Below are 55,705 nucleotides of genomic sequence, written 5' to 3'. Positions count from 1 at the left end.
GCATGTGGCTGAATACCACAAATATCAGCAGGCTTAAAAGGGTAATCAGGAGGAAAGGGATCCACGGTTTCCGCGTCATGAAGACCATCTCCTTCAGGGATTTCCTAATTTCAGCTTCATAATACACAAAATGTAAGGCAAAAGTGTAAAAGTAAGATGAACGAAATAAGTCATTCCTAAGCAGCGATGATCATTCTTGTGGTTGCTCCCGCTGTTTTCTTCTATTCCCATTGAATAGAGAAAATTGGAGTCTCGGGCAATAAGAAAACTGCGAGTTTCAATCCCGCAGCTTAAGTGTAAATGAACTTTTAAATCGGATAAATGCTGTTCTTCAAAATGGTCTTGATCTCGCCTCATCCAGCGTGAGTTAGGGAGTAATAGGAGCTTGAGAGCAGCGCCAGAGTGCCATGGGATGGTTTTGAATTCGTTCTGAAATCTCACTTGATCCAAATAGAAGTTCTGGAAGGTAGGTTCCAGAACGAAAAGCTTTTAGAAACTCCTGTTCATGAGTATCTAGCTGCAGCAAATCCTCTAGCCAGGTTTTCACATCCCTCTTTGCTGATTTTAGATCAAACTTATCGTTGTTTCGTAAAACCGGGTAGAGATCTGTTTTAATCTGCCTCGGAGTGAAAGAGTCTATGTTGTCTAGTTGAAAGATAGTTAAGGGTGATTCCGAACTGATTGCGCTGTAAAAGACAACGCACTTCCTAAGTAACCCCTTCTCTGGCTCGGTAAATAAATCATCATTCACCAAGCGATAAAGATCATATAAGTCTCTGGCGGCTGTTCTGTTGATGAGTGCGACGATTTTGCTTCCAAATATTTCTATGGGTGCTACACACCGAACGGATATCTCCTCGGGCTCCCAGGTGGAGTTAAACAATGTCTTCGTCGTACCCAGAAGATGAGAACGGAGCATGTAGTTGATCTCAACTTTGATGTTATCTTTCATTCCCGCCGAGTTGGTGTAATCAAAAACCAAGGAGTCCAACGCATGGGATTTCTTCGATTTTTGACTTAAGGTATAACGATTTGCTTTCATATATTTCTCGATTCGGTCTGAAATGATTGAACGAGACAGGAGCATCTCTTCACGAGAGACATTTTCGATAAAGTCCAGATCAATATCCACAGATAACCGGGGTAAATTAAAAAAGAGAAGATTGATCGCAGTTCCGCCTTTCAAAGCAAGGGAATTTTGAAGTGCTGAATCCTGACTGATGAATTTTAAGATTTCAGTTAATCGGCAAACCTTCTCATAAGTATCACGGACAAAACCAAGTTCCTTTGCTTGTATTCCTAGCCGTTGTTTGCTCCACTCCGGCACTATCGATCACCACCTTTGCTGACTAGGGATATTATGCTCTTCGGGGCAAAAATCATCCAGTCTTCATGGAAAATAGAGCGCTTTGCTAGGGCATCTTTTTCGGTGTACAAATATTTTTTTGCTTTCGGTATTTTTGTTTTGCAATAGTCAAAGAATGGTTTGCTAAGGCCAAGGGGATCAGCAAGTTCTGTGAGGATAAACCCAGCTTTCTGATATAAGTTTGCCTGGCGATACTCATCAAGATAGGTGATGAGTTTTTCCTGTTGAAGCGAAGGAACGAGCAACAGACAACGAATCAGTTCTTCCAAACCTCCGATTTTCGAAAAGGTATAAATACTATCAATCACCGTTCTTTCCAGATCGGTGACTCGAATTCCGGTATTGGCCATGAGGACTCCAGAATCAATTTTAGGAGAAACCCGGGAATAGGTTATCCCGCTATACTGAAAATCTCTAAAGCGGCTGTATGTTGAAACATATACTTCGTGAAATACTTGATTGGCGTAGCCATAGTATTCAAATGCACTGTGATGTGAAATATAAGCGTCATTTGCGATCCGAGTAGCAATTAGAAATCGGTCTGCGACAGATGTCTTGGATTCAAGACTGATGGCTACATAAAGATCTCTCCTTACTCGTTCAAGATAACCTGCCCGAACATAGTCATGCAGTAAGGAATGGGCGGCCTGTTCATTTCCGATGAGCTTGACAGCGTCTTGCCGAGAAAAACAACCTAGTTCAGTGAATTGTTCCAGATACTTCATGACATCACCTCTATTCTGATTATTGCACAAAACATTTCTTTTTTCCAATGTTTTGTGCGTATTAAGGAATATGTGGGTGCGACTTAAGAAGGAGAATTTCCATAGAGGATACATTTCATGGGTTCACGAGGAGGTTCTTCACAAGCAACCTCACCTTGAGAAAATCTCAACTTCCCCACCATTGAAGGCTCTTCCTCGATTTTTTCCTCATCGAGTTGACTGGTTCACTTTGGTAGAGGGGAGGAAATGCCTTTTGGAGTGCCTGTGTATTTTCATCACTAAGGGAGCTTTTTTCATCCTTGTTTAGGAATCATAGATCCCAAAACAGAATGTGCCAGTTCTATCATTTTGCATGAAGATTCAAAATTTGATATATTAAGAATATGGTAAAAAATCCATAAGATTAATCATCGACGAAAGAAGAGCTTGAAGTTGAAGGAGGATCATGGGATGGGTATTGCAGAAGTACGAGCGTTTTTTGCCCAGAGGGGGATGGAGGATCAGGTGCTGGAGTTTCCGGTGTCCAGCGCCACGGTAAATTTAGCCGCAGAGGCACTGGGGGTGGCCCCAGCACGCATCGCCAAGTCCTTGTCCTTCAAGGCGGAGGAAGGATGCATTCTCGTGGTGGCGGCAGGGGATGCTCGGGTGGACAATCCCGCTTTTCGGAGCCAGTTCCAGACCAAGGCCCGGATGCTCAGTCCGGAAGAGGTGCTGGGCAAGACCGGACATGCTGTGGGCGGCGTCTGCCCCTTTGCCCTCCAGCGAGGCGTCAAGGTGTATCTGGATGTGTCCTTAAAGCGCTTTGACAGGGTGTACCCAGCCTGCGGCAGTGCCAACAGCGCCATCGCCCTGACGCCCCAGGAACTTTACCGGATTTCCGATGCAGAGGACTGGGTGGACGTTTGTAAGGGTTGGCGGCAGGAGGAAGAATCGGGAGAGGGAATGAAGGGGGAACGGGCATGAATCATCAGGGAACGAAACGAATCGAAACGGCCCGGCTAGTGCTTCGGCCCATGACGATGGAGGATGCCCCAGCCATGTATCAAAACTGGGCCTCCCAGGAAGAGGTGACCCGGTATCTGCGCAGGCCCACCCATGAGAGCGAAGAGGTCACCCGAAGGGTTCTCCAGTCCTGGGTGGAGTCCTACGGGGAGAAGAACTTTTATCAGTGGGGGATTGCCTGGCGGGAAAATCCCGGCGAAGTCCTGGGGACCATCAGCGTGGTGGAACAGGATGACCGGGTGGGGCTTCTCCATATCGGGTACTGCATTGGAAAAGCCTTCTGGGGCCAGGGGATTACCTCCGAGGCTTTTCAGGGCATATTGCCCTATCTTTTTGAAGAGGTAGGTGCCCTTCGGATCGAAGCCCAGCATGATCCCCGAAATCCCCGCTCTGGCCATGTGATGGAAAGCTGCGGACTGACCTATGAAGGGACTTTTCGCCAGCGGGACTGGAACAATCAGGGGATCTGCGATGCCTCCATGTATGCCCTTTTGGCGTCGGATTACTGGAAGCAAACGCAAGACTAAATATCCGCCGCTGTACTTTCGGTGCTTTTCGGGACATTTTATGTCCCGATTTTGCGTTAAAGATGAAAGTAAGGAGCATTATTGAAGTAAACTTATAGTATAATTGAACAAAGCAAATGGAACCGAAAGTGAAATTGGAGGCGTTACCATGACCAACGAACTCACCGGAAAAGAAGTTCGGATAATCCGGGATCTGGATTACCTGGCGCTTCTGGCCCGGCAGCATCCCACCATCAACTCGGCAACGACGGAAATCATCAACCTGCAGGCCATCCTCGACCTGCCCAAAGGCACAGAGCACTTTATTTCCGATATCCATGGCGAGTTTGAATCTTTCCGCCATGTGCTGAAGAATGCCTCCGGTGTTATTCGGAACAAGATTAATGAAATCTTCGGCAATACCCTTCGGGAATCGGAAAAACGCAGTCTCGCCACACTGATCTACTATCCGGAAGAAAAGCTGGATATGATCGATATTAACGAACGGGAAATCAACGACTGGTACCGGATTCATCTGTTCCGGCTGATCCAGGTCTGCAAAACCGTTTCGTCCAAGTACACCCGGTCCAAGGTGCGAAAAGCCTTTCCCAAGGAATTCGCCTATATTCTGGATGAACTCATCAATGAAAATGAGGACCGGATCAACAAGTACGAGTACTACAACAAGATCATCGAAACCATCATCGATCTGGACCGGGCCCGTTCCTTTATCATCGCCATTTCTAACCTGATTCAGCGGTTTGCCGTGGATCGTCTCCACATCATCGGGGACATCTATGACCGGGGCCAGGGCCCCGACATCATCATGGACATGCTGAAGGAGTACCATTCCCTGGATATTCAGTGGGGAAACCATGACATGATCTGGATGGGGGCAGCCGCGGGCAATGAGGCCCTCATCGCCAATGTGGTGCGCATCACCTCCCGCTATAATCATCTGGAGCTACTGGAAGATCGCTATGGCATCAATCTTCTTCCCTTGGCCACCTTCGCCATGGACACCTATGGCAGCGAGGAGCTGGAAAAATTCATGCCCCGGGGTGTGGAGATCACGGAGAAGAACTTCAAGGAGATGGAAATGGTGGCGAAAATCCACAAGGCCATCTTCATTATCCAACTGAAGCTGGAGGCGGAGATCATTTACCGCCATCCGGAGTACGGAATGAATGACCGGATGATCCTGGACATGATCAACTATGAAGCAGGCACCATCACCTTGGGGGATAAGGAGTTCCCGCTGAACTCCAAGGAGTTCCCCACGGTGGATCCCGAAAACCCCTTTATCCTCACCGAAGGGGAAAAGACCGTGGTGGACCGCCTCAAGCGTTCCTTCATGAATTCCCTGCGGCTCAATGACCATGTGAAGCTCCTCTTTTCCAAGGGCAGCATGTACAAGGTCTTCAACGGCAATCTTCTCCTCCATGGCTGCATCCCCATGACGGAGGATGGCGAGTTCCTGCCCATCACCATTCAGGGTGTCGAGTATGCCGGCAAGGCAGCGCTGGATGAACTGGACCGCATGGCCCGTCAGGGCTACTTCAGCATCGACCCCGAGGCCAAGGAAGCGGGGCTGGATGCCATGTGGTATCTCTGGTGCGGACCGGCTTCGCCGCTCTTTGGCAAAAAGAAGATGGCCACCTTCGAGCGGTATTTCATCGAGGACAAGACCACCCATGTGGAAGTCAAGAATCCATACTATAGTGACCGGGAAAAAGTGGAGTGCATTGTGAAGATTCTCGAGGAGTTCGGGCTGGACACCCGCACCTCCCATTTGGTCAATGGCCATGTGCCGGTGAAAGTGGTCAAGGGCGAAAGCCCCATTAAAGCCGACGGAAAGCTCCTCGTCATCGACGGCGGCTTTGCCAAGGCCTATCAGAAGGAAACGGGCATCGCCGGGTATACCCTCATCTACAACTCCCACGGTATGAATCTCGTCAGCCATGAGCCCTTCGAGTCCACGGAGAAAGCCATCATGGAGGAGAAGGACATTGTCTCCACAGTCATGGTGCTGGAAAGTGCAAGGAATCGCCGCCGCGTTTCCGACACGGATACTGGGGAAGAGCTTCGGATCCAGGTGGATGATCTGCTTCAGCTGGTGGCCGCATATCGAAAAGGCTACATCAAGGAGTCCATCCACAGCGGTTATAAGGAATCCCGTACCGAATAAAAAAGCACGACAAAAAACGATCCCGGAGAAAACATTCTCCGGGATCGTCGTTTTTGAACGGGGAAAGATCAAACCCGTTCGTGGGATGGAGGAAACATTGTATCTGACCGTAAGGGTCAAGGAAGTTAGCTACGCTTGAAACCCGCGATAAACCTTATAGAGGATATTGTTGGGATCGCGCCTTTCCACCTGGTCCACGTCCTCTCCAAAGAGGTCGGTGAATACTGAAGCGTCCAGATACACGGTGAAGTAGCGGAGTCCGGGGTAACCGTCCTCTTTCTTCTCCGGACGTCCGCCCAGCCAGGTGTTCATGCCCAAATGATGGTGATAACCGTCCCGGGCATAGAAAAGGGCTCCGGGATAATTCAGGATTTTCTCCAGCCCCACGGTTTCGTGGTAGTGCTTTGCGGAGTCTTCCAGGTTCTGGACATGGAGATGGATATGGCCCATGACGGTGCCTTCAGGGAATTTTTTCGCCTGTTCGGTGGAGCGGGAAGCCAGGACGCCGTCCACATCCATGGCGACGGTTTCCATATAGACTTCACCGTTGACTTTCCAGGTATCTTCAGCCTTGTCCCGATAGACTTCAATGCCGTTGCCTTCGGGATCCGTCAGATAGATGGCTTCGGATACATGGTGATCGGAAGCACCGGATACGGGGATCCGGGAGGAGGCCACATGGTAGAGGAAGTTCCCCAGGTCAGCGCGGGAAGGAAGGAGCAGGGCAAAGTGGTAAAGGCCCACTTCATGGCGCCGGGTATGGCTGGTGGGATGGAGCACCAGAAGGGTTCGGGAACCGGCTTTCAATTCCACGGTGTCGTCCTTCTTCACGGCATCCAGTCCTAAATTTTCATAGTAGGCGGCCAGTTTTGCCACATCGTTGGCATTGATGTGTACGGCCCCTAATTGTATTGTTTTCTTCATCTTCATCGTCCTCAATTCCAGGTTATTTAGCTTAAGCACAATTAAGTTGTATCATACTTAATCTGATAGCTCTATTTTACCGTGAAGAGAGGGGGAATCCGTGACCGGAGGGTGAAGTAAAAGTGAACAATCGGAGAACAATTCTAGTTTAAAACGTGAGAGCTTCCTCGGCTAAGTCTGCAAAGTAGGCGGATAGAAGGGCGCGGATGAGGACGGTGGTTCTTGGATCTTCCGATAGGGTTTGGGCTGAGCGCTGGGTGCTCTCACCCAGATGGATAATGGCGGGGTAGACGGCGGAAAAACTCTCATAGAGGGCGTAGAGCTCCGTGACGCTCCCTTTTTCTATGGCGGCGGACAAAGGACCCAAGAGAAGCTTGATTTCAGGAAGACTTAAGGTGCGCTTGAGGATTTGGATCAGGGAGAGGAGCATCAGGTGCTCCCGGCTGTACTTCTTCTTTTTAGGAGGGAAGAGGATGCGGTCTTTGGTGTAGTTGTTAATCATGGTCTTGGTCAGGGGTTTTGCCGGATAGCGTTTTTCCATGAAGGTGATAACCTGATCCATGTAGAGGCCCAGATCGGGAATTTCTTCGATTTTTGGCAGGGTGAGCAATTCACGTGTTTCCATGGGTTCTCCTTGAAGTCCGGAGGGTTCCGGAGTTTTAATGTAGTTTTCATCACGACTTGATCTCATCTTAACCCGATGAGACCACAACTTCAATATTGCATTTTGGAAAACCTGCGTTATAATGTGAATATGACATAAGGTAGTTTTCAAAACTACATAAAAGGAGGACCTATGATGACAACAAAACGACTGCGTGAACCTGTGAATGCCCTAACCCATCTCATTGGGGCAGGGGTCTTTTTTGTGGGGACCCTGATCCTTCTGGCTCAGCGTCTCCTGGCGGGCGCTTCGGCAAAAAGCATTGCCGGAGCGGTGATCTTTGGGATCAGCCTCGTGCTTCTATATACGGCCAGCGGCATCTACCATGGGGTTAAGGGCAGCGACCGGACCATTGGGGTTCTGAAGAAACTGGACCACAGCATGATCTATGTGCTGATCGCCGGGAGCTATACCCCCATCTGTCTGGAAGTGCTGGAAGGAACCAAGCGGAATCTCATTCTTCTGATCATCTGGTCCATTGCGATCTTTGGCATTCTCTCGAAAATCCTTGTACCCAAGATTCCCCGGGTGGTTTATACCTTAGGGTATCTTCTCATGGGCTGGATGGTGGTCTTCTTCATCGGGGATGTGTATGCGGTTCTTCATCCCGTGGGCTTTTTTCTTTTAGCTTTGGGCGGGATTTTCTACAGCATCGGCGGCGTCATCTATATGGTGAAAAAACCCAATTTCTGGGCTGCCTTTGGATTCCATGAGCTCTTTCATATCTTCATCCTTTTGGGCAGTCTTTCTCACTATTTTCTGATTTTTTCATATCTGAGTTAATCCCATGGGGAAAAAGCGGTGACAAAGAAGTGTCATTATTGGCGCTCCGCCTCGATTTGTGAACTGTGTCGAATAAACCTTTAACTTTAAATCAATAATTTATTCCGATCTTCATAATTTCTTCATACTGAGATTATACGATGTAACAGTCGTAAGACAGTTCACCATTGGAGGAAAGTTATGAAAGGTTTGAAGTTCGCTGTCGCAGCGGTGGCCCTGTCACTGATTACCATCGGCACATCCGGATCCATCGTATTCGCAGAAGACATCAAGACGGAACTCACCCAGGTTGCCACTCAGCTGGAAACCGTGAGCAAGACTGCAGAGGAAACAAATCAGCAGCTCGCACAGCAGGTGAGCACGCAGGAAAAATTGAATATCGAAATTAGTTTTTATGATCAGCATACACGGGAGTTAACCGAAGCGGTGACCCTCGTCAAAACCAAGATGGACCTTTTGGATCATGGCCCTAAGGCTGTGGCTCCCATTCAGGCCATGTACCTGATACTCGCTGACAAGTATCTTGAGGTGGATAGCTTGGATCTGGAGAAGGCCGTGAATGGCGATCTGGATACCTTCCGTCCCTACTATGAGAACTTCCTTCGCAGCGAGGACAAGGCCACCATCAAGGAAGCCCTGGAAGCTCATCTGAGTTCCCTCACCGCGGAAATTGCGGTCAGTGAAACCGGACGAACCGAAGCCAAGCTTGCTTTAGTGGAGGTTTCCTCCAGCATTGAGCAGTTATCCGGCCAAGCGGCAGAAGTCAATGGACAGGTGCAGCTCCTTGCCCAGGAAAAACAGTCCATTGAATCCGAAATCAAGGCCAAGGAAGCAGAAGAGAAGAAAGCCAATTCCTTCATCAAGCCCACCAGCGGCAGAATCACCAGCCCCTTTGGCAACCGCAAGCACCCCATTACCCGCAGAATTACCTTCCATGAAGGAATCGATATCGCCAACTCCGCAGGAACCCGCATTCTGGCTTCCCGTACAGGCAAGGTCACCTTTGCCGGCTATCAGAGCGGACTGGGAAAAGTCATCAAGATCAGCCATGGCGGCGGAATTGAAACGGTCTATGCTCACCTCAGCGCCATTCAGGTTAGCGTAGGTCAGAGTGTGACCCAAGGTCAGCAGATCGGCAAAATGGGCAGCACCGGACGCTCCACCGGACCTCATCTTCACTTTGAGATTCGGATCAACGGAACTCCCGTGAACCCCAGCAAGTATATTTAGTCCAAACGAATGAAAGAAAGAAATTGACCAGGGAGCGAAAGCTCCCTGTTTTCTTTGCCCAAAACACCGCAATCCGTCATGAGTACTCAGCAATGGGCGGAAACGGTGACGTCTTTGGATAATCTTTGAAGTTGTTCATCTCCAGGTCATGAATTATGCACACCATCCACAAGATGTTGTGGGTAACTTTGCACGAAACACAAGATCTAGGCATAATCCGGGGATATAGGATCCATTGACAAATAAGAACATTTGTTCTAAAATGAAGGTAAGAATATGCAGGGAAGGAGTCCTCAACATGAGACAAAAGTTGAAACAGCCTTGCGAAGTCATCACTTATTTTCGAAACGGCAGGATCTATCCCCTGAAGTTCCGGTATTACCAGGTGGAATGTGCCCGATATCTCACCGTGGAGGTGGATCGGGTGTCCTTTATCCGTGTCCTCGAGCATAACGGTCTCAAGGAAATGACCTATCATGTGGAGGGAAGGCGTAAGCAGTTTAAAGACCGCTATGCTCTGTATCTGGAACCCCGGTCCAAAACCTGGTGGGTGGTATAGGGATTCTCCATTCCACAGTATGGTTTTGAGTTTGATCATTGCTGAAAAGTGCAGCTGTCACGAGGCAATCCCAGAGGATACTGTCTCCGGGGAGATTTTCTGTTAACGCTTTTCTTAGAGGAACGCTTTTGTGATTCGAAAAAGAGCTTTTTTATTAATGGACTTGTCGGTGAACGATTATGCTTATAGAAGTTTTACGAGTATAGTCGAATAAAAAGCAAAAAGAGTAAGTTTTACGAGTATAGTCGAACAAAAAGTTAAAAACAGAAGTTTTACGAGTATAGTCGAATAATTTTAGGTCCGGTCATGGTTGCTTCATGGTTTCGAGAAAGCATTACTTCAACGTGAAGTTTTTACGGCGGTCCCCGGGAGGTCCTCCGTCTGTTCACCGGTCACCGGTCACCGGTCACCGGTCACATTTTTGAAGCATCTTGACGCAGAAGGCCTTTTCCGATAGAATTGATTAGCAAAGACGTTGAAGAGAAACAGTACGGAAAGACTGCCTTCACAGCGAGAGGGAAATGGTGGAAGCCCTCAGGGAAAGGTTCCGGAACCCATCTTGGAGTTCTCATTTATGAGCGGGGAAAGCCGTTATCCTTTAGAGTGGATACATTGTATCAATTAGGGTGGTACCGCCGGACGTTCCGGCCCCTTGATTGGTACTTTTTTTGTGGTCAAAAAGATTTAGGAGGATGAATATGGAAAAAAACAAAAAACTCGTCGAAGCGATCACATCCATGGATGTGGATTTTGCGCAATGGTATACGGATATCGTCAAGAAGGCGGAACTCATCGAGTATTCCCTGGTGAAGGGAGCGGTGATTCTGCGTCCTTACGGATACGCCATCTGGGAAAACATCCAGGGTTATCTGGATAGGAAATTTAAGGAAACGGGCCATGAGAATGTCTATATGCCCATGCTCATTCCCGAAAGCCTTCTTCAGAAGGAAAAGGATCATGTGGTGGGCTTTGCCCCTGAAGTGGCCTGGGTCACCCACGGCGGCGAGGAGAAGCTTCAGGAGCGTCTGTGCATCCGTCCCACCTCGGAAACGCTCTTCTGTGAGCACTTCTCCAACATCATCCAGTCCTACAATGATCTGCCCAAGAAGTACAACCAGTGGTGCAGCGTCATCCGCTGGGAGAAAACCACCCGTCCCTTCCTGAGAACCTCCGAGTTCCTCTGGCAGGAAGGACACACCATCCATGAAACGGCGGAAGAAGCCCAGGAAGAAACCATCCGCATGCTGAATGTCTATGCCGATACCCTTCGGGATCTCTTGGCCATCCCCGTGGTCAAGGGAAGAAAGACCGACAAGGAGAAGTTTGCCGGGGCAGAAGCCACCTATACCATCGAAGCCCTCATGCACGATGGCAAGGCCCTGCAGTCCGGTACCTCCCATAACTTTGGCCAGGGCTTCGCGGAAGCCTTCGGCATTCGCTTCACGGGTAGAGACGGAAAACTGCAGCATGTCCATCAGACCAGCTGGGGACTGTCTACCCGCGTCATTGGCGCCATTATCATGGTCCACGGCGATGACTCCGGTCTCATCCTGCCCCCCCGCGTAGCCCCCACCCAGCTGGTGATCATCCCTGTGGCTCACCACAAGGAAGGCGTTCTGGAAAAGGCAGAGGAACTGAGACAGAAGATTAGCGCCTATGCCCGGGTCAAGGTGGATGCCACCGACAAGAAGCCCGGCTGGAAGTTCAGCGAGTACGAGATGAAGGGCGTTCCCCTCCGGCTTGAAGTGGGACCCAAGGATATTGAAAACAACCAGGTGGTTCTGGTAAGACGCGATACCCGTGAGAAGATGTTTGTGAACATGGATGATCTGGAAACTGTCATTCCCCGTCTCCTGGACGAAATCCATGATGCGCTCCTGGCCAAGGCCACGGAACGTATGCACACCATGACCTCCGTGGCGACCACGCCGGAAGAGATGCGCGAGGCTGCCGACCACAAGCCTGGATTCATCAAGGCCATGTGGTGCGGAGAGCTGAAGTGCGAAGAGGAGATCAAGGAAGTCTACGGACTGAGCTCCCGATGCATGCCCTTCGAGCAGGAAAAGGTTGCTGACCACTGCATCTGCTGCGGTAAGGAAACCGACACCCTGGTATACTGGGGTAAGGCGTACTAAAAGCAACTCTACGGATCCGCAAAACTGAATAAAATGGCTTCCCAGCCACAGCGGTATTCCTCACGGAAAGGATGACTAAGCTGTGAACGGGAAGCCAATTTTTTTCGAAAAATCTCTCCTGAGGAACGAAGGGAAGAAATCTAGCCTATAATAGAAGAAAGAGCACTGCAATTTCGAGGAGGGATGGACCATGCTGAAACTGGAGGAGATTCTTCGGGGCGAATACACCCTCCGGTCCGTGAAGGACCGGGAAGGGGACCTAGATTATTTTGTGGACAACTACGGGAAACCGCTGATTTTCCGCTATAAGATCGAAATGGAGTTTTTTCTGGTGTCGACGATACTCCTGCGCGTAGGACAAACAGAGATCTATTCCCTGCACTTTCTGGCAGACCGGGATCTTCAGTCTTCCATGAGCTTTGTGGAGCTGGATGCCCGGAAGCATCATCTTAAGCTCACCCAAGGAGAAGGAAAAAATGAACTGGTCGTGGTGGAAAATCCGCCCCTCCATCAGACCCATCTCCTGTAATATCGCGCATAATCACGAAGAGGTCTGCTTCCCTTGGGAGAAGCAGACCTCTTTGGTTTACAGGCTGTTTTTCGTCTGCTGTTTTCGCAGGACTTCTTCCCCCTCCACGGCCAGAAAAAGACCGAGAAGAAAGAGGAGCAGAAACACCTTTTTGCGGTTCAAAGGGATGATCATGTTAAGGCCTCCTTGGTTCCTCCAGAATTTCCACAGTGATCATGTACTCCATCTCCGGATGGCTGAACTCTTCCTTAATCAGATTAAATTTGAAATTCTTGGCTTTGATGGCAATGAGGAGATAGGCCAGGGCGATGCCCATGTCGATTTTGTTCAGGGAGCTGAACAGCTTATTCTTCACAAAGCCCAACTTGACGCGAGCTACGTGGACCTTATTGCCATCCACGGAAAAACGCCAGGGTTGGGTGTTGAAGGACGAAGGGGCGAGTCGTACGGCCTCGAAGAGAGGCTTGTATTTCCGTTTCACCGGCCCTTGGATGATGATGTCCGACAGTCCCCGGCGTTTATAGTAATCCAGGGGCGGATAAAGCTCCGCAGGATTTTGAGGATTGCCAAAGGCCACGAAGAGCACGGGAACCTCTTCCTCGGGAATCTCCAGATATTTTTGGAGAACTTCTTTGTCGGCACCGGGGTAGGTGATGCAGGTGGCGATCCCCAAATCATTCAAGGCCAGCACCACATGGGCTAGGGAATAGCCTGTGGCCTGGCGGAAGCCCGGTTTGGGTTCCATGGTGAGAATGAGGAAATGCGGGGCCTTCACCCGGGTGTAGGCGCCGAGAATTCCCGTGGCTTTCTCCGAGAATTCTTTCCCCTCCCGAAGCAGTCCATAGGTTACCTTCATGCCCTCGAAGAGATTGGGGGCAGTCTTCAGGATTTCCTCCACACGACGAAGGGAATCCTCATCCAGGCTGTCCATTTGAAAAGCCTTGGTGGATTTACGTTTAAAGATGTTTTCATAGAGTTCCAAGCGATTCCCCCCTAAGATGATCTCCCGATGGCTAGAAGCGTTTATCAATCATGACGATGACCTGGGCCGAGATGCCTTCTTTGGCGCCGGTGAAGCCCAGCCCCTCTTCCGTGGTGGCTTTAATGTTGATGTCTTCCACGGCGATCTTCAGAATGGCTGCCAGTTTTTCCCGCATTTCCGGGATATGGGGCTTCATCTTGGGTTCCTGGGCAATGATTGTGCCATCCACGTTAATAACCTTGTAGTTCTTTTCTTTGAGCAGCGCCTTGACCTTTGCCAGGAGTACCAGACTGTCAGCGCCTTTGTACTCCAAAGCTGTGTCGGGAAAATGGGTACCGATGTCCCCCAGGGCTGCAGCCCCCAGCAGGGCATCCATGAGGGCGTGGGTGAGCACATCTGCATCGGAATGCCCCAGAAGACCTTTGTCATGGGGGATCTTCACGCCGCCGATGATCAGGTCCCGGCCTTCCACCAGGCGGTGAACGTCATATCCTAATCCAACTCTCATCTTGTTCCTCCTAAAACGGTCATCCTGCAAGATGACCATTGATTTCTTCTCTCATTATACCATGACACGGGAAAAACGGGATTACCAGGCGGAAATCTCCCTCAAAGCAGGGGGAATGTGGATGAATGCGAAAATGTGAAAGATGAAAGTTGACTCATGAAATTCGAGGGGGAAGCGATGAATTGTCACGCAATAGATTCATTGTTTTTTACTGTTTTCTTGAAAACCTCCCAATTTCAGTCAAGATTGTTATGGTTTTGTTAAATTAACTCTAATTATTTGATAAAAATATGATTAATCAATGTAATGGTTTAAATTAATAAACTCGTGGGAAAATGCCGGAATATGGTGCAGATTTCGTTAAAATCAAATCAAATCTTGAACCGCAACCGTTTCAACTCTTTGGTTTTATGCTATAATTATTCAGGAAGTTAATAAGAATGACATAATTTTATGGGAGCTTGTGTGATTCTTAGTCTAAAACTTAACGAATCTCTGAAAGGTCGGGTGAACAGTATGTCAATATTGATTGGACCCATGAAGCTTCATCTTCACGGGCACAAAGAATTGACCAACCACAGCGAAGTGAGAGATATCCAAGCCGGGGAACGGGTATATATTCCTCTGATGGCATGTACGGATATCCTTGTGAAGGTGGGGGAACAGGTCAAAAAGGGAACCGTCATCGCCAAGCGCAACGATCATTTTGTTGTGCCGATTTTCGCCTCCGTTTCCGGAACTGTGGAAGGGGTAGAAGAACTCGAACATGCCACAGGCAGAGTCATTGAACACCTGGTCATCAAGAATGACGGCCAGTATACTTTTGAAGCGCCGTTTGCCCCCTTGGACGCTGACAAAGCCTCCGTGGAGGAACTGGTAAGCTTCATGATGAATGCCGGCATCGTGGGCTGCGGTGGAGCAGGATTCCCGTCCTATGTGAAATACAAGGGCGCCAAGGATGTGCACACCCTGGTCATCAATGCCGTGGAGTGCGAACCGTATATCACCGCGGATTACCGGATCATCGACGATCAACTGGAAAAGCTCATTCTGGGCACCAAAACCATGCTGAAAATGTCCGGAGCCAAGGAAGCCCTCATCGCCATCAAGAAAACGAAGAAGGATCTCATCGCCAAAGTGGAAGCCGGCATCAAGGGTCATGAAGGCCTGAAAGTAAAAGAAGTGCCGGATCAGTACCCCATGGGCTGGGAGAGAACCCTGATCTACGAGATCTTTAAAAAACGCTATGATAAACTGCCCGGAGAAATCGGGGTCATCGTCAATAATGCCACCACGGCCATCGCTTTCGCTGATGCGCTGCTGGAAGGCCGCCCCATCATGGACAAGATCTGCACCATCAGCGGTGACGGCGTCAAAGAACCCACCAATGTTCGGGTCCCTGTGGGCGTCCCGGTGAAAGAAGTGGTGGAGCAAATCGGCGGATACAGCGCTGAAGAAGTGACAATCATCGGCGGAGGTCCCATGATGGGCAAAGCCGCCACCACGGATGATGTGGTGATCACCACCTCTTCCAACGCCATCACCATCCTGAAACCTCAGCCTGTGGAAACCATCGCCTGCCTGCGCTGCGGCCGCTGCAACGACCACTGCCCTGCCGGTATTCTTCCTGTGCGCATTAATAATGCCGAGGAAGCCAAAGACGTGAAGCTTCTGGCAAAGCTGCGCGCCGACCAGTGCATCGAATGCGGCATGTGTACCTATGTCTGTCCGTCCAAGATCGAAGTGACGGAAGGCGTAAGACGCGGAAAAGCTCTGCTAAGAGCCTCTTCCGCCAGGAAGTAGGAGGGACGGATGATGAAATTTTTTGTAAAAGTGTCTCCGAACAACCGGGACAAGGACCACAGCACCCACGGCATCATGATGGAGCTCACGGTGGGACTTCTTGCCGTCTTTGTCTTCGCCATGGTTTTCTACAATCAGGAATACGGATTTAACTACGTTCTTCATGGACTGGGCCTCATGGGCACCTCCATCGGTGTCGCCCTGGTCACAGAAGTTCTCTATGCGCTGGCCACGAAAAAGGCCCTGGGCAGCCACCTGAAGAACTCCTTCACCCTGGTCACCGCCATTATTTTAACCCTCACCGTGCCCATCGGCACGAGCTTCTTTGCCATCGGCGTCGCCTCCTTCTTCGCCATCTTCTTTGGGAAGCTGGTCTTCGGGGGATTCGGCCATAATATCTTCAATCCCGCCGGTGTGGGCCGTATGGTGATTTTTGCCACCCTGGTGGGTTCCACCACGGCCGACATTACCACCAGCGCCACCCCCATCTCCGCCATGAAGAATGCCGGATGGATGATCAAGGACGCTGCCGTGACGGAGAAGTTCCTGGAGCAGTTCGGCGGACTGACGAACCTCTTCGTGGGCTGGTACCCGGGAGCCATTGGGGAAACCAGTGCCCTGGTCATTCTTCTTGTGGGTCTTTACCTGGCCTATCGCAAGGTGCTGGACTGGAAGGTTCCCGTGGTCTATGTGGGCTCCGTGTTCCTCTTCACCACCGTCATTGCCCTGGTCAATGGCATTGGCCTTTGGTATCCCATGTTCCATATCCTCTCCGGCGGCCTCATGTTTGGTGCGGTCTTCATGGCCACGGATCCCGTGACCAATCCCACCACCATCAGCGGACGAATCATTTTCTCCATTGGCTTTGCCATGTTCACTGTGCTCATCCGGCTGCAGTCCAATCTGCCCGGCGGCGTTGTTTATGCGCTGCTCATCATGAACATGGTGTCCCCGCTCATCGATAAGCTCACGGACGGATGGTCCATCTACTCCGTGAAGAAATACACCCTGGCCATTGTGGCCACCTTCGTCCTGGGCCTTGCGGTGACCTTCTTTGCCGGAAGCGAGCTAGAGCCCAAAGCGGTGGAGTTCCCCAGCGAAGACGGCGGCATCAAGATCTTCTCCGACAGCACGGCAAATCTTCCGGAAATTCTGGAAACCGTGGAGGAGGGAGACCTGGTCACCTACAAGATTTCCGCACCGGGCTATCATGCCTTGGAGGGAGGCGACGCCAATATTCTTAAGGTTACCCTGAATAAAGCCACCAAGACGGTGGACAGCGTCACCGTGGTTCAGGCCAACGATACGCCGGAACTGGGTACCCGCATTGAGGAAGAAAGCTTCCTGGAGCAGTTCAAGGGCATCACCTTTGACGACAAGGAGGCCTCCATTGACGCCATCAGCGGCGCCACGGTATCCTCCACATCCGTGGCGAAGGCTGTGCGCATCGCCATCGAAGAAATTGGAAAGTAGGGGGGAAACGGATATGAAAAAGAATGGATTTCGGGGCATCGGCATGATGCTCATCACCGTCCTCCTGGCCGGCGGGATTCTCGTCCTGGCCGATGGACTTCTTAGGCCCATCATCAATGGTGCTGGCGCTTCCGAGGATCAGGCGGTCCTGGAGAAGCTCTTTGCCGGGGTAACGGAGTTCACCCCCGTGGAGTTCACCGACGAATCCGGAATCATCCAGAAGGTCTATGAGGCCAAGGACGCCGGATATGCCTATATCCTGGAAAATCAGGGTTATGCTGCCCCCATCGGGTTTGCCGTGGCCTTGGACAATGAAGGAAAAATCACCGGGTATGAAGTGACGAGCTTCAATGATACCCCCAATATCGGCTCAAAAGTCATGGAAGAGCCCTTCATCTCCAGCATCGTGGGGAAAACCTCCACGGACAGCTTCGCCGTCATTTCCGGGGCCACCTTCAGCTCCAGCGCCGTGGTGAAGGGGCTGGATGCCGTGAAGCTGCACTTTAACACCATGAAGAACATTACGGATGATGGCCCGAAGGAACCGGCCACCCCCGTGGAGCCGCCGCTGAACTTTGGCGATTCCATCAAAATATTCCGTGAAGTGTCCCCCTCCAAGGTGGCCACCATCACCGGAAAAGAAGAAAATGGCGATGTGATCACCTACACCATCACGGTGCCGGGTTATGCCGTGCTGGAAGGCGGCTATGAGGGCGCCAAGCCTAACGTCCTCGTGGTCACGGTGGATAAGGCCGCCCAGACCATCGTCAGCGTGGAAGTCACGGAAGCCAACGACACCCTGAACCTGGGCACGAAGATCTCCCATGAGGACTTCCTGGCGCAGTTTAAGGATCTTTCCTATGCCGATGAGTCCGTCTCTGTGGATGTCATCAGTTCCGCAACCGTCAGCAGCACCTCGGTGGTCAATGCCGTTCTGGCAGCCATCCAGGCCAGCAAGTAGGAGGGATGATTAGGATGGAAAAAAAGAAAATCGGGCTCTTTGCCCATAATCCGCTACTGAGTCTGGCTTTAGGACTCACCACCGCCCTGGCGGTGACCACAACCTTGACCAATGCCGCTGCCATGGGGGTCATCACCCTGGTGCTCTTCTTCCTCACCGCCATTTTGTGCGGAATGGTGAACAAAGTCGTGGCACAGGAGTACACCTGGGCTGTGGATGTGGTGATCATCGCCATGCTCACGAAGCTCACCGAACTTCTGGTTCTGGCCTTTGCGCCAGCCCTGGCCCAGAATGTGGGAATTTTCCTCCCCCTTCTGGCTGCCAACTCCCTGCTGTTCTTCTCTGCTGGACTCTTTGATGACGAAACCAGCCAGGGGGAGAGCCTTCAGGAAGGATTTATGGCCGGGATTTACTATCTGGTGGCCCTGCTGGTCGTGGGTTTCTTCCGGGAACTTCTCGCCACAGGCGGGATTCAGCTGGTGAATCCCCTGAATGGAAATGAACTCACCGGATTTACCCTCATTCCTTCCGCCTATGTCCTGGCGCTCTTCGATAAACCGGAAGGGGCCCTGCTCACCGTAGCTGTAGTTGGTGCGCTCTTTGCGTTCCTCGGCAGCAGAAAGGGAGGAAAGTAAGATGGAAAATATCCTGGAAATACTCTTTGGAACGCTGATCATCAACAATCTGGCTCTGAAAAAGTTTGTGGGCCTCAGCCAGCTGACCCGTCCGGGACAGGATGAGTCAGAAACCCTGACCCTGGGCCTCAGCGCCGCCTTTGTCATGCTGGTGTCCAGCCTGGCATCCTACGGAATTCACACCTTTGTTCTTCTGCCTGCGGGCCTCACCGTCCTCAACACCCTGGTGAATGTGGTCCTCATGGTGGCTTCTGCGGCAGCGGTCATGGCCTACCTGAAGGGAAAGAAGCCGGAGCACTATGCGGCGCTGAAGAATGCGCTGCCGATCCTCTCCATCAATTCGGCCATTCTGTACCTCCTTCTGACCAACGCGCAAAATGAACTGGATCTTCCCACGGTGCTGGCCACCTCCATTGGTGCTCCTTTGGGTCTCCTCTTCGCCTTTGTCCTCTATGGTGCGGTGAAGGAAAGACTGGCGGTATCCGATACCCCCAAAGCCTTTAAAGGACTGCCTATTCTTCTCGTTTATGCCGCCCTGGCGCTCATGGCGCTTTCCGGACTCAACGGCATTTTCTAAGCTCTGATGATGACCCCCGGTCTGGGTTTTCCCATGGAAAACTCCGACTGGGGGTTTTTTTGCCCTACTTTGTGAATTGCACTAAAGATTGGGCTGGGGAGAACATTATCCACAGAAAATGGCGTTGGATTGGGGGTATTGCACAGGATACTCACATGAAATCCAAAGAACTGTGGACAAATCTGTGGATAAGTAGGATAACTTTTTGGAGAGTCGGGAGGAAAACGGGGGATTTTTTCGTTTTGGTGAGTTTTCCCGAGGAACTGCACAGTTATTCCACAAGTTATCCCCAGGACTTTGTGAATGATGTGAGTAACGGAACATGTGTGCTTGAAAAATTATTGTTATTTTTCGGTTAATTTCAGACAGAATCAACCGATAGAAGGAAGGATAGAATACGTGCGGCTTCTGGAAGGGTAATGTTCGTTTTTTGAGGTCAGCACATCAATTGGGGAGTATGCAACATGAAGATTCGCAGCAAGTTAACCCTCAGCTTCACCACCCTGGTGGTGATTCTGGCCCTGGCGTTGGGTCTGGTATCCATGCTCACCGCCAGCCGTCTCCTGGAACAGGGGGCCAAGGAGAGCCTCCGCGACCTGGCCGTCAACGGTGCAGGTCATGTGGCCAGCGGGATTCAGGTAGACCGTCAGTCCTTGGAGGTATTGGCCGAGGTGGATGACATCCAGACCATGAGCCTGGACAAAATCTATCCCTTCCTCAACGATCAGACCCGGAAACTGGGGTATCGTGTCATCGGGGTTCTAACGCCCGATGGGGAGGTTCACTACAGCAGCGGGGAAAGCACCCGGCTGGATCAGGGGGACCCTGCTCTTCTGGCCCTTCGGGGAAGCCGAAATGCCCTGAACTTCACCGTGAACTCTGCCATCAAAGACACCCTCTTGGTCATCTCCACTCCCATTGCCTCGGAAGGAAAGGTGGTGGGTGCCCTGGTTGGGCGCATGGACGGCAAGGAGTTCAACAATCTTGCCGGAGAAATTCGCTATGGGGAGCGGGGCTATGCCTTTATCATTGATGCTTATGGCAATGTCATCGCCCATCCCGATGCCGAAAAAGTGGCAGCGGGGTATAATCCCATGACGCAGTCCGAAACGGATCCGACCCTCCTTTCAGCGGGAAATCTCGTCCGGGAAGTGCTCACCTCCCGTAACGGCATGACGGAGTATGAACTGGACGGGGTGACCCATCTGGCGGCGTACACACCCATCCAAAATACGTCCTGGACCCTGGTGGTCACGGCCGAAAAAGCGGAAGTCCTGGGAAATCTCCCCGTGCTGCAGAAAAACATTCTGCTGGTGTCCGGAGGGGCCATCCTTATGGGGATCCTTCTCACTCTCCTCATCGGCAACAGCATCGTCAAGCCCCTAGTTCCCGTGGTGAGCATGGCGGAGAACCTGGCCCAGCTGGATCTTCGGGAGGATCTTTCGGAAAAGAGCCTCACGGCCAGGGATGAAACGGGGGACATCGCCCGGGCCCTGCAGTCCATCATTCACAGTTTCCGCGATATCCTGGTCCAGGTGGATGCCTCTTCCCTCCATGTGGCTGCAGCCGCAGAAGAGCTTCAGGAGAATACCCGGCGCACGGGAGCTTCGGTGAAGGAAGTGTCCGCCACCGTGGAGGAAATCGCCAAGGGTGCCTCCGATCAGGCCCGCAGCACCGAAGAGGGCGCGGTGAAGGCGGCGGATCTGGGAGAAAAGATTGCCGAAAATCAGCTGCATGTGGAGGAGATCCAAAGCTCCGCCCGGGAAGTGGAGTCCATCGTTCAGCTGGGCGTGGAGGATATGGAGAAGCTCATGGCCATCACCCAGGAGGTCAAGGCTTCCGTGGAAGAGATCAGCGGGGTCATCGGCCTCACCAATGCCAGTGCCCACGGTATCAGCGAAGCCAGCACCCTCATCGCCAGCATTGCCCAGCAGACGAATCTTCTTGCCCTTAATGCCGCCATTGAAGCTGCCCGGGCCGGTGATGCCGGACGGGGATTTGCCGTGGTGGCAGAGGAAATCAAGAAACTGGCCGAGCAGTCTTCCCGTTCCACCGCCGCCATCGACAAGGCGGTGGAAGAGCTGAAGAAAAATGCCGGCAATGCGGTGAAATCCATGAAGGCCGTCCGGGACATTGCCCTGGAGCAGGCCAAGGGCGTGGAAGACGGCCAGGCGCAGTATGAAGCCATTCAGCACGCCATGGTGGGGACTACGGAGGCGGCTGTGCGCCTTAACAGTTCCGGGGAGGCCATGATGGCCATGCGGGAAGGAATCCTGGGCACCCTGGAAAATCTCACCGCCATCGCCGAGGAGAACTCCGCCGCCACGGAGGAAGTTTCCGCCTCCATGACCGAACAGTCGGCGGCCATGGAAGAGATGGCTGCAGCCAGCGAAAGTCTCACCCAGCTGGCGGAGGATCTTCGCCGGATTCTGGGCGGATTCAAAATGATGTAAGGCACCGGATGGGATTTTTCCAAGGAGAAATCCCGTCCGTTTTTCGTCTTCTTGCGGAAATATACTTTGATCCCCTTAAGATTTCGCCAAAGTGACCGATAGGGAATAGACAACAGTCAAGGAGGACAAGACATGATTTACTGGAAAAAAGAGTACGAAGTGGGGATTCCGCTCATCGATGAGCAGCATGAGAAGCTCTTTGAGATTGCGGCCCGCGCATATAGCCTCTTGAAGAACGAGTTTCTGGAGGACAAGTTTGACATGATGACGGCCATTATCCACGAACTTCAGGACTACACCGTGTTTCACTTTGAGACAGAAGAGAACTACATGGAGGAGATCGGCTACCGTAAGCTCTTCAGCCACAAGGTCATGCATGCGGAGTTCGTGAAGAAGATCTACTCCGTAGATTTCGAGGCCATGGACGACGATCAGGAAGGGCATATTCTGGCCATTCTGGAAATGGTGGTGGCTTGGATTGAGCATCATATTTTAACCAAAGACACTCTATACGCTGCAGAGCGGCCGGGGGTCTGAGTATAAAAAAGGGGAGGGAAGAAGGATGATCCTGGAAGCATCAAGCAGGGATGAGGCCCTGGCACGGGCCATGCTCCATTTCGGCTGCAAACAAGACGAGCTTCATTTGGTGGAGCTGGAAAAACCGCAGGGGAAACTCCTCGGGCTGTGGAAGAAAAACGGAAAGTACGAGATCCAGCGAAAAGCTGCCGCCGTGAAGCCGATCTCCGAGGATCGGGACGGCGCGGTGGCCGTGGTTCAAGGGCAGATCCGGGTAAAGGGTCCCGTGGGACGGGGGTCCGATCCGGTCCTCACCTTCAGCCATCCCCAGATGAGCGTCCTGGTGAACGGAAAGAATGCCAGCGGTATGGTTCGGCTGAAGGAAGAGGACGAGGTGACCGTGACTTTCGAGGATCTTCCGGCGTTCACCGGCGTCAAGGTGGAGTACAGCGACGATCTGACCCAGGCCTATCTCAAGATTCAGCGGGAAAAGGGCCGGCATTTTGTGCTGGAGGATCAGCCCGGGCAAGCCCGCCTTCGCCTGGAACCCAAGGAACGGGAAGTGGAGCCTCGGCTGGTGAAGGAAAGCGAATGCATGGAGCTTCTGGGCAATCATGGGGTGCTTTTGGAGCTAGTGGACCGCAATGCCGTGAAGATGGCCTGTGAGGCTTTGGAGAGCATCCGTGTTCCCGTGGCCTTGGGCCAGGCGCCGGTGAGGAGCCGAAAAGCCCAGATCGATTATGCTGGAGAGCTTTTTGTCCAGTCCGTGCAGCATGGCATTGAACCGGTCATCAAGGCCGGGACCGTGCTGGCGGTGAAACGCGCCAGTGCCGTCATGGGCAAGCCCGGCATGGATGTCAAGGGCAGAGCCATTCCGGTGGAGCGGGTGGTGGATGAGGGGCTTTTTGCCGGAGATGGAGCACAGCTTCTGGAGAATCAGGTGGTGGCGCTCATCGACGGGCGTCCCTGTCTCAAAGCCGGACGGATCAGTGTGATTCCCCTCCTCACCGTGGTGGGAGATCTGGACAAGGACACCGCCAACATCAACTTCAAGGGGGATGTGGTGGTCAAGGGCAATGTCCAGGATGAGATGGTCATCCGGTCCACAGGAGACATTACGGTGCTGGGGTCGGTGTACCATTCGGAGATCATCGCTGACCGCAATGTGCTGGTGGAGGGCAAGATCATCGGCGGGCGCACGCTTGCGGGAAACGAAAATCAGCTCTACATGAGCCTTTTGCCTCACCTGGAAAGCATGCAGCGGGACTTGGAAGGGCTCTTTCAGGTGATCCAAAGCGAAGGTCTGGCCGATGTGCCCTATCTTCTTCAGGTCCTCCAGGAAACGGCGGAAAAGGTGGAGGCGAATCTGGCCCAGCTGGAGAGGGCCCTTCTTTCCTTGAGCGAGGAGCAAAAGGAAGAGCTGGAGCAGCTGAAGCGGAAGATTCGACACGCTTTCTTTGAGATCCGTCTTCTTCGGAAGGAAGGCTTCGAGGAACTGAACGAAACCTATATCCTCCTCAGCGGTCTGGTGCGGCTTCGGAAGGACGAGATCCTGGAACCTTGCATGGTCAAGGTGAAGTACGCCCAGAATGCCCTCATTTCCTCCAGCGGCCATGTGGTGGTCACAGGGAAAGGCAGCTATCTCTCCCGCATTCAGGCGGGACAGGAAATCCACTTCACCGCCCTGGACAGCGTGGTGAAGGGCGGAACCCTCATTGCGGGGAAGATCATCCGGGTGGGCTATGTGGGCAGTCCCGGAGAGATTCCTACCCTTTGTCAGGTCCTGGATCCCCACGGGGAAATCCGGGGAAAATTCCACAAGGGCACGACGCTGCTCTATCACGATAAGATCCGGGAATACCTGCCGGTGGAATAGGGAAAAAGCCAGCCCAGTCCAAGGAAATCCCTTGTGCCGGACTGGTTTTTTTCCACCCGGGGAGTACCCGAAGGATTATTCTTTCCCCTCCTCCATTAATTTGTGCAAAAAAGAGTCGATATGGAGGATATCGAAGTATTTGGGAGGCCAATGGAGCATGAAGCAAGTCATCATATTCAGCAACTGTGATCAGAACTTCGCCCTGGATATCGCCAGGATCGAACGGATCATCGAATACACCACCCCGAAAAAAGTTCCAGAAACCGCAGAGTTTCTGAAGGGAGTCATTCCCTACAATGGACAGGTTCTGCCCATCATCGACCTGAACCGAAGGCTCTATGGGGTTAACGCCCAGGATTCGGAGAAAGCCAAAGTCATCGTCATCTCCTGGAATGGGACCTTCTTAGGCCTCATGGTGGATGAGGTGCTGGGCATCCGAAACCTGGAGGAAACCGCCTTTGAAGATGCCGCTTTAGGCGATGGAAGGCTCTCCCGGGAGTATGTGCGGGGCTTCATCAAGACTGGGGAAGACCTCATCATTCATCTGGACACGGACAGGCTCTTTGACTTCCGACAGACGGAGGAAATCCTTGCCTTGGACACCCCGCAATAATGGAAACGGGAGTGCAAGGACGAATGGAGAATCAATGGAAAGTCGGCATCGGAGACTATAAGGTCACCAAGGATCCCGACAGTCTCATCACCTTAGGGCTGGGCTCCTGCGTGGGCATCGCCCTCTATGACCGGACCCGGAAGATTGGCGGTCTTAGTCATATCATGCTGCCGGACAGCACGGCGTTCTCCCGGGAGGTTAAACCGGGTAAATTTGCCGATCTGGCCATTCCGCTCATGGTGGAGGAGCTCACCGCCCAGGGAACCCTGAAGCGAAATCTGGTGGCAAAGATCGCGGGCGGGGCCAGCATGTTCAACTTCCCGGACCGCAAGCTTTCCTCGGATATCGGACGCAGGAATGTGGAAGCGGTGGAAAGGGTGCTCACGGAGCTGGAGATCCCCATCATCGGCCGCCATACGGGGGGAAGCGCCGGGAGAACCATGGTGGTGGATCTGGCGGATTTCCAGGTGGATATCCGCATGGCCGCCAAGAATATCATTACCTTATGAAGGGAGGAGTCCTCATGGCAATACGGCTTTTGGTGGTGGATGATTCCGCCTTCATGCGCAAGGTCGTGGCCGACGCCGCCCTGGAAATCCCGGGGGTGGAGCTGGCTGGCATTGCCCGCAACGGGGAAGATGCCCTGGAAGCCATTGAACGGCTAAAACCCGATCTGGTGACCCTGGACATTGAAATGCCGAAGATGAACGGGCTGGAAGCCCTGAAGATCATCAAGGAACGGTATCCGGAGCTGCCCGTGGTCATGCTCAGCGCCTATTCCAAATCGGGAAGCGCCGTGACCATGGAAGCCCTGGACCTAGGTGCTCTGGATTTCATCGAAAAATCCCCCGACAAGATGAATGACCTTCGCGCTTCCCTGGAAGGGAAGGTCCTGGTGGCCCAGGCCCTGAAGGAGCGGAAGGAGGACAAGGTCTTCCAGCCTCTGGCGAAAAGGCCCGAGGTCAAAAAGCAGGACGACGTCCGGGCCCTGGTCATCGGGGCCTCTACAGGAGGACCCAAGGTGCTGTTTGAAATCGTCCAGGCCCTTCCGGAGAATCTCTTCATTCCTGTCTTCATCGTGCAGCACATGCCCAAGGGCTTCACCGCTTCCTTTGCGGAGCGGCTCAACAGCGGCTGCAAACTGAAGGTGGTGGAAGCTCAGGATCAGATGCCGGTGCTTCCCGGAGTGGTCTATGTGGCCCCTGGGGATTTCCATATGACCGTGGACGGCCACCGGATCCGGCTGGATGAAAAGCCCAAGATCCACGGGGTCCGCCCGGCGGCCGATCCGCTATTTTTCTCCGCCGCAAAAGTCTACGGCCCAGGCCTCATGGGGATCATCCTCACCGGCATGGGAAAAGACGGGGGCCAGGGGCTCCTGGCGGTGAAGGAAGCCGGCGGCACCACCTATGTCCAGGCCCGGGAGTCCTGCGTGGTCTACGGTATGCCAGGCCATGCCTTGGCTTTAGGCGCCGTAGAGGAGGTTCTCACCCTGCCGGAAATCAAAGAAAAGATGAAACGAATCGTCAAGGGGAAAACATGGAACTAGAATTTGAGTATTTTAATGAATGGGCTAGGGACAGCCTGAAGCTGGACCTTAGCGCCTACAAGGAAAAACAGCTGCAGCGGCGCATCGGCACGGTGATGAACAGCGCAGGGGCAAAAAATCTTCGGGAATACGCCCATCTGATCCAAAAGGATGAGAAGGTAAGGCGCCTCTTCCTGGACTACATCACCATTAATGTCACGGAATTTTTCCGCAACAAGGAAATCTTCCAGGAGTTTGAGACAGTGCTCACCCAGGACCTGGCCAAGCGCTTTGGCAGTCTTCGGATCTGGAGCGCAGCCTGCTCCATTGGGGCGGAGCCGTACTCCATCGCCATGATCCTGGACCGGCATCGAATCCAGGGTGCCAGTATTCTGGCCACGGACATCGACGAGACAATTCTCGGGCGGGCCCGGGAGGGGCTCTATCGGGAAAATGAGCTGAAAAACCTCACCCCGGGGGATCTGGAACGCTTCTTCACCCAGGAGGATGGCCACTACCGCATTGCGGAGCGGCTGAAAAAGACGGTGACGTTCCAGCGGCATGACCTGCTGCTGGATCCCTACGAGAAGAATCTCCATGCGGTGATCTGCCGAAATGTGACCATCTACTTTAAAAATGAAGCCAAGGAAGACGTGTATCGCCGGATCAGCGACGCCTTGGTCCCGGGGGGCGTATTTTTCACCGGCGCCACGGAAAGCATCTACAATCCGGCGGGGTACGGCTTCAAGAAGCTGTCCACCTTCCTATTTGAAAAAGTCTGATCGGGGGAGAATTGAATGGACGACAATATAAAATACCGTGAACTGTTTTTTGAGGAGACCGATGAGTATCTCCAAAAACTCAATGAAAATCTCCTCCTCCTGGAAAAGGACGACCAGAGTCCCGAGATCCTCGAGGAAATCTTCCGCTCTGCCCACACCCTCAAGGGGATGGCCGCCACCATGGGTTATACGGCCATGACGGAGCTCACCCACCGCATGGAGAACGTGCTGGAGCTCTTCCGAAAGGGAAAAGCCCAGGTGACCTCCGAAGCCCTGACGGTGATTTTCCACTGCCTGGATCAGCTGTCGGAAATCGTGGAGGATCTTCGGGAGGAAAATGAACCCGTCTATGACATGGCGAAGCTTTTCTTGGAACTGGAGAATCTCTGTGCCGAAGCCCCCGAGGTCCAGGTCATCGAGACTCCAGCGGTGGAGGAGTCTTCCCTGGAGGAAATGCCCATCGGAGAGATCGATGCCAGCGTCATCCGCTCGGCCCTGGAAAAAGGCTACCTGGCCTACAGGATTACCGTCCTGGTGAATCCCAACTGTATGCTAAAAGGTGCGAGGGCGTATCTTGTGGTGAACCGGCTGGAGCAGGAAGGGGAAATCATGGGTACCCTGCCCCAGGCAGAAGAGCTGGAGGACGGCAATTTCGACAAGGGGTTCCAGCTGCTCTATATTACGAAGAGCCGCCAGGAAGTAGTGGAAGAGAGCATTCTTAATGTGGCGGAAATCGACGGCGTGGTGATTCATGCTCTGACGCTGGAGGATCTTCCCCAGAGTCCCGCGGTCCTTGCGAAACCCCGTGGAGCCGTGGTGACGAATCTGGCAGAGACGATAAAGACGGAAACTCCTGCGGCGGTTCCCGTAAAAGAGCCCAAGGCCGAAGGCCCGGCGGGGAATAAAGCAGATAGCAAAGTCGAAACCAAAAACGGCAACGGCGCCCATGGCAGCCAGTCCATCCGGGTGGATCTGTCGAGGCTCGACAGTTTCATGAACCTGGTGTCGGAGCTCGTCATCTACCGGACTCGGCTGGAGGAGATCAGCCAGAAACAGGGCAACGGAGAAATCACCGAACCTTTAGAGCAGGTGGCCCGCATCACGTCGGATCTCCAGGATCTGGTGCTGAAAATCCGTATGCAGCCGGTGAATGTGGTCTTTAACCGCTTCCCCCGCATGGTGCGCGATCTGTCCCAGGAACTGGGCAAAGACATGGAGCTGCTCATTGAGGGCGAGGAAACGGAGCTGGACCGCACCGTGGTGTCGGAACTGGGCGAGCCCCTGGTGCATCTTCTGCGAAATGCGGCAGATCATGGCATTGAAACCGCCGAGGAACGAGAGAAAAAAGGAAAACCCGCCCACGGTAAGATTCATCTCCTGGCCTATCAGGAGGGTAACAGCGTCGTGATCAAGGTCTCCGATGACGGCCAAGGCATTGACCCGGAGAGGATTCGGGAAAGCGCCGAACGCAAGGGCATCAGCACGGAAGGGCTCGATCGGGGCGGCCTCATTCAGCTCATCTTCAATTCGGGATTTTCCACCAATACGGAAGTGACCAACATTTCCGGACGGGGCGTGGGCATGGATGTGGTGAAGCAGAAAATCACCTCCCTGGGCGGAAGCATCGAAGTGCTGAGCCAGATCAACGTGGGGACCACCTTCGTCATCCGGCTGCCCCTCACCTTATCCATCATCCAGGCGCTCATGGTCCATGTGGGGAGGGAAACCTTCGCTCTGCCCTTAGGCTTCATCGAGAAGGTGGTGGCGCTGAAAGAGGGCGATATCAAGGCGGCCCACAGCGGAGAAATCTATATCCACCGGGAAAAGGTCATTCCCGTGGTTCGGGTCAGCGAGCTTCTGAACATCAAAGCCCGGGAAGGCACCCAGCACATCATTCTGGTGTCCATCGGCGGACGGCCCTTTGGCCTGGTGGTGGATGAGCTCATGGGCCAGCAGGAAATCGTCATTAAGAAGCTCAGCGGAAGTCTGGGCAAAATGAAAGAATATCTGGGCGCCTCCATTTTGGGCAACGGCGACATCACTCTGATTCTGGATGTGGGAAACCTGGTCCAGGGAAAGGGGGAGACCCTTGAATAGCCAAAGCTACACGGCCATCCAGACCGATGCCCTGAAGGAGCTGGCCAACATCGGCGGCGGCAATGCCGCCACGGCCATTGCCCATCTGGTCAGCCGGATCATCCATATGAATGTGCCCCGGATTGATATCCTGGATTACGCCGAAGTGTTTTCCGGGATCATGGCCGAAGACGAGGATGTGGTGGCCGTGAATCTCCAGATGCTGGGGGACGGCCAGGGAAGCTTTCTCTTCGTCACCCCGCCGGAGCATGCCCGGGTGCTGGCGAAGCTCATGCTGCCAAAAGGAATGCCTCTGGTGGACGAGCTGGAGGATTCCGCCCTGTGCGAGCTGGTGAACATCATCGTCAGTTCCTACCTTCATGCCGTATCCCGGCTGACGGACCTCCTCCTTATCTCCTCTGTTCCGGCCTTAACCCGGGACATGTTCGGCGCTGTGCTCAGCAGCACGTACTTGGAGAGCGGACAGTATGACGACCAGATTATGATTATCCGCAACGAGTTCCTCTATGAAGGAACCCGGGTGGATTCCGCCCTCTATTTCATTCCGAGACCTGGAGTTTTGGAAGGGCTTTTCAACAAATTAGGACTTTAATTGGGAAGGGAGAGATTACGATGTCAAAGAGAATTATGATTGTAGATGATGCCATCTTCATGCGGATGAAGCTGAAGGACATCCTGGAGAAAAACGGATACGAGGTGGTGGCCGAGGCCCAGAACGGGGCCGATGCCATTGAGAAATATAAGTCAGAGCGGCCGGAAATTGTCACCATGGACATCACCATGCCCGAAATGGATGGCATTCAGGCCCTGAAAGGGATCAAGAAGATCGATCCCCAGGCTCGGGTGGTCATGTGCAGCGCCATGGGCCAGCAGGCCATGGTCATGGAAGCCATTCAGTCCGGGGCCGTGGATTTCATTGTGAAGCCCTTTGAGACGGACCGGGTGCTGGATGCCCTGGTTAAAGCCGGCCGGTAGCGGGGTGCAGGATGCAGATCATAGTGTTTACCCTGGATGATCAGTACTACAGTCTGGACTCCTCCCGGGTGGAGGAGATCAGCCGGCAGATCCCTTCCACCATGGTCCCCAATGCCCCTGCGGGCGTGGAGGGACTCATCAATCTCCGGGGAAATGTGGTGCCGCTCATGAATTTGGCGAAGCTTTTGCACCGGAAAGAAGATCAATGCTATAATAATATCGTTATTGTCCAGAAAGAGGACGAAAAGATCGGAATCCTGGTCCATGAGGTGAAGGAAGTCCTGAAGATCGATGAATCCCAAATCGAGGAAGTGTCCGCCAAGGCGGGGACCGGCATCGTGGGGATCATTCAGCTCGGAGACAAGCTCGTCAACCACATCGACCTGGACCGGATACTCTAAGGGAAAATGAGGGGATAACTTGAAGCCAGTACTTTCACAACAGGAAATCGATTCCTTGCTCAACGCGCTGAATACCGGCGAGATCAATCCTGAAGAGATGAAACAGGAGGAGGAGAAGAACAAGGTCAGAGCCTATGACTTCCGAAGGCCCATTAAGCTGTCGAAGGAATACATCAATACCTTGTACATGATCTTTGAAAACTATGCGAAGATCTCCTCCAACATTCTCTCCACCATGGTCCGCACGAACATCAATCTGACGCTGGGCGCTGTGGAACAGATCAGCTTCGATGAGTTTGTCCATTCCATTCCCAATCCCACCATCATGGGGGTTTTCCACAGTGTTCCCTTAAGCGGCAATCAGATTGTCGAGATCAATCCCCATTTTGCCGTGCAGGTGCTGGAGCTTCTTTGCGGAGGCAGCAAGACCAAAGAATCCAAAGCCTTGAAGAAGGAGCGGTTCACGGACATCGAGCTGGGGATTCTGGAGGATCTGGTGGTGAATCTTTTGAAAGGATTTAAGACTGCCTGGAGCGAAATCCTGGATCTGGATCCGGTCCTGGACAACCTGGAGACCAATCCCCAGCTCATCCAGACCATGTCCCCCAATGAGCCCGTGGTGCTCATCAGCCTTCGGGTGGAAATCTTTGATTTCAAGAGTTTCCTGAATATCTGCATTCCCTATGTCTCCTTCGAGAACATCATTGACAAGCTCAGTATCCGCAACTGGTTTGACATCGGGAAAATCACGGATGACAGCCGATACAAGGAACAGATCACAGACCGGCTCGTATCCACTGATGTGGAGCTGACGGTGGAAATGGGAAAGACCCATCTCACCGTGGATGATTTTCTTCATTTGGAGCTGGGAGACATCGTCCAGCTGGATTTACGAACGGACCGGCCCATGCGGATGTATGTGGAGGATAAGGTCCATTACCTGGTGCAACCGGGTCTGTACAAAGACAAGCTGGCGGTTCAGGTTCTTCAATATGTGGAAGAGGATGTGGAGATATGAGAGAAAATTTATTATCCCAGGCGGAAGTAGACGCCTTGCTGAAAAAAAGGGAAGCGGCCGAGGAAACGGGCCTGAAGGAGTCCGACAAGGATGTCATTGGAGAGGTGGGCAACATCAGCATGTCCACGGCAGCCACCACCTTGTCCTCCATCATCAGCCACCGGGTGTCCATTACGACGCCCCGGGTGCATTATATTCCCTTTGAGGAGATTACCGCGGATCTGGAAATCCCCAAGATTGTATCGCGCATTGAGTTCAAGGAAGGCCTCGTGGGCAACAACCTGCTCATGATGAACGTGAAGGACTCGGCCATCATCGCTGACCTCATGATGGGCGGGGATGGTTCTAGGCCCAACAAGGAGCTGACGGAGCTGGAACTCAGCGCAGTGTCCGAGGCCATGAATCAGATGATCGGATCCGCCTCCACGTCCCTAGCCCAGATGCTGGGCCGAAATATCGACATCCTCCCTCCGGAAGTGGCCATTTGGGATCAGGAAAATTCCCTGAACTTTCGGCGGTTCATGACGGAGGAGTACATCTGCAAGATCTCCTTCCACCTCTCCGTGGACGGACTCATCGACAGCGACATCATGCAGATCTATTCTCTGGATACGGTGAAAGAGATTGTGGCGGTGATGATGGGCGAAACGGTCCCGGCCAAGAAGAGCGCCCCTGTGGAGAAAAAGAGCGAACGGCATCCGGAACCTGTCCGGGTGGAAGCCGCACCGACCGTTCAAAGCGTGGAAGTGCAGAAGCCGGTGTTTGCCCCCCTCACGGATACGGCGGCGCCCAGTCAGAAACGAAATCTGGACCTGATCATGGATGTGCCCCTGGAGTTCAGTGTGGTTCTGGGCAAGACAAAAAAGACCATCCAGGATGTCCTGTCCCTGGGGGCAGGCAGCGTGGTGGAGCTGAACAAGCTGGCCGACGAGCCTCTGGAAGTCTACGTCAACGGAAAGCTCATCGCCCACGGCGAAGTGGTGGTCATCAATGAGAACTTCGGCATTCGAATCACCCAGATCCTCAGCAAGGAGCAGCGGGTGAAGGGGCTGAAATAGAATATCAGTAGGGCTTTGGCGAAAAGGAAGAGGAAATATTCCTCTTTTTTTCCCAGGCCCTTAATTCTTTTCCCCGATGGACGATAAGAGAAGTAAGGAATATAAAGAGGTGAAAACCATGAAAATCGACCAGTTCCACAACAGCTACGTCAATAGCGTGTATAAAACAAAAGATGAACGGAAAACCGGTCATGTGGACGGTCCCACCGTAAACAAAACCACCGTGGAAATCTCCGCCCAGGCCAAGGCTTTGGTGAAGCGCATCAGCGAGTCCGAGGACTCCCATTTCTCCGAGAAGGTGGAGGCCATCCGGCGCTCCGTTCAGGAAGGAACCTACGCCGTGGATACGGACAAGATCGCCGAAAAAATCCTAGAGCGTATCGATGAGGAAAGGCTGAAGAGTAATGAGTAGTTCGGCAAGACTGAAGGATGTTCTCAAGGCGCTGCTCTTTCTCCTGGAAGAGGAGAAACGGATCCTCATCCGCAATGAGGCGGAAAAGCTGGCGGATCTTGTCTTAAAAAAGGAAGAGCTGGCGGGGATGCTGGAAACGCTGAAGGAAGCGATTCCCACGGCGGAGGAGCTAAGCCTTCTCCAAAGCGTGAAAAATCTCCAGGAGACCAATTTTCTTCTCACCCGGCAGGCCTTGAGCTTTCAGGAAAAGCTCTTAAGCGCCGTGTCCCGGAGCAATACCTCCAAATACAACACGTATTCTGCCCAGGGCAGTCTACAGATGACCAAGGAAATCAGCATCATCGACCAGTCGGTGTAGAGGTGAATCATGGCAGGATTATTTAGTACGTTTAATACCGCGGTAAAGGGGCTCAATGCCAACCAGACCGCTCTTCATACCACAAGCCACAATATTTCCAACGCCAATACGGAAGGGTTTTCCCGCCAGCGGGTGGAAATGAAGGCCGACAACGCCTATAACTATGCCGGCGTGGGTCAGCTGGGCACCGGGGTGAAGCTGGAAGGCGTCGTCCGCATGGTCGACGAGTTTGTCGATCTGCAGATCCGACAGGAATCCAGCACCCTCAATCAGTACATGGCCAAGAACGACGTCATGGGACAGATCGAAATGGTGTTCAACGAACCATCGGATTCCGGATTGAACTTTGCCATGGGCGAAATGTTCAACGCCTGGCAGGAACTGTCCAAGAATCCGGAAAGCCTCAATGCCAAGAGCATTGTGGCGGAAAAGTCCAAGACCTTTGCCGACACCGTGCGTCACATGGCCACTCAGATTCAGGAGCTCCAGGGCGACACCGTGGCGGAAGTGCAGAAGAATGTCTTTGATCTGGCCTCCATGACGGATCAGCTGAAGGTGGTCAATGAGCAGATCTTCAACATCACGGTGAAGGGCCAGAGTCCCAATGACCTTTTGGATCAGCGGGATCTTCTCTTAAAGAACATGAGCGGGATCACGGAGATCAAGACCACCTTTGACTCCTGGGGCAGAGCCTCGGTGACCGTGGGCGGCAAGGACATTACGGATCCCAATGCAGCGGCGAAGCTTTCGGCGGTGCAGGAAGTTCGCTATGGGGAAGACGGCAGTGCCACGGTCCATGTGGCTCTGGGCGGAGACACGGCTAACGTGCAGCCCTTCACCATGACCGCAGAGGAAGCCAAGGCCTATACCCCGGGAAGTCCCGTGTTCGTGGCAGAAGGGGCAGCAAAGCCCGAGCTGGCCAAGATTACCAGCGGCGCCCTGGGCGGAAAGCTTCAGGCCCTGACGGAAATCGATGCCCGCATCGCGGAGCTGGATACCTTCGCCCGGGGAACCGCCCAGGCGGTGAATATGCTCCATAATCCCGACGGGAAGGGACAGGATCTCTTTACGGGAAGCGGATCCTTGGATTTTGCGGTCAGCAAAGACATCCTGGAGGATGAGAGCCTGGTAGTGACGGGAAAAACTGGATCGTCTGCTCCGGGGGATGGATCAAGGGCCTTGGCCATTGCCAATCTTCGAAATCTTAAAATCAACTTTTCGGATCTTTCCACCATGGACTATGCCGATGGCGATATGCTGAAGCTGAAGGATGCCCCCGGCGGCATGACCGTGGAAGGCGCTTACCAGGACGTGGTGATCAAGGTGGGGATATCCACTGAGCACGCAGGAAACATGGTCCAGAATCAGGAAGCCCTTTTAGCCCAGCTGTCTAACCGCAGAGAGTCCGTTTCCGGAGTCTCCGTGGATGAGGAGGTCACCAATCTCATCAAGTACCAGCGAAGCTTTGAGGCGAATTCCCGGGTGATCAGCACCATTTCGGAAATGCTGGATACGCTGATTAATCGTACCGGCGTCTAGGAGGTTCTATGAGAATTACGAATAATACCCTCACGGGAAACTATCTGCGCAACTTATCGAAGAACCTGAAAAACATGCAGAAGTATCAGGATCAGCTTTCCTCCGGGAAAGAAGTGAGCCGTCCCTCGGACAACCCCATGGTAGTCTCCCGAGTGATGAATCTGGATACCCGGCTTCGGGAAAATGAGCAGTTCAAAACAAATATTGATGATGCCCTGGGCTGGTCCAGTACCGCTGACGGCGCTTTGGCTAGTGCTTCCGGTACTCTCCTTCGGGCGAGAGACCTCATCATCTACGGCGCCAACGGCACGTTGTCCGACACGGATCGCTCGGCACTGGTGGATGAGGTAAAAATGCTCCAGGGGCAGCTGTCCCAGCTTTTCAACACCAACTATGACGGGCGCTATATCTTTGGTGGCCAGGAAACGACGAATCCGCCCTTCACCATGCAGGATGGGGTTATGACCTATGGAGGGGACCAGGAGGATCTTCAGCGAGAGATTGCCCCGAAGGTGGGAATCACCCTTCCCAGCAACGGCAGCACCTTCACCAATGTACAAGGTACTGCGGTGGGCAATGAGAGTTTAGGCAGTCTTTTGCAAAATGTGGAGAAAGCCCTGGAAAGCGGCGATCTCAAAGCCTTATCCGGAGATCTTCTGGGGGATATGGATAAGCACATCGACAACGTCATCCGTTTCCGTTCCAAGATGGGCGCGGTCTATAACCGCCTGGAATCGGCGAGGGAACGCAATGACGCCGAGAATCTCAACATGACGGAAATTCTCTCCAAGAGCGAGGACATCGACCTGGCGGAGAAAATGATGCAGTATAGCACCATGAGCACTGTATATCAGGCGTCCCTTGCTACGGGCGCAAAAATTCTGCAGTCCAGTCTTTTGGACTACCTGCGGTAGGAGGAAAGCACATGATCATCCGGACTAAATTTTTTGGCGAGATGGAAATTTCCGAAGAAAACCTCCTCTGCTTTCCTGAAGGAATTCTGGGCTTTGAAAAGAGCAGCCGATTTGTGCTTCTGGATATTCCGGGCAATGATGTTTTCCGGGTGCTCCAGGATGTGGAGCGGGAAGCGGTGGCCTTTGTGGTCACGGATCCCTGGAAGTTCCAGTCGGACTACGACATCGACATTCCCGATGAAGAGCTTCAAAAAATCGGCATCACCCATAAGGAGCAGTTGGGGATTTTGGCCATCGTCACCATGGGAGAAAAGATTTCGGGGAGCACCATGAATCTTCTGGCGCCGGTGATGCTCAATCTGGAGAACCATTCTGGCCGTCAGCATGTGCTGACCCAGAGTCCCTACGGGACCCGGCACCGGATGTTTCCTTTAGAGGAGGGTCAAAGCCATGCTGGTGCTGAATAGAAAAATCAATGAGAGCATTATCCTGGATGACGGCATCGAGATCAAGGTTCTGGAGATCGTTGATGGCAAGGTGAAGATCGGCATCGAAGCCCCCAAGGAAGTAACCATCCTTCGAAAAGAAGTTTACGAAGAAATCTCTAAAGCGAATAATGAGGCGGCGAACATGTCCAAGGACATATTCAGCCAGCTCATGGAAAACCGCGCGTAACCGCGGTTTTCTTCATGCTGCAAGAAAAAAAGAAATGAAAAATCAAAAAAATAGGACTTAACCCCCTTAATCTTTTGGATGGATTTCCGATATACATACCATAAGCGAAAGAAGTACTGTCGGCCGACAACTCTTCTCCACTTAAATACGGCATGGATGCCATAACACAATTTCAAGGAGGAAATTAACCATGAGAATTAACAACAACATCGCTGCAATGAACACTTACTCTAGACTGTCCAGCGCACAGGCAAACCAGGCCAAGTCCCTGGAAAAGCTCTCTTCAGGTCTCAGAATCAACAAGGCTGGAGATGATGCTGCAGGACTCGCCATCTCCGAAAAGATGAGAGGCCAGATCAGCGGATTGAACCAGGCTGCAAAAAATGCACAGGATGGAATCTCCCTGATCCAGACCGCAGAAGGCGGACTTAATGAGACACACTCCATTCTTCAGAGAATGAGAGAGCTGGCTGTTCAGTCTTCCAATGATACCAATACCGATAACGACAGAAAAGAAATTGACAAAGAAATTCAGCAGTTGTCTTCTGAAATTGACAGAATTGCTAACACAACCCAGTTCAATAAGCAGACACTTCTGGGTGGCGGACTCGGTGCTGCTGTTAAGCAGAACACAGGCGATACTACTGTTCTTGCTAAGGCAGGTGTAGCGAAGGTTTCCAGTTCAGGCGCTGCTGCCGATACTTACACCATTACTAGTGGAGCTGCTGGTAAGCTTACCATGACAAACTCTCTTGGGACAAAGACTCAGACCATAGACAACGTTGCGGGTGCTCAGACACTTAACTTCAGCGATTTCGGTGTAAGCATCGAAACAAACGCTGCTTATGCAGCTGATGGCGCTACTGGTGCTGTAGCCGTAGCTGGTGGAAGTCTCAAGTTCCAGATTGGTGCTAATGCTGGTCAGGACATGACCCTTAACATTGGAAATATGAGTGCAGCAGGTCTTAATGTTGCAGGAATTGATCTGAAAACACAGGCTGGTGCGAGTGCAGCTATTACTACTCTTGATACCGCTATTGAGACTGTATCTGCAGAAAGATCCAAACTTGGTGCTACCCAGAACAGACTGGATCACACCATCAACAACCTGACCACTACATCCGAGAACCTGACTGCTGCAGAGTCCAGAATCAGAGACGTTGACATGGCGAAGGAAATGATGAACTTCACCAAGAACAACATTCTGAACCAGGCTTCCACAGCAATGCTGGCTCAGGCTAACCAGATGCCCCAGGGCGTTCTTCAGCTGCTGGGCTAAGATCTGCCGAATCATTAATTTCGATTCAAAGTATAGGGAAGAGAGCTTCGGCTCCTTCCTTTTCTTTTTGATAGGAGGCGGTCATGAGAATCTCATCAGAACTTCCCAAGGTTGTAAGCGAAGCTCTTAAAGTCAGCAAGGAATCTTTGGAGATCCCAAAGATGGATCCCAAGCTAATGGGAACAGGCGGAGAAAAAATCCTACGGAGCATGCCGATTAATCGGCTCCCCTCCATTTCCCCAATGATCTTAGCGCTGCTGGAGAAGGAACTTTTTGCCTTCGGAAAATTGCAGATGGCCTATCAGCGTGCAAAAGCTTATGAACGGGAACCCATCCAGAAAAAGATGGAGCTCCAGTTTCAGGAAATGGTGAAAATTGTGGAGAATAATTCCGTTCAGGAAAATCCCGTCCTGGGTTCGTCAATGATGCCTTGGCAAGAAGAGATGAAGCAGCTGCAAACTATGCTCTTTCACGGGATCATGACGAAAACCGAGAATCCAACAAGACAGCTCGACGAAGCATCCAGTCCAGCACTACAACGGTTGAGCCAGTTCCTCACGTCTTTCCAAAGGCAGGAGAAACTATTGGTCAAAGGAAAGTATATCCTTCTTTTGTGTCTTTTTGGGATTCTGATACTTCTCCTCCTCTGGCGGTGAAATCGACAATGGATGCTCAGTAAGGGAGGTTTTTTTCGGAACAAGCATGTTCATGCAGAAAAACATGTCTAATTGTGCCGTTTTTTTCATTCTTTGCTTAAACTTTCTCACGAGTCTCCGATATGGAGGATAGAAATAGAGTTTAACGCTGAAATTGCAGGATTTTCCAGGAATGAATGCCGTCCATCATCGATTCTGGGCTTGGGTATTCATTGAAATTGAAGAAGGATGTGCAGACATGATTCAAATTTCCGGAAAAACAAAAGAGCAGATTCAGCCCACGGAGCCCGTGGCGGCAGTGGTGCTGGAAAGAATTCAAGCGCTGAAGGAAACGAAGATTACCCAAGAGGCGGGGGAAACCGCCAATGATCCCAAGAAGGAATTTTCCAAAGAAGAGCTGGAAGCTCTCCTTGAAGAAACCAACCGCTCTCTTCAAGAAGAAGGGAAGACCCATTTTCAGATCGCTGTCCATGAACGGACGGGACGGATCATGGTGAATGTGGTGGACAACGAGACCAAGGAAGTCATCCGGGAAGTACCACCGGAAAAGATTCTGGATCTCGTGGCAAACATCTGGGAAATGGTGGGCATCATCGTCGACGAAAGGGGATAAGCCATGTCAACAGTCAATTTTATGGGGTCCTATTCCGGCATCGATCAGACTATGATCGATCAGCTCATGGCCATTGAAAAACGGCCTTTGATTCAGCTATCCGAAAAGAAGACCAGCCTGGAGAGCGAAAAGAATGCCTGGAACGATGTTCGGACCCGGCTCAGCAGTCTCTTTGACAAGATCAAAGTACTGAAAAGCGAAGAAACCTACACGAGCAAGACAGCAACCACCGGAGTGGGGGCAAACCTTTCCGTCAGCAAGAATTCTCCAGAAGGAGCCTTCAAGATTGCAGTGCGCCAGCTGGCCACCAACACCTCCGTCATTGGCGGCAAGTTTCTTGCGGAAGGCCAGGATGCCACGGCGCCCCTAAATCTTGCGGGAAAGTTTGTGCTGAATGGAAAAAAAGTGGCCGTGGGAGCCGAAGACACCATCCAGATGGTGGCAGACAAGATCAACAGCTTCAGCGGGGATACCAAGGTCAAAGCCACGGTCATTGACAGCCGGCTTACCTTGAACCATACCGAAACGGGAAATCAGGCTATCACCCTTTCCGACGTGGAAGGGGAAGCGGTCCTGGAAAACCTGGGGCTGGGGACTACGAAGAGCACGAGTCAAGGAAAGAATGCGCTTTTCTCTGTCAATGGCGTAGAGATTGAGAAAACTAGCAACAGCGTGAAGGATGTCATCGCCTATACCACCATCAATCTGGTGAAAGAACATGCGGCAGGAGAATCTGATACGGTAGTGGTGAAGGCTGATACAGCCAAAACCACCAAGGCGGTGGAAGATTTCGTGGCCCAGTATAATTCCACCCTGCAGTTTATCTTCGACAAGCTGGCTCCCGGAACGGTGGGCGAAAAAGGGACCCGGGGAGCTCTGGCTGGGGACGGTGCCCTCATGCGGCTGCAGTCCAGCCTCCGCACCATGGTGACTTCCACCGTCACCAATGGAAACACTTCACTCAAGGATATGTCCCAGCTGGGCGTGACCACGGTGGACAAGTTTGGCCAGCTGAAGTTTGATTCCACGAAACTGACGGACGCTCTTTCGAAGAACGCTGCGGACGTGAAGAACTTCTTCGCTTCCACCGATGGCGAAGGGAAGGAAGTGGGCTTTGTCTCGCGAATCAACGGATACATCGACAGTTTCGCCTCCACCTCAGGAAGCATCAAGGAGAAGACTGATTCCTATGAGCGCACCCTGAAGGATATTACCAAGCAGGTGGACAGCTTTAATCTTCGGATGGAGCGGAAAGAAAAGTACTACATCACCATGTTCTCGAAGCTCGATACGGCCATGATGCAGGCTGAATCCCAAATGAGCTGGCTCACCAGCCAGATCTCGGGACTCACCGGAAGCACGAGTAAAAAGTAGTTAGGAGGATTCCTTTATGTATGCCACCCAAAAGGCTTATTCCCAGGCGGGCAACGCCTATAAAACCAATGAAATTATGACCGCTTCAGCCAAGAAACTGGTCATCATGCTCTACGAAGGCGCAGTGAAGTTTCTGAAGCTGGCCAAGCTCTCCATGGCCGATGGAAATATCGAGAAAACCCATCAGTCCATCGTAAAAGCCCAGAACATTCTCACGGAGCTCATGAGCACCCTGAACTTCGAAGAAGGCGGAGACATCGCCAAGAATCTCATGGCCCTCTACGAGTACATGTATCAGAAGACCATCCGCGCCAATGTGGAAAAGAACCCGGAGCATCTGGATGAAGTCATCACGTTCCTGGAAGATCTTCGGGACACCTGGAACCAGCTGTGATGTTTGCGAAAGAGAGCATCCCCCAGCGAAGACATGCCCTTCTTCTCGAAGCACTCGCCAACACCCAGGTGGATCAGGATAATTTGGATTCTTGCATGGATGCTCTAGAAAAAAACGAGCAGTGTTTTGCGGCACTGAAAGCACTGGACCAGGAAACCGGAGAAAGGATTCCCTGGAGGAAGCAAGAGGAGGAGATTCTTCAGACGCTTCTGACTAACACCCAAAAGCTCAATGTTCGGCTCCAGGAGGGGAAACAGGTCTTATCCTCCGAAATGCGACAGGTGAATCAGAACCGCCGGGTGGCCAAATCCTATCTTCAAAAGGAAGCCGATCCCTGGTTTGTGGACAAAAACTTTTAAATGGATATCTCTGAAAGATTATGGAGAATGTGAATTTATTTTTCAGCAAGGAATTCGTATATGAAGTTCACATTAATCTAGTTTTTCTGAAAATCATGAAATTAAATTAACTTCTCCGACATGGCTTTGTCGGAGTTCGACGAATACCTCCCGATGACTTTTGCATAATAGTAGGCAAAGGTGATCCGGAGGTATTCGTCGTGGGCTGGAACAGAACAAGTCCCGGGATTTCCGGAATTTGGAGTGGCGAAAATCAAGATTTCCCTTGAAATGGAAAGGCTTTCCTTCTTAGGGATCCCGGGGAACAGCGGGGTCCAGCAAGAAATGGAGAGTGTATAACAGGGAGGGATTTAACGGAAGATTTATATATTCTTAACGAACCATGATATTATCGTGCATACACTGTCGCAAATTGCATAATTTATGGTGAAAATTGTTTCGAAATTAGTTTAATAATGGTAATACAATAAACACAACTACATGGAAAAGGTTCGCTATTCTCTCCAATAGATGGGATATTATCGATTATTGATTTTACAATACTTTAGTTTTATAATACTATTGAACAAAATGAAAATATTATGAAGAAGCTGTGATGAAACCTCTTGGAAATCAAGGTGATTCCACGATGATATGAGGATGAGTCGAAAGTGAGGAGCCATGCCGGATCAGAGTTATCAGATCATTAAAACTGCCTTGGATGCTTCATCCCTTCGGCAGAAAACCATCTCTTCCAACATCGCCAATGTAAACACCCCAGGTTATAAAGCCCAGAAGGTCCGTTTTGAGGAAGAACTGCAAAGAGCCATGGGGAAGAACGGCCTAGCCTTAGAGAACACCCACGCAGCCCATTTAGGAGGCGGCGATGTCTCCCAGGTAAAGCCTCAGGTGGTCACGTCCTCCAGCCATACCATGAACGACGAGGGAAACAGTGTGGACATCGATCGGGAGATGGTGGATCTGGCGGCCAACGAAATTTATTACTCGGCGCTCATTGAGCAGCTGAACCGTAAGCTTGGAAGTCTCAATTACGTCATTAATCGATAGGCCCTGTGCCGAAGGAGAAGAGCATGTCTGTATTTAACTCCATGAAAATTAATGCCTCCGGCCTGACCCTGGAGCGGCTGAAGCTGGATACCATCTCTTCGAATATCGCTAATGTGAACACCACCCGAACGGAAGACGGGGGACCCTATCAGCGAAAAGAAGTGGTCTTCGCCGAAATGGTGGAAAAGGAATTCAATAAGGCTACGCAGCGGATGGAATCCCGAAGCGCCGGGGTGAAAGTCACCGCCATCGCGGAGGATCCGGAAAATATGAAGCGTGTGTACGACCCCACCCATCCCGATGCCGATGGGGAAGGCTACGTCCTTATGCCCAATGTGAATCTCCTGGATGAAATGGTGAGCCTCATGGAAGCTCAGCGCACCTATGAAGCCAATGCCACCGCCCTGAAGGCCAGCAAGGCTATGCTCAATAAAGCCATCGAAATCTCGAAAGGTTAGGTGACCCATGACACAAGTCAGCAGTTCCTATAGTCAGATCCTCAGCCGTTATCAAAACCTCATCAGCCAGACCCCCCGGGAAGAGGAAAAGACAGAATCTCCCGATGGAGGTTTTGGTCAGCTCATTACCCAACAGCTGGAAAAGCTGAATCAGAGCCAAATGGAATCCGATTCCTTAATAACCCAATTTGCCGCAGGGGAAACGGAAGATCTCCATCAGGTCATGATTGCTGCGGAAGAGGCTAGGCTTCAGATGGAACTGGCGGTACAGGTGAGAAATAAAATTGTAGAAGCGTATAAGGAACTGAACAGTATGCAGTTCTAGTCAATAGCCAAGGAAAATGCAATCAAGAATAGTGTGACTGCTGATTTACAGCAACATCATGAATAAATCCCGGGGCAATGAGTCCGTGAAAGTGGAAAGTTTATGAGTGCTGAAGTTGGCAGTTTTTGCTAATCCAATGAGGATCATCCCACTATAACTACAGATCATCCAGAATAAGGAGTACAGGCTGCATGGATAAAATGAACGGAACCCTTCAGAAGATTAAGGGGGGATGGATCAATATCGATCGAAAGAAGCGGAACGCACTGGTGACGGCCCTTGTGGCCACGATCCTTTGCGTCGGCTTCTATTCCTGGTATTCAGGAAAAGTCACCTATGCCACCTTGTTCACTAATCTGGAGCTGGAAGATGCAGCGGTCATTACCGCCGATTTGGATACCCGGGGAAACATCCCCTATCGAATTCAAAATGGAGGAAAGGACATCGAGATCGATGAAAGGTTAGTTGACAAGTACCGGCTAGAGCTGGCCATGAACGGGATGATGCCCGAAAACTCCACGGGGTTTGAAATTTTTGACAATATGGGGATGATGGTCACGGACGAAGACCGGAAGATCATGTACCAGCGGGCCTTGGAAGGGGAGCTGCAGCGCTCTGTGATGTCTTTATCGGAAATTCGCAGTGCCCGGGTACACCTGGTCATGAGCAAGGACAGCATTTTCGAAACGGAAAAGACCTTAGCCTCCGCCTCGGTCATCCTGGATATTAAGGCAGGAGCCAAGGTCACGGGGGAAGCCGTGAAGGGAATCGTTGCCCTCATCAGCGGAGCCGTAGACAACCTCCCGGAGGAAAATGTCCGGATCATCGACAGTTCTGGAAATCTCCTCAGCGCAGGCCTCGCTTCCGGCGGGGAAGGCGGCATGGAAGTTATCAGTCAGCATAGTGAATACAAGAAGAGCTTTGAGAATGAAGTGAAAAACAATATTCTCAGCCTCTTGGGACCGGCCTTTGGTCCGGATAAAATCAAGGTCAGCGTTTTCGCGGATCTTGATTTTGATGCCCAGGAACAGACGGTGATCAGCTACAAGGATCCGGTGATCCGCAGTCAGAATCAAAGCGCCACAGGTTCCGGAAATGGTGTCGGTGGCGTCGTGAACAGCCCCGTGGGGGACAATGCCCAGAATGTCCTTAACGGCAATGGGGAAGGCGGTCTCTCCTCCTACGAGGGAACAGTGAACTATGAACTGACGGAATCCACCACCACTACGGTGAAGGCCCCCGGAAAGATCAACCGCATAACCACCTCCATCCTTTATGACGGCCAGCTCACCGATGTGCAGAAGGCCGCCATCAATAATCTGGTAGCCACCGCCACGGGGTATACCTTTGACCGGGGAGACCAGATCAGCGTAGAGGGTGTGGCCTTCGACAAAACCTATCAGGAAGAAGTAGACAAGGAGCTGGCCCGCCTCGAAGCCGAGCGGCTGGCCTCCCTGACCTTCATGGACCGCTACGGCGAGTACATCTACTTTGGGATCTTCGCTCTTCTGGGTACGATCCTCCTCTTGTCTGTCCTGAGAATCCTCTTTGGGAAGAAGTCCAAGGTCAAGGAATACCCCGTGGCCCCTGTACTCCCAGTTATGGTGGAGGAACCCAAGAATCTCATCGAAGAGCTGTATCAGAAGTTTGAAGTGAAGGAAAATCCCAAGGAAAAGCAAATCAAGGAATACGCCCAGGAACATCCGGAAATTGCAGCGGACCTGATCAAGGCGTGGATGAAGGACTGATGATAAGATATGCAAGCTAAATCCAATGGCATCAAGAAAGCCGCCATCCTGCTGATTTCGCTGGGGCCGGAGATCTCCTCCCAGATCCTCAGGATGCTGCCGGACAGTATGATCCAAAAGGTCACCTATGAAATTGCGAATACGGAATTTGTGGAAGCCAATGAGCGGGAAAAAGTCATTGCTGACTTTCTAGACATGGCTTCCGGTCGGGAGTTTGTCCTGGATGGGGGCGTGGACTACGCCCGGAATCTTCTGACCAAGGCCCTGGGCAGTGTCCGGGCCAAGGAAGTCATGGAAGTGCTGAATCAGATTCAGCAGCGGGAAATGCCCTTCGCCATTCTTCGGAAAGCGGATACCCATCAGCTGGCCAATATGCTGGTCAGCGAGCATCCCCAGACCATTGCCCTCATCATGTGCTATATTCAGTCGGACAAGGCGGCAGAGGTTTTATCCCTCTTCCCCCATGAACTGCAGACCGAAGTGGCGGAGCGCATCGGGGTCATCAACCGGACTTCCCCTGCGGTCATCAAGCGCATCGAATCCATCCTGCAGAATAAATTCTCCAATATCATCGACAATGACACGGACACCATCGGCGGCGTCAAGACCCTGGTGGAGATCCTGAACTCCGTGGACCGCACCACAGAGAAGAATATCCTGTCGGATCTGGAGAAGACCCAGCCCGATCTGGCGGAAATCGTCAAAGCGAATCTCTTCGTCTTCGAAGATATCGTCACTTTGGACAAGAGCTCCATTCAGCGGGTTCTTCGCGAAGTGGAGAACGAAGATCTGGTTCTCGCCCTCAAGGGAGCTTCCGCCGAGGTGTCCAACATGATTTACGCCAACCTGTCCAAGCGGGCGGCGGAAACCATCCGGGAGGACATCGAGTTCATGGGACCGGTCCGACTTTCCACCGTGGAAGAGACGCAGCATAAGATTGTGGGCATCATCCGACGTCTCGAAGAGGCGGGAGAGATTGTCATAGGAAGGGGTGATTCCGATAGCATTATCGTATAAGATCATCAAAAATCCAGCCAGTACCGAGGCCAGTCCCCGACATCTGGAGATTCTCGATCTCACCGCCTATCAGGTGCGGGAAGAAGCGGCGGTGCGGGAAGAAGAAACCGTACCGGATGAGATGCGCGCATTGGAAGAGGAGCTTCGAAGAAAGCTCTCGGCAGAGAATGAGCTTCTCCGGGAAGAGCTCCTGGCGGAAGCTGCCCTGGCCGTGGAGGACTTGAAGGAAGCAGCCTATGGGGAAGCCCGGGAAGAAGGTTATCAGGCGGGCCTTGCGGCGGCAAAAGCCGAGGGGCAGCGCATCCGGGAAAACGCGATGAATCTTCTGAAGGAAGCCCAGAATAGGGCAAAGAACTACTTCCTGGAAGAATCTGACCGACTCCTCCAGCTCTCGGTGGACATTGCGGAGAAGATCATCCGGCAAACTCTGGACCGGCAGGAAGAAGGCATTCTAAGCCTCGCTCGGCCCATCCTGCAGGATTACGCCAAAACCGAAAGTCTCATTGTGACTTGTCACCCGGACCTTTTGGCGGAGGTGCAAAGCTGCCGGGGAGAAATCGAAAAGCTTTGCCCCCAGGCCCGGATCCTCATCCTGGAAGACAAGACTCTGGAACCCCAGGGGCTTATCCTGGAAAATGAAGACCAGATCACGGACCTGCAGATCAAAAAACAGCTTCAGCGTTTCCTGGAACTGGCTAAAGGCTAGGAAGGAGGAAGAACCCCATGAACTTTCCCTTTGAGCGCTATGCGCAGATCCTCGAAAAGGAACAGCTTCAATTGAGAATGGGCAAGGTGAAAAAGGTCATCGGCATCATCATCCATGCCGTGGGTCTCAAGGTCTTTGTGGGCGAAGTCTGCGATATCCTGATCAGTGAGGAAAACCGCATACCGGCAGAAGTGGTGGGTTTTGAAGATGACGGCGTTCTCCTCATGCCCCTGGGGGATCTTCAGGGCATTGGCCCGGGTTGCCTCGTCCTTCCCACGGGAAAAGCCCTGGTGGTGAAGGTGGGCGATGACCTCCTGGGGACCACCCTGGATGGCTTGGGCCGTCCCATGGACGGTGAAGCCCGCCGACTAGAAGGATATGGAGACATCAACCGCATGCCGCCCAATCCCTTTCAGCGAAAGAAAATCGAAGCGGTCATGAGCACAGGGGTGAAAGCCATCGACGGGCTCCTCACCGTGGGGGAAGGCCAGCGTATCGGCATCTTCGCCGGCAGCGGCGTGGGCAAGAGCACCCTACTCGGGATGATCAGCCGATACTGCGATGCCGATGTCAATGTCATCGGCCTCATCGGCGAGCGAGGACGGGAAGTGCTGGAATTCATCCAGCGGGACCTGGGGGACGAAGGGTACCGCCGATCGGTGGTCATCTGCGCCACCTCGGACCAGCCGCCTCTCGTGCGGCTGAAAGGGGCCTATGTGGCCACAGCCATTGCGGAGTACTTCCGGGATCAGGGAAAGAAAGTCATGTTCATGATGGACTCCGTGACCCGGTTTGCCATGGCCCAGCGAGAAATCGGCCTCGCCATCGGCGAACCGCCCACCACGCGGGGATACACCCCTTCGGTCTTTGCAGCCCTTCCCAAGCTTCTGGAGCGCAGCGGCATGTCCCAGGACGGCTCCATCACCGCCTTTTATACGGTGCTGGTGGAAGGCGATGACATGAATGAACCCATCGCCGATGCGGTCCGGGGAATCCTGGACGGACACATCGTCCTCACCCGGAAGCTGGCGGGAAAGAATCATTTCCCCGCCATCGATGTCCAGCAGAGCGTCAGCCGAGTCATGAAGGAAATTGTCAGCAAGGAACACTACGATCATGCCGGTAAGCTGAAGGAAAACATCAGCCGCTATCAGGAATCGGAAGACCTCATCAATGTGGGCGCCTATGCCAAGGGCCGAAATCCCGAAGTGGACCGGGCCATCGAGCTGAAGGTTCCCATCGACCAGTTTCTTCGGCAGTCCGTGGAGGATTCCTGGACTTACGACAAAACGGTCAGCGCCCTGAAGGATCTCTTTAAACGGTAAAATATGATCTCACGGAGGAAAGCCATGGACTACAAGTTCAAAATGGAAAAAATCCTGGACTATAAAAACAGTGTGGAAAAAAGCCGCACGGAAGATTACCTCAAAGCCAGCCATCATCTGGCAAAGGAAAAGGACGAGCTGGAACAGCTGACCCTGGCCTATGACAAGCAGAATCAGGAGAAAAAGGGAGACCTTTCCCAGATGAAGATGCAGTTTCTCTATAAGGAGAAGCTGAAAACTGCACTTTTCCATCAGGAAAAGAAAGTGGAGGTCCTCTCCACCCGCGTGGAGGACGCCCGGGGAAACCTTATCGAAGCCCGGAAGGACCGCAAGATCATGGAGAATCTCAAGGAGAAGGACCGGGAACGGTACCGCATGGAGATTCTAGCCTCGGAGCAGAAGGAACTGGACGACCTCAGCATCATGAAGTACGCCCGGTAACCCTTTCGCCATAAACAAAGACGGAAAGGAGGTGAATCAATGATCCAAGAAATCACAGCCCTGCAAAGCCAGGCAGTTACCCAAGGCACCCCATCGGCGGCAGACCGTCCCGAAAAGGGCGTTTTTGAAACCCTGCTGAAGGAAAAGAAAGCAAAGATGGAGACACCCCTGAAACGGGAAACAACCCTCGAGGAAAAAGAGGAAAGTCCGGAAATTACGGAAGCGCTCCTCGCCCTCCTGACCAGCTGGACGCCTCCGCAGACGCAAACGGCTTCTGCGGGAGAAACTCAATCCACCCCTGGTGAGATTTCCCTGTCCCCGCTGTCCGAACAATCCATAGCGCCTCTAGAGACACCTGCAGAAGGGAAGAACTTCCTTATGCAAAATGCTGCAGCCGAAGTTCCGGATGCCCCGAAACCCGAGAATCCCGTCCTGTCCATCCCCTGGGAGGAACGCTTAAGGACTTTGGGCGGAAAAGAGCTTCCCCAGATCCCAACCCCGGTGAACCCCGAAGTGCAGGGAAAAATCGAAGCCCCCGAAAAGGACAGTCTTCGGGAAAACCTCATCCCCCATCCGGCAAGACTCTATGCCGTTCCGGCAAAATCCATGGAAAACCTGGAGGTTCAAGCCCAGGTGACACCATCCCTGGAGCCCCTGACTGAAGCGGTCAAGACGGAAGTTCGGGGAAAAGGGAAAGACCTCACTGCTCTTGAAATCCAGCCTGGCCCGAAGAAAATGGAAACCCCAGTTTTAGCTCTCGAAACACCCCTGATTCATGTTCCCCGAACACCGAAGGAACCGGAAGCCGTTCAGGCTATGCCCGCCATTTCGGAAGAACCCGTATTTCAAACCATTCTTTCCCGGGTGGAAACCCTGAAGGAAGGGGAACAGACCACCATGAAGGTGAAGCTGAACCCGGAGGAATGGGGCGAAGTGGAAATTGTCCTCGCCTTTAAAGAAGGGAAGATCTCAGGACACATCCTGGCGGAAAAAGCTGAAGTTCGGCATTTCTTTGCCGAAAAGCTGCCGGAACTCCAGGAGAGCCTGAAAGCCAGCCAGATCCCCGTGACCCGCCTTGATGTGGGCACATCCCTGGACCACTCGGGAAGAGGAACCCAGCAGGAAGCTCAAAATCCCTGGTTTGAACGTCGACAGGCCTTCCAAAGTGCCGGAAGTTCCTTCCGGGAAGACCATACCATTCCGGGCAGAAGTCTCCTTCAGGGGATTGATCTTCTCGCCTAACCGGAAGAAAGGAGAAAAAACATGAAAATCAGTGGCGTAGGCAATCAAGTCGTCTCCGCGCAAACGGAGAAAGCCCCCGGAACCCTCAATGTCCAGGATTTCCTGAAAATCATGACCGCCCAGCTTCAGAATCTCGATCCCATGGGGGAGAGCGGAGCCGACAGTACAGAGTACATCAACCAGATGGCCCAGTTTACCATGTTGGAGCAGCTTTCCAGCCTCATGGCCGGCATGGAGAATATGAGCCTCCTGACCCAGCAGCAGATGTCCTTTTCATTAGTGGGGAAGAATGTCCAGGTGGCCACGGAAGAGGGAACCCTCACCGGGGTGGTGGAAAAGGTCCGGTACCGAAACGGACAGGCCTATCCGGTGATCCAGGGCGTGGAATACCCCTTAGGTGCCGTGACGGAAGTGGGGGAGAAGTAGATGTCCTTTAAGATTCAGCACGGGCAGATCATCCCGCAGCAGCGTCCCCAAACAACCAACGCGCCGAAAAAAGGCGATTTCGAACGACTCTATCTGGAGAATCTGAAAAAAACTCCGGAACCTCTGAAGCTTTCTGCCCATGCCGTCCAGCGGATGGACCAGCGGGAGATCCGCCTGGGAGAAACGGAGCTTAAAAAAATCAATCAGGCTCTGGATACCCTGGAAAAAAAAGGGGCCAGGGAAAGCATGATCCTTCTGGAGGACAATGTATTTATTGCCAGCATCCAGAACCGCACCATCATCACCGCCATGAAGAGCGGCGAGATGGAGACCATCACCAACATCGACAGCGCCATCCAAATCAAATAGTGGCTGGACCTCTTGAGGAAGCCATGAAGCCGCCGAACGACCGAAGCGGCTGTCTCAGAAAAATAAAAAATCTTAGGAGGAAATCATCATGTTAAGATCACTTTACGCCGGCGTCAGCGGTATGCGGAACAACCAGACCAAAATGGACGTCATCGGTAACAATATTGCCAATGTGAACACCACGGGCTTCAAGTCCGGCCGTGTGAAATTCCAGGATATGCTGAGCCAGACCCTGGCCAGTGCCCAGTCCCCCACCAATGGCGGTCTTGGCGGCGTCAACGCCCAGCAGATTGGATTGGGCGTGAAAGTCGGAGCCATCGACACCATCATGACCGAAGGGGCTCTGCAGCCCACCAACCGAGACCTGGATTTCGCCATTGAAGGTAACGGCTTCTTTGTCCTTTCCCAGGACACCCAAGGCGACATGAAGTTCTACACCCGAGACGGCGCATTCTACCGCGACTACAGCGGAAATCTCGTCAATGCCGGGGGCTACAATGTCATGGGTTATGTTCCACCCACGGGCCAGATGCTGCTTTCCGATGCGGCAACATCAGCACCACTCAGTGACGGCCCCCTGTCCTCCATGAGTATCAAGCAGAGCATTACGGTGGATAAAATCGATGCGGACGGCAATCCCTACACCGAGACCTTGAGCCTGGAGACCTTCTCCATCGACGGCAGCGGCCAGATCATCGGGGTCTTCAGCGACGGCAATCCCTACCTTCTGGGTCAGCTGGCCGTGGCGAAGTTCGACAACGAGGAAGGCCTGGAGAAAGCGGGCAATAACAATTACCGTGCCTCCAACAACTCCGGTCAAGAGCAGATCTTCACGGCCAACACCAGCGGCTACGGCATCATCCGTCAGGGCGTCATCGAAATGTCCAATGTGGATCTGGCCAATGAGTTCACGGAAATGATCGTCACCAGCCGTTCCTATCAGGCCAACTCCCGGACCATCACCACCTCCGACGAGATGCTCCAGGAACTGATCAACCTTAAGCGTTAAGCATGATCTTCCCTTCATCAGGTTTTAGGGGGCTACCCCTAAAACCTGGGATGAAGGGAAATGAATATTACCGATAATCCGGAAACCAACGAAGTTTTTAGGAAGGGAGAAACCCATGATCGCACTGAATGACCTCAGCGGAGGCGAATTTTACCTCAACGATGACCTGATCTTCAAGGTGGAAGCTCTGGCTGACACCGTGATCACCATGACCGACGGGAAAACCCTGCGGGTCCGGCAGTCTCCCCAGGAAATCCTGGAACGCATCGTGGGATTCAAGCAAAAAATATACACGGGAAATCTGGAGGCGCACCGATGAAAAAGAATTTCTCCGCCGTGCTGGGCCTAGTGGTCGGAACGGTACTCATTATCGTTTCCATCCTCATTGACGGAAACATCATGAACTTTGTCAGCCTGTCTTCGGTCATTGTGACCATGGGCGGATCCTTCTGTGCGCTCATCGTGAGCTTTCCCCTGAAGGACCTGCTAAAAATCCCGGCCATGCTGAAAATGCTGAGCAAGGCTCCGGAAAATGACCGGAAGGAACTCATCATTCTTTTTTCCGAAATGGCCCGAAAAGCCCGTCGGGATGGCCTTTTGGCCCTGGAGGACGATATGACCTCCCTGGAGGATGAGTTTCTGGTGTCCGGCCTCCAGATGGTGGTGGACGGCATCGACCCTGATGTCATCCGGGAAATCCTGGAGCTGAAAATGGGAACCACGGAGCAGCGTCACCGCATGGGCCAGAGCATCTTCTCCAAGTGGGGGGAGCTGGCCCCGGCCTTCGGTATGCTGGGTACGCTCACGGGACTCATCATCATGCTGTCGGACCTGCAGGACGCCTCCGCCATCGGTTCCGGTATGGCCGTGGCCCTCATCACCACCTTCTACGGTTCCTTCCTGGCCAACATGATCTTCATCCCCATCGCCAACAATCTGGGCGTTCAGACCGATGAGGAGATGTTCACCAAGGAGATGACCATCGAAGGAATCCTCCAGATTCAGGCGGGGACGAACCCCCGAATTCTGGAGGAGAAGCTCATGACCTACCTGTCTCCTGAGGAGCAGCTCCAGATGAAGACCGCCCGGGTGGGCGAGAATGTGGAGGCCATGAGCAATGGCTAGGAAAAAGAAGGGGTCACCTCCCCCGGCGGGAGCTCCGGCATGGATGACCACCTTTTCCGACATGACCACCCTGCTCCTGACCTTCTTTATCCTGCTCTATTCCATTTCCTCCGTGGATGCCCAGAAGTTCAAGGCCATCAGTAACTCTTTAGCTTCCGCGCTCCAAGGGGAGGGCGGACCCAAGATCTTTGACGGGCAGGACCCCACACCGGATATTCCGGGGGAGGGCGATTCCAGCGGAGAAGACAAGATTCCGGAAAACGGCGAGATCACCCCAGGGATCCTGGCCATGTATCAGCAGGTCAGCGGGTACGTCACCACGGAGCAGCTGGAGCAGAAGGTCACCGTCAGCGTCAGTTCCAGCGGCGTTTTTGTGGACATTAAGGACAACATTCTGTTTGAGCCAGAGAAGGCCACCCTATCCGATGGCGGAAAAGAGATTCTCAACAATCTGGAAAGCCTCTTCCTCCAGTTCGAAAACGAGATCGTGGTGGAGGGGCATACGGATAACGTGCCCACCTCCTCCCGAAAGTATCCCACCAACTGGGAGCTTTCCACGGACCGGGCGCTGACGGTGGTACGCTATCTCAGCGAAACGAAGAATGTGCCTTCCGCGCGTCTGGCGGCCATCGGCTATGGAGAGTTCCGGCCCATCGCCCCCAACGACAGCGATGCCAATCGGGCCAAAAACCGCAGGGTGAACCTGCTGATCATAATCGAAGAAAGTGGTGATAAATAATGGCAGAGGGTGAAAAGAAAAAACCGGGGATCCTGATCTTCGTCATCGTGATCCTCAGTCTCGTCATTCTGGTGGGGTCCACCGCCATGGTCCTCATGGTCAATGGCGTGGAGATCTCTGATGTGAAGGAACGGTTCACGAAGCATGAGGAATATGTGGTGGACCTGGACAGCTTTGTGGTGAACCTGTCCACGGGCGGCAGCGGAAGCTATCTCAAGACTCAGGTGTCTCTCATGTATACCAACAAGGACAAGTCCGGCCTTTTTGACAGCAAGAAGAGCCTCATCCGGGATACGATCATTCGGGTGCTCATGGAGTATAAGCCCCAGGATCTTTTAGGCGCCGGAGGTCTCGACCGGATGAAGGAAAAGCTCAAGGGAAGCCTGAATACCGCTCTCGGGGAAGAAGTCATTATGGAAATCTACGTCATTGATTTCCTGGTCCAGTAGATCCATGGATATGGAGATGCTGGGCATCCTCCTCCAAACCCTGGCCGCCTTGGCCGCCGTCATCGGCCTCGCCTATGTGGTGCTGGGCTTCGGCAAAAAGGTCACCGAGGGCCAAAAAACCGTGGTGCGGATCCTGGAGAAAACCCCCTTGGGCAATCAGAGCTACTTGGCCGTGGCCCAGGTGGGGAAGACCTACCACCTGATCAGCGTCACCTCGGGCCAGGTGTCCCTCCTGAAGGAACTGGACCCTTTGGAGGTGGAGGACGTGCTGGAAGAGAAAAAACTGCAGCTGGAGGAAAATCCGCTGACAAAATTTGTACAGATGAGGAAGAAACGTGAATAAACGAAAAGCCCTGATCCTTGGAATGATCTTTGCCGGAGCCCTGCTCCTTCTGCCCAAAAGAATACCGGTCTTTGCCCTGGATCTGGGCAATTTCGGGATCAACTTCAACGGTTCGGCAGGTTCGCCCCAGGCCACCGTGGACACGGTGAAGGTGTTTATTCTCCTGACGGTGCTGACTTTGGTGCCGGCTTTTCTCATTCTCACCACTTGTTTCACCCGGATTGTGGTGGTGCTGTCGTTTCTGCGCAGCGCCATCGGCAGTCAGCAGACGCCGCCGAACCAGATCCTCATGGGACTGGCGCTCTTCATCACCCTCTTTGTCATGCAGCCCGTCTATGGCAAAGTCATGGATGAAGCCGTGGATCCCTTTCTCAATGGCCAGATCACCCAGACCCAGGCCTTCGAGATCGGGGCAAAACCCATCAAGACCTTCATGCTGAAGGAAACCCGGGAAAAGGACCTGGCCCTCTTCATGCGGGCCCAGGGCATGGACAAGGTGGAGGATCCCCTGACGCTTCCCCTCACCGTGGTCATTCCGGCCTTCACCATCAGTGAGCTCCGCATGGCCTTCAGCATGGGCTTCATCCTCTTTCTCCCCTTCCTCGTCATGGACATCGTGGTGTCCAGCATCCTCATGTCCATGGGCATGTTCATGCTGCCGCCGTCCATGATCGCGCTGCCCTTTAAGCTCCTGCTCTTTATCCTGGCCGACGGCTGGTATCTGGTGGTGGAGTCTCTGCTCCACAGTTTTCATTAGAAGGAGGTGTTGACCGATGAATCAGACCATGGCCCTGGATCTCATGCGTAATGCCTTCATGGCCACCCTGAAAGCCTCCCTGCCCATCCTTCTCATCGCCATGATTGTGGGCCTCATCATCAGCGTCCTCCAGGCCACCACCCAGGTCCAGGAACAGACCCTGTCCTTTGTGCCCAAGCTGGTGGCGGTGCTCTTTTCCCTCATCCTCTTCGGCAGCTTCATGATGAACGTGCTGGTGAGCTTTCTCCGGGAATCCCTGGAGCTTCTCCCCAAGCTGTAGGTGAACACCATGGAAGTGCTGGAAGTTCAAAAGCTGCTCTTCATCCTGGTTCGGGTCACCGCCTTCATGGTGCTCATTCCGGGATTATCGCCCAAAAGTCTCCCGGCCACGGCGAAGCTGGCCCTGTCTTTCGGCATCGCCCTCATCGTCTACCAGACGCTGCCGCCGGTGCCGGGCTACGCCGAACCCGTGCTCTTCATCCTCAGTGCCCTTCGGGAGACCCTCATCGGCCTCGCCATGGGCTTTGCGGGAAAACTCATCTTCTCCGCCGTGGAAATGGCCGGACAGTTTGTGGATTTCCAGGCGGGCTATTCCATGGGAGCCCTCTATGACCCCATAACCGGTGCCACAGCATCCCATTACGGCCGGTTCTTTTCCTGGCTGGCCATTATGGTGTTCTTTCTTCTGGATCTTCACCACGTGCTGCTTCTAGCCCTCATGGAGTCCTTCCAGATTGCA

The 55,705-nt window shown here is 52.7% G+C and carries 65 protein-coding genes and 1 other annotated feature (2 of these 66 running past the window's edge); of the genes, 58 read left to right on the top strand and 7 right to left on the bottom strand.

Going from position 1 to position 55,705, the window contains the following annotated elements:
* From KCG48_RS06635 to KCG48_RS06625, 3 genes are all read right to left on the bottom strand, one after another.
* Positions 1-79, bottom strand: partial view of a CPBP family intramembrane glutamic endopeptidase gene (locus KCG48_RS06635; protein WP_211800743.1) — the 5' end (the start) only. 770 nt of this gene lie to the left of the window's left edge; 79 of the gene's 849 nt are visible here — the first part of the coding sequence; it begins with the start codon at positions 77-79; its stop codon lies off the left edge, out of view.
* Positions 80-367: 288 nt separating this feature from the next.
* A complete protein-coding gene (locus KCG48_RS06630; protein ID WP_211800742.1) occupies positions 368-1,327 on the bottom strand; it encodes a nucleotidyl transferase AbiEii/AbiGii toxin family protein in 960 nt (319 codons plus the stop codon).
* The gene (locus KCG48_RS06625; protein ID WP_211800741.1) at positions 1,327-2,091 is read right to left on the bottom strand and encodes a type IV toxin-antitoxin system AbiEi family antitoxin domain-containing protein; all 765 of its coding nucleotides are present in this window, start codon (positions 2,089-2,091) and stop codon (positions 1,327-1,329) included. Before KCG48_RS06625 ends, KCG48_RS06630 begins: the two co-directional genes overlap by 1 nt.
* A 450-nt stretch (positions 2,092-2,541) precedes the next feature.
* Between KCG48_RS06625 and KCG48_RS06620 the strand changes: the two genes are divergently transcribed.
* The 3 genes from KCG48_RS06620 to KCG48_RS06610 all read left to right on the top strand — a co-directional run bounded on the left by KCG48_RS06620 (position 2,542) and on the right by KCG48_RS06610 (position 5,787).
* The gene (locus KCG48_RS06620) at positions 2,542-3,054 is read left to right on the top strand and encodes a YbaK/EbsC family protein (protein ID WP_211800740.1); all 513 of its coding nucleotides are present in this window, start codon (positions 2,542-2,544) and stop codon (positions 3,052-3,054) included.
* Positions 3,051-3,620, top strand: coding sequence for a GNAT family N-acetyltransferase (locus tag KCG48_RS06615; RefSeq protein WP_211800739.1), 570 nt, complete (start codon positions 3,051-3,053; stop codon positions 3,618-3,620). The genes KCG48_RS06620 and KCG48_RS06615 overlap by 4 nt, the downstream gene beginning before the upstream one ends.
* A gap of 148 nt (positions 3,621-3,768) precedes the next feature.
* Positions 3,769-5,787, top strand: coding sequence for a fructose-1,6-bisphosphatase (locus KCG48_RS06610; RefSeq protein WP_211800738.1), 2,019 nt, complete (start codon positions 3,769-3,771; stop codon positions 5,785-5,787).
* A gap of 129 nt (positions 5,788-5,916) precedes the next feature.
* Here KCG48_RS06610 and KCG48_RS06605 read toward each other — a convergent pair whose 3' ends face one another.
* The gene (locus KCG48_RS06605; protein ID WP_211800736.1) at positions 5,917-6,711 is read right to left on the bottom strand and encodes a VOC family protein; all 795 of its coding nucleotides are present in this window, start codon (positions 6,709-6,711) and stop codon (positions 5,917-5,919) included.
* A 148-nt stretch (positions 6,712-6,859) separates the two neighbouring features.
* A complete protein-coding gene (locus KCG48_RS06600; RefSeq protein WP_211800734.1) occupies positions 6,860-7,336 on the bottom strand; it encodes a DUF1836 domain-containing protein in 477 nt (158 codons plus the stop codon).
* Between the two features lie 174 nt (positions 7,337-7,510).
* Here KCG48_RS06600 and trhA point away from each other — a divergent pair, with 174 nt between their 5' ends.
* The 5 genes from trhA to KCG48_RS06575 all read left to right on the top strand — a co-directional run bounded on the left by trhA (position 7,511) and on the right by KCG48_RS06575 (position 12,611).
* Positions 7,511-8,158, top strand: a complete 648-nt coding sequence (gene trhA / locus KCG48_RS06595) for a PAQR family membrane homeostasis protein TrhA (RefSeq protein ID WP_211800733.1) — start codon at positions 7,511-7,513, stop codon at positions 8,156-8,158.
* Between the two features lie 180 nt (positions 8,159-8,338).
* Entirely contained in the window at positions 8,339-9,388 is a 1,050-nt protein-coding gene (locus KCG48_RS06590; protein WP_211800731.1) for a M23 family metallopeptidase, read from the top strand.
* 298 nt (positions 9,389-9,686) lie between these two features.
* On the top strand, positions 9,687-9,947 hold the full coding sequence (locus KCG48_RS06585) for a hypothetical protein (protein ID WP_211800729.1): 261 nt from the start codon (positions 9,687-9,689) through the stop codon (positions 9,945-9,947).
* A gap of 466 nt (positions 9,948-10,413) precedes the next feature.
* Positions 10,414-10,603, top strand: a binding site (T-box leader).
* Positions 10,604-10,645: 42 nt separating this feature from the next.
* Positions 10,646-12,082: a proline--tRNA ligase gene (proS, locus tag KCG48_RS06580; protein WP_211800727.1), complete on the top strand. Its 1,437-nt coding sequence runs from the start codon at positions 10,646-10,648 to the stop codon at positions 12,080-12,082.
* Positions 12,083-12,272: 190 nt separating this feature from the next.
* The gene (locus tag KCG48_RS06575) at positions 12,273-12,611 is read left to right on the top strand and encodes a hypothetical protein (protein ID WP_211800725.1); all 339 of its coding nucleotides are present in this window, start codon (positions 12,273-12,275) and stop codon (positions 12,609-12,611) included.
* Between the two features lie 175 nt (positions 12,612-12,786).
* Here the strand turns inward: KCG48_RS06575 and KCG48_RS06570 are convergent, their stop codons facing one another.
* Together KCG48_RS06570 and ispF are read right to left on the bottom strand one after the other, a co-directional pair.
* Entirely contained in the window at positions 12,787-13,593 is an 807-nt protein-coding gene (locus KCG48_RS06570; protein ID WP_211800723.1) for a nitroreductase family protein, read from the bottom strand.
* Positions 13,594-13,624: 31 nt separating this feature from the next.
* Positions 13,625-14,101, bottom strand: a complete 477-nt coding sequence (ispF, locus tag KCG48_RS06565; protein ID WP_211800720.1) for a 2-C-methyl-D-erythritol 2,4-cyclodiphosphate synthase — start codon at positions 14,099-14,101, stop codon at positions 13,625-13,627.
* Between the two features lie 516 nt (positions 14,102-14,617).
* On the opposite strand from ispF, the gene KCG48_RS06560 reads away from it, so the two are divergent.
* The 50 genes from KCG48_RS06560 to fliR form a co-directional block, all read left to right on the top strand.
* Positions 14,618-15,904 (top strand): RnfABCDGE type electron transport complex subunit C, encoded by a 1,287-nt coding sequence (locus tag KCG48_RS06560; RefSeq protein WP_211800718.1) that lies wholly within the window; start codon positions 14,618-14,620, stop codon positions 15,902-15,904.
* Between the two features lie 9 nt (positions 15,905-15,913).
* Entirely contained in the window at positions 15,914-17,377 is a 1,464-nt protein-coding gene (locus tag KCG48_RS06555) for an RnfABCDGE type electron transport complex subunit D (protein WP_211800717.1), read from the top strand.
* Positions 17,378-17,390: 13 nt separating this feature from the next.
* Positions 17,391-18,338 (top strand): FMN-binding protein, encoded by a 948-nt coding sequence (locus KCG48_RS06550; RefSeq protein ID WP_211800716.1) that lies wholly within the window; start codon positions 17,391-17,393, stop codon positions 18,336-18,338.
* A 14-nt stretch (positions 18,339-18,352) separates the two neighbouring features.
* Positions 18,353-18,973: an Rnf-Nqr domain containing protein gene (locus KCG48_RS06545; protein WP_211800715.1), complete on the top strand. Its 621-nt coding sequence runs from the start codon at positions 18,353-18,355 to the stop codon at positions 18,971-18,973.
* Between the two features lies 1 nt (position 18,974).
* The gene (locus KCG48_RS06540) at positions 18,975-19,550 is read left to right on the top strand and encodes an Rnf-Nqr domain containing protein (RefSeq protein WP_211800714.1); all 576 of its coding nucleotides are present in this window, start codon (positions 18,975-18,977) and stop codon (positions 19,548-19,550) included.
* Positions 19,551-20,014: 464 nt separating this feature from the next.
* The gene (locus KCG48_RS06535; protein WP_211800713.1) at positions 20,015-22,003 is read left to right on the top strand and encodes a methyl-accepting chemotaxis protein; all 1,989 of its coding nucleotides are present in this window, start codon (positions 20,015-20,017) and stop codon (positions 22,001-22,003) included.
* A gap of 132 nt (positions 22,004-22,135) precedes the next feature.
* Entirely contained in the window at positions 22,136-22,540 is a 405-nt protein-coding gene (locus KCG48_RS06530) for a bacteriohemerythrin (RefSeq protein WP_211800712.1), read from the top strand.
* A 25-nt stretch (positions 22,541-22,565) separates the two neighbouring features.
* Complete coding sequence (locus tag KCG48_RS06525; protein ID WP_211800708.1) at positions 22,566-24,395, top strand: FapA family protein; 1,830 nt, start codon at positions 22,566-22,568, stop codon at positions 24,393-24,395.
* 157 nt (positions 24,396-24,552) lie between these two features.
* On the top strand, positions 24,553-25,008 hold the full coding sequence (locus tag KCG48_RS06520; RefSeq protein ID WP_211800706.1) for a chemotaxis protein CheW: 456 nt from the start codon (positions 24,553-24,555) through the stop codon (positions 25,006-25,008).
* A gap of 23 nt (positions 25,009-25,031) precedes the next feature.
* Positions 25,032-25,517, top strand: coding sequence for a chemotaxis protein CheD (locus KCG48_RS06515; protein WP_211800704.1), 486 nt, complete (start codon positions 25,032-25,034; stop codon positions 25,515-25,517).
* A gap of 14 nt (positions 25,518-25,531) precedes the next feature.
* Positions 25,532-26,557, top strand: a complete 1,026-nt coding sequence (locus tag KCG48_RS06510; RefSeq protein ID WP_211800702.1) for a protein-glutamate methylesterase/protein-glutamine glutaminase — start codon at positions 25,532-25,534, stop codon at positions 26,555-26,557.
* On the top strand, positions 26,548-27,318 hold the full coding sequence (locus KCG48_RS06505; RefSeq protein WP_211800701.1) for a CheR family methyltransferase: 771 nt from the start codon (positions 26,548-26,550) through the stop codon (positions 27,316-27,318). Before KCG48_RS06510 ends, KCG48_RS06505 begins: the two co-directional genes overlap by 10 nt.
* Before the next feature lie 15 nt (positions 27,319-27,333).
* Positions 27,334-29,415: a chemotaxis protein CheA gene (locus KCG48_RS06500; RefSeq protein WP_211800699.1), complete on the top strand. Its 2,082-nt coding sequence runs from the start codon at positions 27,334-27,336 to the stop codon at positions 29,413-29,415.
* Positions 29,408-30,007, top strand: a complete 600-nt coding sequence (locus tag KCG48_RS06495; protein WP_211800698.1) for a chemotaxis protein CheC — start codon at positions 29,408-29,410, stop codon at positions 30,005-30,007. The genes KCG48_RS06500 and KCG48_RS06495 overlap by 8 nt, the downstream gene beginning before the upstream one ends.
* Before the next feature lie 20 nt (positions 30,008-30,027).
* The gene (locus KCG48_RS06490; protein WP_211800697.1) at positions 30,028-30,390 is read left to right on the top strand and encodes a response regulator; all 363 of its coding nucleotides are present in this window, start codon (positions 30,028-30,030) and stop codon (positions 30,388-30,390) included.
* An 11-nt stretch (positions 30,391-30,401) separates the two neighbouring features.
* On the top strand, positions 30,402-30,791 hold the full coding sequence (locus KCG48_RS06485; protein ID WP_211800696.1) for a chemotaxis protein CheW: 390 nt from the start codon (positions 30,402-30,404) through the stop codon (positions 30,789-30,791).
* Between the two features lie 19 nt (positions 30,792-30,810).
* Positions 30,811-31,809, top strand: coding sequence for a flagellar motor switch protein FliM (fliM, locus tag KCG48_RS06480; RefSeq protein WP_211800695.1), 999 nt, complete (start codon positions 30,811-30,813; stop codon positions 31,807-31,809).
* A complete protein-coding gene (gene fliY, locus KCG48_RS06475) occupies positions 31,806-32,867 on the top strand; it encodes a flagellar motor switch phosphatase FliY (protein ID WP_211800694.1) in 1,062 nt (353 codons plus the stop codon). Before fliM ends, fliY begins: the two co-directional genes overlap by 4 nt.
* A gap of 76 nt (positions 32,868-32,943) precedes the next feature.
* The gene (gene flgM, locus KCG48_RS06470; protein WP_211800693.1) at positions 32,944-33,279 is read left to right on the top strand and encodes a flagellar biosynthesis anti-sigma factor FlgM; all 336 of its coding nucleotides are present in this window, start codon (positions 32,944-32,946) and stop codon (positions 33,277-33,279) included.
* Entirely contained in the window at positions 33,272-33,637 is a 366-nt protein-coding gene (locus KCG48_RS06465; protein WP_211800691.1) for a hypothetical protein, read from the top strand. Before flgM ends, KCG48_RS06465 begins: the two co-directional genes overlap by 8 nt.
* 9 nt (positions 33,638-33,646) lie before the next feature.
* On the top strand, positions 33,647-35,176 hold the full coding sequence (gene flgK / locus KCG48_RS06460) for a flagellar hook-associated protein FlgK (protein ID WP_211800689.1): 1,530 nt from the start codon (positions 33,647-33,649) through the stop codon (positions 35,174-35,176).
* A gap of 8 nt (positions 35,177-35,184) precedes the next feature.
* Complete coding sequence (flgL, locus tag KCG48_RS06455) at positions 35,185-36,090, top strand: flagellar hook-associated protein FlgL (protein WP_211800687.1); 906 nt, start codon at positions 35,185-35,187, stop codon at positions 36,088-36,090.
* A gap of 11 nt (positions 36,091-36,101) precedes the next feature.
* A complete protein-coding gene (gene fliW / locus KCG48_RS06450) occupies positions 36,102-36,557 on the top strand; it encodes a flagellar assembly protein FliW (RefSeq protein WP_211800686.1) in 456 nt (151 codons plus the stop codon).
* Complete coding sequence (gene csrA / locus KCG48_RS06445; RefSeq protein WP_211800684.1) at positions 36,541-36,765, top strand: carbon storage regulator CsrA; 225 nt, start codon at positions 36,541-36,543, stop codon at positions 36,763-36,765. Before fliW ends, csrA begins: the two co-directional genes overlap by 17 nt.
* Before the next feature lie 190 nt (positions 36,766-36,955).
* Entirely contained in the window at positions 36,956-38,044 is a 1,089-nt protein-coding gene (locus KCG48_RS06440) for a flagellin N-terminal helical domain-containing protein (RefSeq protein WP_211800682.1), read from the top strand.
* A gap of 83 nt (positions 38,045-38,127) precedes the next feature.
* The gene (locus KCG48_RS06435; protein ID WP_211800680.1) at positions 38,128-38,700 is read left to right on the top strand and encodes a hypothetical protein; all 573 of its coding nucleotides are present in this window, start codon (positions 38,128-38,130) and stop codon (positions 38,698-38,700) included.
* Positions 38,701-38,938: 238 nt separating this feature from the next.
* Complete coding sequence (locus KCG48_RS06430; protein ID WP_211800679.1) at positions 38,939-39,313, top strand: flagellar protein FlaG; 375 nt, start codon at positions 38,939-38,941, stop codon at positions 39,311-39,313.
* 3 nt (positions 39,314-39,316) lie between these two features.
* Positions 39,317-40,687: a flagellar filament capping protein FliD gene (gene fliD, locus KCG48_RS06425; protein ID WP_211800678.1), complete on the top strand. Its 1,371-nt coding sequence runs from the start codon at positions 39,317-39,319 to the stop codon at positions 40,685-40,687.
* 16 nt (positions 40,688-40,703) lie between these two features.
* The gene (gene fliS, locus KCG48_RS06420; protein WP_211800677.1) at positions 40,704-41,081 is read left to right on the top strand and encodes a flagellar export chaperone FliS; all 378 of its coding nucleotides are present in this window, start codon (positions 40,704-40,706) and stop codon (positions 41,079-41,081) included.
* Entirely contained in the window at positions 41,081-41,440 is a 360-nt protein-coding gene (locus KCG48_RS06415) for a hypothetical protein (protein WP_211800676.1), read from the top strand. Before fliS ends, KCG48_RS06415 begins: the two co-directional genes overlap by 1 nt.
* Before the next feature lie 660 nt (positions 41,441-42,100).
* Positions 42,101-42,487, top strand: a complete 387-nt coding sequence (gene flgB, locus KCG48_RS06410) for a flagellar basal body rod protein FlgB (RefSeq protein ID WP_211800675.1) — start codon at positions 42,101-42,103, stop codon at positions 42,485-42,487.
* Positions 42,488-42,510: 23 nt separating this feature from the next.
* Complete coding sequence (flgC, locus tag KCG48_RS06405) at positions 42,511-42,945, top strand: flagellar basal body rod protein FlgC (RefSeq protein ID WP_211800674.1); 435 nt, start codon at positions 42,511-42,513, stop codon at positions 42,943-42,945.
* Between the two features lie 7 nt (positions 42,946-42,952).
* Entirely contained in the window at positions 42,953-43,270 is a 318-nt protein-coding gene (fliE, locus tag KCG48_RS06400; RefSeq protein WP_211800673.1) for a flagellar hook-basal body complex protein FliE, read from the top strand.
* Between the two features lie 191 nt (positions 43,271-43,461).
* Positions 43,462-45,018, top strand: coding sequence for a flagellar basal-body MS-ring/collar protein FliF (fliF, locus tag KCG48_RS06395; RefSeq protein WP_211800672.1), 1,557 nt, complete (start codon positions 43,462-43,464; stop codon positions 45,016-45,018).
* 9 nt (positions 45,019-45,027) lie between these two features.
* Entirely contained in the window at positions 45,028-46,035 is a 1,008-nt protein-coding gene (gene fliG / locus KCG48_RS06390) for a flagellar motor switch protein FliG (RefSeq protein ID WP_211800670.1), read from the top strand.
* Positions 46,010-46,741 (top strand): FliH/SctL family protein, encoded by a 732-nt coding sequence (locus KCG48_RS15010; protein WP_211800668.1) that lies wholly within the window; start codon positions 46,010-46,012, stop codon positions 46,739-46,741. Before fliG ends, KCG48_RS15010 begins: the two co-directional genes overlap by 26 nt.
* Before the next feature lie 17 nt (positions 46,742-46,758).
* Positions 46,759-48,066: a flagellar protein export ATPase FliI gene (fliI, locus tag KCG48_RS06380; protein WP_211800667.1), complete on the top strand. Its 1,308-nt coding sequence runs from the start codon at positions 46,759-46,761 to the stop codon at positions 48,064-48,066.
* 24 nt (positions 48,067-48,090) lie between these two features.
* Entirely contained in the window at positions 48,091-48,507 is a 417-nt protein-coding gene (gene fliJ, locus KCG48_RS06375; RefSeq protein ID WP_211800666.1) for a flagellar export protein FliJ, read from the top strand.
* 39 nt (positions 48,508-48,546) lie between these two features.
* Positions 48,547-49,749 (top strand): flagellar hook-length control protein FliK, encoded by a 1,203-nt coding sequence (locus tag KCG48_RS06370; protein WP_211800665.1) that lies wholly within the window; start codon positions 48,547-48,549, stop codon positions 49,747-49,749.
* 21 nt (positions 49,750-49,770) lie between these two features.
* On the top strand, positions 49,771-50,175 hold the full coding sequence (locus KCG48_RS06365) for a flagellar hook assembly protein FlgD (RefSeq protein ID WP_211800664.1): 405 nt from the start codon (positions 49,771-49,773) through the stop codon (positions 50,173-50,175).
* Positions 50,176-50,544, top strand: a complete 369-nt coding sequence (locus KCG48_RS06360) for a flagellar biosynthesis protein (protein WP_211800663.1) — start codon at positions 50,176-50,178, stop codon at positions 50,542-50,544.
* A gap of 88 nt (positions 50,545-50,632) precedes the next feature.
* Positions 50,633-51,553 (top strand): flagellar hook-basal body complex protein, encoded by a 921-nt coding sequence (locus KCG48_RS06355; protein ID WP_211800662.1) that lies wholly within the window; start codon positions 50,633-50,635, stop codon positions 51,551-51,553.
* Between the two features lie 115 nt (positions 51,554-51,668).
* Complete coding sequence (locus KCG48_RS06350; protein ID WP_211800660.1) at positions 51,669-51,872, top strand: flagellar FlbD family protein; 204 nt, start codon at positions 51,669-51,671, stop codon at positions 51,870-51,872.
* Entirely contained in the window at positions 51,869-52,678 is an 810-nt protein-coding gene (locus tag KCG48_RS06345; RefSeq protein ID WP_211800659.1) for a motility protein A, read from the top strand. The genes KCG48_RS06350 and KCG48_RS06345 overlap by 4 nt, the downstream gene beginning before the upstream one ends.
* Entirely contained in the window at positions 52,671-53,417 is a 747-nt protein-coding gene (locus KCG48_RS06340) for an OmpA/MotB family protein (RefSeq protein ID WP_211800657.1), read from the top strand. Before KCG48_RS06345 ends, KCG48_RS06340 begins: the two co-directional genes overlap by 8 nt.
* The gene (locus KCG48_RS06335) at positions 53,417-53,866 is read left to right on the top strand and encodes a flagellar basal body-associated FliL family protein (RefSeq protein WP_211800654.1); all 450 of its coding nucleotides are present in this window, start codon (positions 53,417-53,419) and stop codon (positions 53,864-53,866) included. Before KCG48_RS06340 ends, KCG48_RS06335 begins: the two co-directional genes overlap by 1 nt.
* A 4-nt stretch (positions 53,867-53,870) precedes the next feature.
* Positions 53,871-54,209, top strand: coding sequence for a flagellar biosynthetic protein FliO (locus KCG48_RS06330; RefSeq protein WP_211800652.1), 339 nt, complete (start codon positions 53,871-53,873; stop codon positions 54,207-54,209).
* Positions 54,202-54,966: a flagellar type III secretion system pore protein FliP gene (fliP, locus tag KCG48_RS06325; protein ID WP_331000384.1), complete on the top strand. Its 765-nt coding sequence runs from the start codon at positions 54,202-54,204 to the stop codon at positions 54,964-54,966. Before KCG48_RS06330 ends, fliP begins: the two co-directional genes overlap by 8 nt.
* Before the next feature lie 16 nt (positions 54,967-54,982).
* On the top strand, positions 54,983-55,246 hold the full coding sequence (fliQ, locus tag KCG48_RS06320) for a flagellar biosynthesis protein FliQ (RefSeq protein WP_211800650.1): 264 nt from the start codon (positions 54,983-54,985) through the stop codon (positions 55,244-55,246).
* 9 nt (positions 55,247-55,255) lie between these two features.
* Positions 55,256-55,705: the 5' portion of a flagellar biosynthetic protein FliR gene (gene fliR / locus KCG48_RS06315; protein WP_230977036.1), read on the top strand. The gene runs 309 nt beyond the window's last position; only the first 450 of its 759 coding nucleotides appear in the window; the start codon lies at positions 55,256-55,258; the stop codon falls past the right edge of the window.

Source organism: Proteiniclasticum sediminis, from assembly GCF_018128025.1.
In the GTDB taxonomy this organism is placed as follows: Bacteria; Bacillota; Clostridia; order Clostridiales; family Clostridiaceae; genus Proteiniclasticum; species Proteiniclasticum sediminis.
This window is presented reverse-complemented; position numbering and strand designations above follow the sequence as displayed.

Coding starts and splice junctions, on each gene's coding strand:
- KCG48_RS06625 (WP_211800741.1), bottom strand. CDS start 2,091: ATGAAGTATCTGGAACAATTCACTGAACTAGGTTGTTTTTCTCGGCAA.
- KCG48_RS06620 (WP_211800740.1), top strand. CDS start 2,542: ATGGGTATTGCAGAAGTACGAGCGTTTTTTGCCCAGAGGGGGATGGAG.
- KCG48_RS06615 (WP_211800739.1), top strand. CDS start 3,051: ATGAATCATCAGGGAACGAAACGAATCGAAACGGCCCGGCTAGTGCTT.
- KCG48_RS06610 (WP_211800738.1), top strand. CDS start 3,769: ATGACCAACGAACTCACCGGAAAAGAAGTTCGGATAATCCGGGATCTG.
- KCG48_RS06605 (WP_211800736.1), bottom strand. CDS start 6,711: ATGAAGAAAACAATACAATTAGGGGCCGTACACATCAATGCCAACGAT.
- KCG48_RS06600 (WP_211800734.1), bottom strand. CDS start 7,336: ATGGAAACACGTGAATTGCTCACCCTGCCAAAAATCGAAGAAATTCCC.
- trhA (WP_211800733.1), top strand. CDS start 7,511: ATGACAACAAAACGACTGCGTGAACCTGTGAATGCCCTAACCCATCTC.
- KCG48_RS06590 (WP_211800731.1), top strand. CDS start 8,339: ATGAAAGGTTTGAAGTTCGCTGTCGCAGCGGTGGCCCTGTCACTGATT.
- KCG48_RS06585 (WP_211800729.1), top strand. CDS start 9,687: ATGAGACAAAAGTTGAAACAGCCTTGCGAAGTCATCACTTATTTTCGA.
- proS (WP_211800727.1), top strand. CDS start 10,646: ATGGAAAAAAACAAAAAACTCGTCGAAGCGATCACATCCATGGATGTG.
- KCG48_RS06575 (WP_211800725.1), top strand. CDS start 12,273: ATGCTGAAACTGGAGGAGATTCTTCGGGGCGAATACACCCTCCGGTCC.
- ispF (WP_211800720.1), bottom strand. CDS start 14,101: ATGAGAGTTGGATTAGGATATGACGTTCACCGCCTGGTGGAAGGCCGG.
- KCG48_RS06560 (WP_211800718.1), top strand. CDS start 14,618: ATGTCAATATTGATTGGACCCATGAAGCTTCATCTTCACGGGCACAAA.
- KCG48_RS06555 (WP_211800717.1), top strand. CDS start 15,914: ATGATGAAATTTTTTGTAAAAGTGTCTCCGAACAACCGGGACAAGGAC.
- KCG48_RS06550 (WP_211800716.1), top strand. CDS start 17,391: ATGAAAAAGAATGGATTTCGGGGCATCGGCATGATGCTCATCACCGTC.
- KCG48_RS06545 (WP_211800715.1), top strand. CDS start 18,353: ATGGAAAAAAAGAAAATCGGGCTCTTTGCCCATAATCCGCTACTGAGT.
- KCG48_RS06540 (WP_211800714.1), top strand. CDS start 18,975: ATGGAAAATATCCTGGAAATACTCTTTGGAACGCTGATCATCAACAAT.
- KCG48_RS06535 (WP_211800713.1), top strand. CDS start 20,015: ATGAAGATTCGCAGCAAGTTAACCCTCAGCTTCACCACCCTGGTGGTG.
- KCG48_RS06530 (WP_211800712.1), top strand. CDS start 22,136: ATGATTTACTGGAAAAAAGAGTACGAAGTGGGGATTCCGCTCATCGAT.
- KCG48_RS06525 (WP_211800708.1), top strand. CDS start 22,566: ATGATCCTGGAAGCATCAAGCAGGGATGAGGCCCTGGCACGGGCCATG.
- KCG48_RS06520 (WP_211800706.1), top strand. CDS start 24,553: ATGAAGCAAGTCATCATATTCAGCAACTGTGATCAGAACTTCGCCCTG.
- KCG48_RS06515 (WP_211800704.1), top strand. CDS start 25,032: ATGGAGAATCAATGGAAAGTCGGCATCGGAGACTATAAGGTCACCAAG.
- KCG48_RS06510 (WP_211800702.1), top strand. CDS start 25,532: ATGGCAATACGGCTTTTGGTGGTGGATGATTCCGCCTTCATGCGCAAG.
- KCG48_RS06505 (WP_211800701.1), top strand. CDS start 26,548: ATGGAACTAGAATTTGAGTATTTTAATGAATGGGCTAGGGACAGCCTG.
- KCG48_RS06500 (WP_211800699.1), top strand. CDS start 27,334: ATGGACGACAATATAAAATACCGTGAACTGTTTTTTGAGGAGACCGAT.
- KCG48_RS06490 (WP_211800697.1), top strand. CDS start 30,028: ATGTCAAAGAGAATTATGATTGTAGATGATGCCATCTTCATGCGGATG.
- KCG48_RS06485 (WP_211800696.1), top strand. CDS start 30,402: ATGCAGATCATAGTGTTTACCCTGGATGATCAGTACTACAGTCTGGAC.
- fliY (WP_211800694.1), top strand. CDS start 31,806: ATGAGAGAAAATTTATTATCCCAGGCGGAAGTAGACGCCTTGCTGAAA.
- flgM (WP_211800693.1), top strand. CDS start 32,944: ATGGACGATAAGAGAAGTAAGGAATATAAAGAGGTGAAAACCATGAAA.
- KCG48_RS06465 (WP_211800691.1), top strand. CDS start 33,272: ATGAGTAGTTCGGCAAGACTGAAGGATGTTCTCAAGGCGCTGCTCTTT.
- flgK (WP_211800689.1), top strand. CDS start 33,647: ATGGCAGGATTATTTAGTACGTTTAATACCGCGGTAAAGGGGCTCAAT.
- flgL (WP_211800687.1), top strand. CDS start 35,185: ATGAGAATTACGAATAATACCCTCACGGGAAACTATCTGCGCAACTTA.
- fliW (WP_211800686.1), top strand. CDS start 36,102: ATGATCATCCGGACTAAATTTTTTGGCGAGATGGAAATTTCCGAAGAA.
- csrA (WP_211800684.1), top strand. CDS start 36,541: ATGCTGGTGCTGAATAGAAAAATCAATGAGAGCATTATCCTGGATGAC.
- KCG48_RS06440 (WP_211800682.1), top strand. CDS start 36,956: ATGAGAATTAACAACAACATCGCTGCAATGAACACTTACTCTAGACTG.
- KCG48_RS06435 (WP_211800680.1), top strand. CDS start 38,128: ATGAGAATCTCATCAGAACTTCCCAAGGTTGTAAGCGAAGCTCTTAAA.
- KCG48_RS06430 (WP_211800679.1), top strand. CDS start 38,939: ATGATTCAAATTTCCGGAAAAACAAAAGAGCAGATTCAGCCCACGGAG.
- fliD (WP_211800678.1), top strand. CDS start 39,317: ATGTCAACAGTCAATTTTATGGGGTCCTATTCCGGCATCGATCAGACT.
- fliS (WP_211800677.1), top strand. CDS start 40,704: ATGTATGCCACCCAAAAGGCTTATTCCCAGGCGGGCAACGCCTATAAA.
- KCG48_RS06415 (WP_211800676.1), top strand. CDS start 41,081: ATGTTTGCGAAAGAGAGCATCCCCCAGCGAAGACATGCCCTTCTTCTC.
- flgB (WP_211800675.1), top strand. CDS start 42,101: ATGCCGGATCAGAGTTATCAGATCATTAAAACTGCCTTGGATGCTTCA.
- flgC (WP_211800674.1), top strand. CDS start 42,511: ATGTCTGTATTTAACTCCATGAAAATTAATGCCTCCGGCCTGACCCTG.
- fliE (WP_211800673.1), top strand. CDS start 42,953: ATGACACAAGTCAGCAGTTCCTATAGTCAGATCCTCAGCCGTTATCAA.
- fliF (WP_211800672.1), top strand. CDS start 43,462: ATGGATAAAATGAACGGAACCCTTCAGAAGATTAAGGGGGGATGGATC.
- fliG (WP_211800670.1), top strand. CDS start 45,028: ATGCAAGCTAAATCCAATGGCATCAAGAAAGCCGCCATCCTGCTGATT.
- fliI (WP_211800667.1), top strand. CDS start 46,759: ATGAACTTTCCCTTTGAGCGCTATGCGCAGATCCTCGAAAAGGAACAG.
- fliJ (WP_211800666.1), top strand. CDS start 48,091: ATGGACTACAAGTTCAAAATGGAAAAAATCCTGGACTATAAAAACAGT.
- KCG48_RS06370 (WP_211800665.1), top strand. CDS start 48,547: ATGATCCAAGAAATCACAGCCCTGCAAAGCCAGGCAGTTACCCAAGGC.
- KCG48_RS06365 (WP_211800664.1), top strand. CDS start 49,771: ATGAAAATCAGTGGCGTAGGCAATCAAGTCGTCTCCGCGCAAACGGAG.
- KCG48_RS06360 (WP_211800663.1), top strand. CDS start 50,176: ATGTCCTTTAAGATTCAGCACGGGCAGATCATCCCGCAGCAGCGTCCC.
- KCG48_RS06355 (WP_211800662.1), top strand. CDS start 50,633: ATGTTAAGATCACTTTACGCCGGCGTCAGCGGTATGCGGAACAACCAG.
- KCG48_RS06350 (WP_211800660.1), top strand. CDS start 51,669: ATGATCGCACTGAATGACCTCAGCGGAGGCGAATTTTACCTCAACGAT.
- KCG48_RS06345 (WP_211800659.1), top strand. CDS start 51,869: ATGAAAAAGAATTTCTCCGCCGTGCTGGGCCTAGTGGTCGGAACGGTA.
- KCG48_RS06340 (WP_211800657.1), top strand. CDS start 52,671: ATGGCTAGGAAAAAGAAGGGGTCACCTCCCCCGGCGGGAGCTCCGGCA.
- KCG48_RS06335 (WP_211800654.1), top strand. CDS start 53,417: ATGGCAGAGGGTGAAAAGAAAAAACCGGGGATCCTGATCTTCGTCATC.
- KCG48_RS06330 (WP_211800652.1), top strand. CDS start 53,871: ATGGATATGGAGATGCTGGGCATCCTCCTCCAAACCCTGGCCGCCTTG.
- fliQ (WP_211800650.1), top strand. CDS start 54,983: ATGAATCAGACCATGGCCCTGGATCTCATGCGTAATGCCTTCATGGCC.